The organism is Amycolatopsis sp. NPDC004625, from assembly GCF_040609695.1.
Taxonomy (GTDB): domain Bacteria; phylum Actinomycetota; class Actinomycetes; order Mycobacteriales; family Pseudonocardiaceae; genus Amycolatopsis.
The window spans coordinates 16194-73864 of the sequence record NZ_JBEXKX010000033.1 but is presented as its reverse complement, the minus strand read 5'-3'; the positions used below and the strand labels follow the sequence as shown (position 1 = coordinate 73864).

The 57671-nt window shown below is 72.6% G+C and carries 50 protein-coding genes (1 of these 50 only partly in view); 21 read left to right on the top strand and 29 right to left on the bottom strand.

Translation table 11 applies throughout. The features are described 5' to 3' along the window. Positions 1–913 carry the 3' portion of a glucose-6-phosphate dehydrogenase assembly protein OpcA gene (gene opcA, locus ABZW17_RS31640; protein WP_354822418.1) on the top strand. The gene continues 83 nt to the left of window position 1, outside the view, so only the last 913 of its 996 coding nucleotides appear in the window; its start codon lies beyond the left edge, outside the window; it ends in the stop codon at positions 911–913. Beyond that, positions 910–1689, top strand: a complete 780-nt coding sequence (gene pgl / locus ABZW17_RS31635; RefSeq protein ID WP_354822416.1) for a 6-phosphogluconolactonase — start codon at positions 910–912, stop codon at positions 1687–1689. The genes opcA and pgl overlap by 4 nt, the downstream gene beginning before the upstream one ends. Positions 1690–1765: 76 nt before the next feature. Here pgl and ABZW17_RS31630 read toward each other — a convergent pair whose 3' ends face one another. Further along, on the bottom strand, positions 1766–2326 hold the full coding sequence (locus ABZW17_RS31630) for a TetR family transcriptional regulator (RefSeq protein ID WP_354822414.1): 561 nt from the start codon (positions 2324–2326) through the stop codon (positions 1766–1768). Between the two features lie 126 nt (positions 2327–2452). On the opposite strand from ABZW17_RS31630, the gene ABZW17_RS31625 reads away from it, so the two are divergent. Together ABZW17_RS31625 and ABZW17_RS31620 are read left to right on the top strand one after the other, a co-directional pair. After that, positions 2453–3538 (top strand): NAD(P)/FAD-dependent oxidoreductase, encoded by a 1086-nt coding sequence (locus tag ABZW17_RS31625; RefSeq protein WP_354822412.1) that lies wholly within the window; start codon positions 2453–2455, stop codon positions 3536–3538. A 290-nt stretch (positions 3539–3828) separates the two neighbouring features. Then, positions 3829–5028: a histidine kinase gene (locus ABZW17_RS31620; RefSeq protein ID WP_354822410.1), complete on the top strand. Its 1200-nt coding sequence runs from the start codon at positions 3829–3831 to the stop codon at positions 5026–5028. A gap of 291 nt (positions 5029–5319) precedes the next feature. Here ABZW17_RS31620 and ABZW17_RS31615 read toward each other — a convergent pair whose 3' ends face one another. The 6 genes from ABZW17_RS31615 to ABZW17_RS31590 all read right to left on the bottom strand — a co-directional run bounded on the left by ABZW17_RS31615 (position 5320) and on the right by ABZW17_RS31590 (position 10754). After that, positions 5320–5664: an RNA polymerase-binding protein RbpA gene (locus ABZW17_RS31615; protein WP_354822408.1), complete on the bottom strand. Its 345-nt coding sequence runs from the start codon at positions 5662–5664 to the stop codon at positions 5320–5322. Positions 5665–5772: 108 nt separating this feature from the next. Continuing rightward, positions 5773–6003 carry a preprotein translocase subunit SecG gene (gene secG / locus ABZW17_RS31610; RefSeq protein WP_086671259.1) on the bottom strand — a complete coding sequence of 77 codons (231 nt, stop codon included), beginning with the start codon at positions 6001–6003 and terminating at the stop codon, positions 5773–5775. A gap of 127 nt (positions 6004–6130) precedes the next feature. Beyond that, a complete protein-coding gene (tpiA, locus tag ABZW17_RS31605) occupies positions 6131–6916 on the bottom strand; it encodes a triose-phosphate isomerase (protein WP_354822406.1) in 786 nt (261 codons plus the stop codon). After that, positions 6916–8130, bottom strand: a complete 1215-nt coding sequence (locus tag ABZW17_RS31600; RefSeq protein WP_354822404.1) for a phosphoglycerate kinase — start codon at positions 8128–8130, stop codon at positions 6916–6918. The genes tpiA and ABZW17_RS31600 overlap by 1 nt, the downstream gene beginning before the upstream one ends. A gap of 4 nt (positions 8131–8134) precedes the next feature. Then, positions 8135–9139: a type I glyceraldehyde-3-phosphate dehydrogenase gene (gene gap / locus ABZW17_RS31595; protein ID WP_354822402.1), complete on the bottom strand. Its 1005-nt coding sequence runs from the start codon at positions 9137–9139 to the stop codon at positions 8135–8137. A gap of 433 nt (positions 9140–9572) precedes the next feature. Then, positions 9573–10754 carry a winged helix DNA-binding domain-containing protein gene (locus tag ABZW17_RS31590; RefSeq protein ID WP_354822400.1) on the bottom strand — a complete coding sequence of 394 codons (1182 nt, stop codon included), beginning with the start codon at positions 10752–10754 and terminating at the stop codon, positions 9573–9575. A 72-nt stretch (positions 10755–10826) separates the two neighbouring features. Here ABZW17_RS31590 and ABZW17_RS31585 point away from each other — a divergent pair, with 72 nt between their 5' ends. After that, on the top strand, positions 10827–11471 hold the full coding sequence (locus ABZW17_RS31585; protein WP_354822398.1) for a LysE family translocator: 645 nt from the start codon (positions 10827–10829) through the stop codon (positions 11469–11471). On the opposite strand, the gene ABZW17_RS31580 is transcribed toward ABZW17_RS31585, so the two are convergent. Genes ABZW17_RS31580 through ABZW17_RS31560 form a run of 5 tightly spaced genes read right to left on the bottom strand, consistent with a single transcriptional unit; the run spans position 11452 to position 19340 of the window. After that, positions 11452–11778, bottom strand: a complete 327-nt coding sequence (locus tag ABZW17_RS31580; protein ID WP_354822396.1) for a helix-turn-helix domain-containing protein — start codon at positions 11776–11778, stop codon at positions 11452–11454. The genes ABZW17_RS31585 and ABZW17_RS31580 overlap by 20 nt on opposite strands. Further along, positions 11775–12554, bottom strand: coding sequence for a TIGR03620 family F420-dependent LLM class oxidoreductase (locus ABZW17_RS31575; protein WP_354822394.1), 780 nt, complete (start codon positions 12552–12554; stop codon positions 11775–11777). The genes ABZW17_RS31580 and ABZW17_RS31575 overlap by 4 nt, the downstream gene beginning before the upstream one ends. 38 nt (positions 12555–12592) lie before the next feature. Beyond that, a complete protein-coding gene (locus tag ABZW17_RS31570) occupies positions 12593–17053 on the bottom strand; it encodes a hypothetical protein (protein WP_354822392.1) in 4461 nt (1486 codons plus the stop codon). Positions 17054–17064: 11 nt separating this feature from the next. After that, positions 17065–17865, bottom strand: coding sequence for a hypothetical protein (locus tag ABZW17_RS31565; protein ID WP_354822390.1), 801 nt, complete (start codon positions 17863–17865; stop codon positions 17065–17067). Next, positions 17865–19340, bottom strand: a complete 1476-nt coding sequence (locus ABZW17_RS31560) for a hypothetical protein (protein WP_354822388.1) — start codon at positions 19338–19340, stop codon at positions 17865–17867. Before ABZW17_RS31560 ends, ABZW17_RS31565 begins: the two co-directional genes overlap by 1 nt. Before the next feature lie 62 nt (positions 19341–19402). Here ABZW17_RS31560 and ABZW17_RS31555 point away from each other — a divergent pair, with 62 nt between their 5' ends. The 3 genes from ABZW17_RS31555 to ABZW17_RS31545 all read left to right on the top strand — a co-directional run bounded on the left by ABZW17_RS31555 (position 19403) and on the right by ABZW17_RS31545 (position 23734). After that, a complete protein-coding gene (locus tag ABZW17_RS31555) occupies positions 19403–19840 on the top strand; it encodes a PPOX class F420-dependent oxidoreductase (protein WP_354822386.1) in 438 nt (145 codons plus the stop codon). Positions 19841–19878: 38 nt separating this feature from the next. Then, positions 19879–20712 (top strand): coproporphyrinogen III oxidase, encoded by an 834-nt coding sequence (locus tag ABZW17_RS31550; protein WP_354822384.1) that lies wholly within the window; start codon positions 19879–19881, stop codon positions 20710–20712. A gap of 457 nt (positions 20713–21169) precedes the next feature. Continuing rightward, positions 21170–23734, top strand: coding sequence for a PQQ-dependent sugar dehydrogenase (locus tag ABZW17_RS31545; protein ID WP_354822382.1), 2565 nt, complete (start codon positions 21170–21172; stop codon positions 23732–23734). Positions 23735–23782: 48 nt separating this feature from the next. Here ABZW17_RS31545 and ABZW17_RS31540 read toward each other — a convergent pair whose 3' ends face one another. Further along, on the bottom strand, positions 23783–24151 hold the full coding sequence (locus ABZW17_RS31540; RefSeq protein ID WP_354822380.1) for a hypothetical protein: 369 nt from the start codon (positions 24149–24151) through the stop codon (positions 23783–23785). A gap of 160 nt (positions 24152–24311) precedes the next feature. Here ABZW17_RS31540 and ABZW17_RS31535 point away from each other — a divergent pair, with 160 nt between their 5' ends. Then, entirely contained in the window at positions 24312–25439 is a 1128-nt protein-coding gene (locus tag ABZW17_RS31535) for a hypothetical protein (protein ID WP_354822378.1), read from the top strand. Here the strand turns inward: ABZW17_RS31535 and ABZW17_RS31530 are convergent. Continuing rightward, positions 25414–26022 (bottom strand): TetR/AcrR family transcriptional regulator, encoded by a 609-nt coding sequence (locus ABZW17_RS31530; RefSeq protein ID WP_354822376.1) that lies wholly within the window; start codon positions 26020–26022, stop codon positions 25414–25416. The genes ABZW17_RS31535 and ABZW17_RS31530 overlap by 26 nt on opposite strands. Positions 26023–26091: 69 nt before the next feature. Here ABZW17_RS31530 and ABZW17_RS31525 point away from each other — a divergent pair, with 69 nt between their 5' ends. Further along, complete coding sequence (locus tag ABZW17_RS31525; protein ID WP_354822374.1) at positions 26092–26952, top strand: sterol desaturase family protein; 861 nt, start codon at positions 26092–26094, stop codon at positions 26950–26952. On the opposite strand, the gene ABZW17_RS31520 is transcribed toward ABZW17_RS31525, so the two are convergent. Then, positions 26949–27908: a glucosyl-3-phosphoglycerate synthase gene (locus ABZW17_RS31520; RefSeq protein WP_354822372.1), complete on the bottom strand. Its 960-nt coding sequence runs from the start codon at positions 27906–27908 to the stop codon at positions 26949–26951. The genes ABZW17_RS31525 and ABZW17_RS31520 overlap by 4 nt on opposite strands. 144 nt (positions 27909–28052) lie before the next feature. On the opposite strand from ABZW17_RS31520, the gene ABZW17_RS31515 reads away from it, so the two are divergent. Together ABZW17_RS31515 and ABZW17_RS31510 are read left to right on the top strand one after the other, a co-directional pair. Then, on the top strand, positions 28053–28460 hold the full coding sequence (locus ABZW17_RS31515; protein ID WP_354822370.1) for a DUF6086 family protein: 408 nt from the start codon (positions 28053–28055) through the stop codon (positions 28458–28460). Further along, positions 28457–29314 (top strand): hypothetical protein, encoded by an 858-nt coding sequence (locus ABZW17_RS31510; protein WP_354822368.1) that lies wholly within the window; start codon positions 28457–28459, stop codon positions 29312–29314. The genes ABZW17_RS31515 and ABZW17_RS31510 overlap by 4 nt, the downstream gene beginning before the upstream one ends. Here ABZW17_RS31510 and whiA read toward each other — a convergent pair. Genes whiA through uvrC form a run of 4 tightly spaced genes read right to left on the bottom strand, consistent with a single transcriptional unit; the run spans position 29280 to position 34115 of the window. Further along, positions 29280–30272 (bottom strand): DNA-binding protein WhiA, encoded by a 993-nt coding sequence (gene whiA / locus ABZW17_RS31505; protein ID WP_033262813.1) that lies wholly within the window; start codon positions 30270–30272, stop codon positions 29280–29282. The two genes, ABZW17_RS31510 and whiA, sit on opposite strands and share 35 nt — an antisense overlap. Further along, complete coding sequence (gene yvcK / locus ABZW17_RS31500) at positions 30272–31258, bottom strand: uridine diphosphate-N-acetylglucosamine-binding protein YvcK (RefSeq protein WP_354822504.1); 987 nt, start codon at positions 31256–31258, stop codon at positions 30272–30274. The genes whiA and yvcK overlap by 1 nt, the downstream gene beginning before the upstream one ends. Before the next feature lies 1 nt (position 31259). Further along, positions 31260–32117, bottom strand: a complete 858-nt coding sequence (rapZ, locus tag ABZW17_RS31495; RefSeq protein WP_003101350.1) for an RNase adapter RapZ — start codon at positions 32115–32117, stop codon at positions 31260–31262. A gap of 42 nt (positions 32118–32159) precedes the next feature. After that, entirely contained in the window at positions 32160–34115 is a 1956-nt protein-coding gene (uvrC, locus tag ABZW17_RS31490; protein ID WP_354822366.1) for an excinuclease ABC subunit UvrC, read from the bottom strand. A 191-nt stretch (positions 34116–34306) separates the two neighbouring features. Here uvrC and ABZW17_RS31485 point away from each other — a divergent pair, with 191 nt between their 5' ends. Beyond that, positions 34307–35029, top strand: a complete 723-nt coding sequence (locus ABZW17_RS31485; protein WP_354822364.1) for a trypsin-like serine protease — start codon at positions 34307–34309, stop codon at positions 35027–35029. Between the two features lie 64 nt (positions 35030–35093). Further along, positions 35094–35870 (top strand): exodeoxyribonuclease III, encoded by a 777-nt coding sequence (locus ABZW17_RS31480; RefSeq protein WP_354822362.1) that lies wholly within the window; start codon positions 35094–35096, stop codon positions 35868–35870. Positions 35871–35880: 10 nt separating this feature from the next. Here ABZW17_RS31480 and ABZW17_RS31475 read toward each other — a convergent pair whose 3' ends face one another. From ABZW17_RS31475 to rpe, 5 genes are all read right to left on the bottom strand, one after another. After that, complete coding sequence (locus ABZW17_RS31475; RefSeq protein WP_354822360.1) at positions 35881–36321, bottom strand: PH domain-containing protein; 441 nt, start codon at positions 36319–36321, stop codon at positions 35881–35883. After that, positions 36318–36824, bottom strand: coding sequence for a 6,7-dimethyl-8-ribityllumazine synthase (ribH, locus tag ABZW17_RS31470; protein WP_354822358.1), 507 nt, complete (start codon positions 36822–36824; stop codon positions 36318–36320). The genes ABZW17_RS31475 and ribH overlap by 4 nt, the downstream gene beginning before the upstream one ends. Continuing rightward, positions 36821–38149: a bifunctional 3,4-dihydroxy-2-butanone-4-phosphate synthase/GTP cyclohydrolase II gene (locus tag ABZW17_RS31465; protein WP_354822356.1), complete on the bottom strand. Its 1329-nt coding sequence runs from the start codon at positions 38147–38149 to the stop codon at positions 36821–36823. Before ABZW17_RS31465 ends, ribH begins: the two co-directional genes overlap by 4 nt. Beyond that, positions 38146–38775: a riboflavin synthase gene (locus ABZW17_RS31460; protein ID WP_354822354.1), complete on the bottom strand. Its 630-nt coding sequence runs from the start codon at positions 38773–38775 to the stop codon at positions 38146–38148. The genes ABZW17_RS31465 and ABZW17_RS31460 overlap by 4 nt, the downstream gene beginning before the upstream one ends. Before the next feature lie 80 nt (positions 38776–38855). Then, positions 38856–39527 carry a ribulose-phosphate 3-epimerase gene (rpe, locus tag ABZW17_RS31455; RefSeq protein WP_354822502.1) on the bottom strand — a complete coding sequence of 224 codons (672 nt, stop codon included), beginning with the start codon at positions 39525–39527 and terminating at the stop codon, positions 38856–38858. A gap of 182 nt (positions 39528–39709) precedes the next feature. Here rpe and ABZW17_RS31450 point away from each other — a divergent pair, with 182 nt between their 5' ends. The 5 genes from ABZW17_RS31450 to ABZW17_RS31430 all read left to right on the top strand — a co-directional run bounded on the left by ABZW17_RS31450 (position 39710) and on the right by ABZW17_RS31430 (position 47706). Further along, on the top strand, positions 39710–40909 hold the full coding sequence (locus ABZW17_RS31450; RefSeq protein ID WP_354822352.1) for a histidine kinase: 1200 nt from the start codon (positions 39710–39712) through the stop codon (positions 40907–40909). Further along, positions 40906–41565: a response regulator transcription factor gene (locus ABZW17_RS31445; protein WP_354822350.1), complete on the top strand. Its 660-nt coding sequence runs from the start codon at positions 40906–40908 to the stop codon at positions 41563–41565. Before ABZW17_RS31450 ends, ABZW17_RS31445 begins: the two co-directional genes overlap by 4 nt. 165 nt (positions 41566–41730) lie before the next feature. After that, positions 41731–43125 carry an alkaline phosphatase gene (phoA, locus tag ABZW17_RS31440; RefSeq protein WP_354822348.1) on the top strand — a complete coding sequence of 465 codons (1395 nt, stop codon included), beginning with the start codon at positions 41731–41733 and terminating at the stop codon, positions 43123–43125. Between the two features lie 102 nt (positions 43126–43227). Further along, on the top strand, positions 43228–44322 hold the full coding sequence (locus ABZW17_RS31435) for a serine hydrolase domain-containing protein (protein WP_354822346.1): 1095 nt from the start codon (positions 43228–43230) through the stop codon (positions 44320–44322). Positions 44323–44673: 351 nt separating this feature from the next. Then, on the top strand, positions 44674–47706 hold the full coding sequence (locus tag ABZW17_RS31430; RefSeq protein ID WP_354822344.1) for a hypothetical protein: 3033 nt from the start codon (positions 44674–44676) through the stop codon (positions 47704–47706). An 11-nt stretch (positions 47707–47717) separates the two neighbouring features. Here the strand turns inward: ABZW17_RS31430 and ABZW17_RS31425 are convergent, their stop codons facing one another. The 4 genes from ABZW17_RS31425 to ggt form a co-directional block, all read right to left on the bottom strand. Continuing rightward, positions 47718–48215 carry a flavoprotein gene (locus ABZW17_RS31425; protein WP_354822342.1) on the bottom strand — a complete coding sequence of 166 codons (498 nt, stop codon included), beginning with the start codon at positions 48213–48215 and terminating at the stop codon, positions 47718–47720. Next, complete coding sequence (locus ABZW17_RS31420; protein ID WP_354822340.1) at positions 48212–49636, bottom strand: transcription antitermination factor NusB; 1425 nt, start codon at positions 49634–49636, stop codon at positions 48212–48214. The genes ABZW17_RS31425 and ABZW17_RS31420 overlap by 4 nt, the downstream gene beginning before the upstream one ends. Beyond that, a complete protein-coding gene (gene fmt / locus ABZW17_RS31415; RefSeq protein WP_354822338.1) occupies positions 49633–50559 on the bottom strand; it encodes a methionyl-tRNA formyltransferase in 927 nt (308 codons plus the stop codon). The genes ABZW17_RS31420 and fmt overlap by 4 nt, the downstream gene beginning before the upstream one ends. Positions 50560–51068: 509 nt before the next feature. Then, positions 51069–52868, bottom strand: coding sequence for a gamma-glutamyltransferase (gene ggt, locus ABZW17_RS31410; protein ID WP_354822336.1), 1800 nt, complete (start codon positions 52866–52868; stop codon positions 51069–51071). Positions 52869–53072: 204 nt separating this feature from the next. Here ggt and ABZW17_RS31405 point away from each other — a divergent pair, with 204 nt between their 5' ends. Together ABZW17_RS31405 and ABZW17_RS31400 are read left to right on the top strand one after the other, a co-directional pair. Next, the gene (locus ABZW17_RS31405; protein ID WP_354822334.1) at positions 53073–53873 is read left to right on the top strand and encodes a lysozyme; all 801 of its coding nucleotides are present in this window, start codon (positions 53073–53075) and stop codon (positions 53871–53873) included. A 79-nt stretch (positions 53874–53952) separates the two neighbouring features. Then, positions 53953–55305, top strand: a complete 1353-nt coding sequence (locus ABZW17_RS31400; RefSeq protein WP_354822332.1) for a hypothetical protein — start codon at positions 53953–53955, stop codon at positions 55303–55305. Between the two features lie 132 nt (positions 55306–55437). Here ABZW17_RS31400 and ABZW17_RS31395 read toward each other — a convergent pair whose 3' ends face one another. Continuing rightward, complete coding sequence (locus ABZW17_RS31395) at positions 55438–57534, bottom strand: primosomal protein N' (RefSeq protein WP_354822330.1); 2097 nt, start codon at positions 57532–57534, stop codon at positions 55438–55440. Between the last annotated feature and the right edge of the window lie 137 nt (positions 57535–57671).

Genomic DNA, 57671 nt, shown 5'->3' with positions numbered 1-57671 from the left:
GCTGGGGCGCGTCCTGACGCTGGTGATCGTGGCCGACGACGACGCCAAGCTCGAAGAAGCCATCGAGGCGGCCAACGGCGCGAGCCGCGAGCACCCGTCCCGGGTGATCGTGGTGGCCAAGGGCGCCCGCACGGCGGCCCCGCGCATCGACGGCCAGATCCGGGTCGGCGGCGACGCCGGCGCGAGCGAGGTCATCGTGCTGCGGCTGTACGGCCCGCTGGCCGCGCAGGGCCAGAGCGCGGTGGTGCCGCTGCTGCTGCCGGACGCGCCGATCGTCTGCTGGTGGCCCGGGGCCGGCCCGAAGGACCCGGACAAGGACCCGCTCGGCGAGCTGGCCCAGCGCCGGATCACCGACTCGGCCGCGGAGAAGAACCCGGTCAAGGCGCTGACGACGCGGGCGAAGGCGTACACCGAAGGCGACACCGACCTGGCCTGGACGCGCCTGACGCACTGGCGCGCCCAGCTCGTCTCGGCGCTGGACCTGCCGCCGTACGAGAAGATCACGGCGGCGACGGTGACCGGCGAGGCCGACTCGCCGTCGACCGAGCTGCTGGCCGCCTGGCTGGCCGAGTACCTGAAGGTGCCGGTCAAGCGGGTCAAGAGCTCGGGCGCGGCCGGGATCATCTCGGTGACGCTGGAGCGCCGCTCGGGCCCGGTGGAACTGCACCGCCCGGACGGCCGCGTGGGCACGCTGACCCAGCCGGGCCAGCCGACCCGCCGCATCGCGTTGCAGCGGCGCAGCACGCAGGACTGCCTGGTCGAGGAGCTCCGCCGGCTGGACCCGGACGAGGTCTACGAAGCGGCCCTGCAGGGCCTGGGCAAGATCACGTCGGGCACGAACGGCAAGCCGGGGACACCGCCCAAGGCGGACGTGACGTCGCCGGCCGCCGCGGCCGCGGGTGCCAAGAAATGAGCAAGACGGAAGTCGTCGTCTACGCGAACCAGGACCTCCTGGCCGCCGCGGCGGCGGCCAGGCTGGTCACGCGGCTGGTGGACGTCCAGGCGGCCAAGGGATCGGCCTCCCTGGTCCTGACGGGCGGCGGCACGGGGATCGCGGTGCTCTCGGAGCTGCGGGCCTCCTCGGCCCGCGACGCGATCGACTGGTCCCGCCTGGACATCTACTGGGGCGACGAGCGGTTCGTCCCGGCGGATTCGGACGAGCGGAACGAGAAGCAGGCCCGCGAGGCGCTCCTGGACCACGTCCCGCTGGACCCGAAGCGCGTCCACGTGATGGCCCCGTCGGACGGCGAGTTCGGGTCCGACGTGGACGCGGCCGCGGCGGCGTACGCCTCGGAGCTGGCGTCGCAGGCGGGGCCGGAGGACCACGGGGACGTGCCGTCGTTCGACATCATGCTGCTGGGCCTCGGGGGTGAAGGGCACACGGCATCGGTGTTCCCGGAGTCCCCGGCGGTGTACGAGGCGGAGCGTTCGGTGGTGGCGGTGCGGAACTGCCCCAAGCCACCGCCGACGCGGATTTCGCTGACGCTGCCGGCGATTCGCCGGGCGCGGGACGTGTGGCTGATGACGGCCGGTGAGGCGAAGGCGGACGCGGTGGCGTTGGCGTTGGCCGGTGCCGGGGAGGTCCAGCTGCCCGTGGCCGGGGCGCGTGGGCACCGTCGGACGTTGTGGCTGCTGGACCGGGCCGCGGCGGGGAAGCTGACGAAGGTGTACCAGCCGCCCACGGCTTGAGTTGTTCGTACGGTTCGGTGAAGGCCCTCTGCTTCGGCAGGGGGCCTTCACTCGTCGGGTCGGCCGCGCTGGCCGCTCACTCCGTGCGCCAGCCCCGTTCCAAGCGCGCGAAGATCTCCTCGGCGGCCCGCCTCCGGTGTGGATGGGCCAAGATCAGCTCCCTCGACGCCAGCGCGAAGCGAGCCAAGGCCGCGCACGCGATGTCGTCCTCCGGCGCTCCTGACTCCTCGGCTATCGCGCGGGCCAGGGCCGTCTCGTGGCGCATCCACATCCGTCTCGCGTGGTCGCGCAGCGTCGGGGTGCTCTCGATCAGGCGGAGGAACGGCTCGTCCGGGCCGAACGCGATGTCCCGCAGCATGTACTCGCGCAGCGCGTCCACGATCGTGTGCGCCGGCGGGCGGCCGTGCACCGCCTGGACCAGGGCTGCCTCGATGTCGTCGTCCTGGTCGAACACCAGGGCTTCCTTGCTCGGGAAGTGCTTGAACAGCGTCGTCACGGAGACGTCCGCGGCGTCCGCGATCTCCTTCACCCCGACCTGGTCGTAGCCGCGCTCCAGGAACAGCGCGAGCGCCGCGTCGGCCAGCGCCTGGCGGGTCTGCGCCTTCTTGCGCTCGCGGCGCCCGATCACTTCCGTCATGGCCGTCAGCCTACGTGATGGTGGACTCACTTCAAAAGTTTAGTCATTGCACTTTTGTAGTCACTATGGTTTTCTCGGAGGCACGCCGCCGGACGAGCCGGCGGCCCCGAACTCCAGGGGGAAGCCATGAACTCCATCGCGATCGTCGGCGCCGGGCTCGGCGGGCTCGCCTGTGCCCGCGTCCTGCAGCTCCACGGCGTCGACGTCACCGTCTTCGAGCAGGAAGCCTCGGCCGCCGCCCGCCCCCAGGGCGGCACCCTCGACATGCACGGCGACACCGGCCAGGTCGCCCTCCGCACGGCCGAGTTGCACGAAGAATTCCGCGCACTGGCGAGGCCCGAAGGCCAGCAGATGCGCGCCCTCGACCCCCGCACCGCCGAGGTGGTCGTCGACGAAGCCCCCGACGGCGACTTCCGGCCCGAGATCGACCGCGGCCAGCTCCGCGGGATCCTGCTCGACTCCCTCACCCCCGGCACGGTCCGCTGGGGGTGTTCGGTCGCCGACGTCACCAAGGCCGGCCGGCTGACGTTCGCCGACGGCACGTCCCGCGCCTTCGACCTGGTCGTCGGCGCGGACGGCGCGTGGTCCCGGGTCCGGCGCGCGCTCACCGGCGTCCGGCCGGAGTACAGCGGGGTGACGTTCGTCGAGTTCGGCCTCGACGACGCGGACCGCCGTCACCCGGCACTGAGCGCGCGGACGGGCCAGGGCACGATGATGACGAAGGTCGGCGGGAAGGCCATCGTCGCGCAGCGCACCAGCAGCGGGCACGTCCGCTGTTACGCGACGTTCTACGCACCGGAGGACTGGGCCGCCGGCCTCGACTTCTCCGACGCGGCCGCGGTGCGCGCGCACCTTCTGGAGCGCTACGCGGGCTGGCACCCGGACGTGCTCGCCTACGTCCGGGACCACGACGGCGGGTTCACCCACCGGCCGCTGTACGTCCTGCCGGTCCCGCATGCCTGGACGACCGCCCCGGGGCTCACCCTGCTCGGCGACGCGGCGCACCTGATGCCGCCGCTCGGGGTCGGCGCGAACCTCGCCATGCTCGACGGCACCGAGCTGGCGACGGCGCTGGCCACGGCGTCGAGCGTCGAGGAGGCGGTCCGGGCCTACGAGGCCGGCATGATGCCGCGGTCGATCGAGACCGCGAAAGCCTGCGCGTCGGGCCTGCACGACCTGCTGAGCGACGACCTGGGGTCGATGGCGGCCTGAGAGCTATCGCCGGGCGACCACACGTGGGTAACATGATTCCCACGATGTGGTCGTCTTGGCGCACAGTGGGAAACCAGGTTCCCACCCTGAGTAGCACCTCTCGCCGCCTATCCCCCGGACGGCCCAGCCCATTACGGAATCCGGACGCCGGAGCATCGACTGCGGGTGAAACTAACCGTCTCCGTACGCCACCTCGTTAGCATCCGCACATTTGTCTGCCGCTGCGCGTCCCGATCGGGCTCCGAGCGCCTCTCACCACCAAGTCCACAAGACGAATGGGGTCGCCAGCGATGAGTACAGAGGGACTCTCGATTCCAGGCATCTCGATCGCGAGCTCGGGGCCGTCGGCCGCCGAGCGGGTGCGAAAGCGGGGGCTGAGCGTGTTCGGCTCGGTGCCGCGCCCCGCTGTCGTCACGTTCGCCATCGAGGCGGCCGCGGTCATCCTGGCCGTGCTCGACGTCTGGCTGGTGATCCCCGAGAAGGCCCAGCCGTACTCGATCTGGCTGTCCGGCGCCGCCTGTCTCGCGGTGGTGTTCCGGCGCAAGTTCCCGTTCCTCGCCGTGCTCGTCGCGGTCCCCGGCTTCCTGGCCGGCTGGGCGCAGCTCGCGTCGATGATCACGCTCGGCATGCTCGCCACCCGCCGCCAGCTGCACTGGCAGGTCTGGGTGGGCGCGGCGCTGGTGTGGATGTGCCGGTTCGTGCAGTGGCCGCTGGAGGACTTCGCCCAGCTCAGCTGGCGCGAGCACATCCTCGACGGCATCTACGGCGTGCTGGTCGCCGGCATGCCGATCGCGATCGGCCTGCTCATCGGAGCGCGGACCGAGGTCGCGAACAAGCTCGCCGAGCTGGCCACGAGCCGCGACCGCGAGCGCCGCTTCCACGCCGACGCCGTCCGCGCGGAGGAACGCGCCCGGCTGGCCCGCGAGATGCACGACGTCGTCTCCCACCAGATCACGCTGATCGCCATGCAGGCGGGCGCGCTGCAGGCCCAGACCACCGACGACCGCGCGCAGGAGACGGCCCAGGTCATCCGGACGCTGTCGAAGCGGACGCTGGAGGAGCTGCGTTCGCTGCTGAGCGTCCTGCGCGCGGGCGCGGACGACGACGGCCCGCGGCCGGGCATCAACGACCTCGACCGGCTGATCCGCACGTCGGAGGTCCCGGTGCACCTGTCGGTGGAGCACCTGCCGGAGGCCCTGCCGAACCAGGTGTCGGCGGCGGCGTACCGGACGGTCCAGGAGTGCCTGACGAACGTCCACAAGCACGCCCCGGGCGCGACGGCGACGATCCGCATCCAGGGTGAGCACGGCGCGCTCAAGATCGAGGTCCGCAACGAGCGGGCCAACCGCCCGGGCGAGGCATTGCCCTCGGGCGGCCACGGCTTGACGGGCCTGGCCGAGCGCGCACGGCTGCTGGGCGGAAGTTTCGAGACATCGGGCACGGAGGACGGCGGATTCCGGGTGCGGGCCCGCTATCCGCTGGACCGCTGACCCCCAGCCCTCGCAGGTCGGCGGTGAGGCGGCTCAAGCGTCAGCTCGCCCCAGCGGGGCATCACGCGTGCCCAAAGGGGCTTCGGGCGTGATTGGCGGGGCATCACGCGTGATGGAGGGGCATCGGGCTGATGACCCCTCCAGTCACGCGTAAGTCCCCGTCAATCACGTGTGATGCCTCGGCAGTCACGTGTGATGCCTGGTTGGGCACGGTGTCGCGGCTGCGTGGACGCGCGAAAAACCACCTCGAGGGGTTTGCTTCCCTCGGGGTGGCTTTCAGCGGGAATCCGCTTAGATGATTTCCCGGCGCTTGCGCAGGCGCTCGAGCGCCTCCGCCAGGATGGCCTCGCCGTCGGAGTCGCTGCGGCGCTCCTTCACGTAGGCCAAGTGCGTCTTGTACGGCTCGGTCCGCGGCGCGGCCGGCGGGTTCTTCTCGTCCTGGCCGCCGGGGAGACCGCAGCGCGGGCAGTCCCACTCGTCGGGGATCTCCGCGTCGAGCGCGAACGACGGGCGAGCCTCGTGCCCGTTGGCACACCAGTAGGAGATGCGGCGGCGCGGCGCCGACTCACCCCGTTCCGATTCGCCCGTAGGACCGGCACCCACCCGGGTGCCCCGAATCGCGTTACCGCCAACCATGAATCCTCACACCTAGGAATCGGCGGCGCGCCCCCCAATAGGCACGCCGAATCGCTGCGTCCCGCCGTCTCGACCCGGTCGCGGCCGACGGACAGGACGCCGGACGCCTCACACCTTGAGCAGCAGACCCAGGCCCACGATGCTGATCAGCCAGACCGCGCCCAGCAGCAGGGTGATCCGGTCGAGGTTCTTCTCGGCCACGCTCGACCCGGCCAGGCTCGACTGCATCCCGCCGCCGAACAGCGACGACAGGCCGCCGCCACGCCCGCGGTGCAGCAGAACCGCCACCACGAGGAAGACGCTGGAGACGATCAACAGGATTTGCAGGAACAGCTTCATGTCATCCTCTGGGCTCTAGGAGAATGCAGGGGCACGGCATGGTCGTTTCCGACCACCACCGTACCCCTGGACTCGTCCACTGCTGTGTGACGGACCGGATACACAGGCTACCCGGTCGTGGCCTCGATCAGGGCAGCGGCCCGCCCGCGGCGAGTGCGCAGAGTTTCGTGAACTCCTCACCGTCGAGGCTCGCTCCGCCGACCAGGGCACCGTCGATGTTCTCGCAGCCCACCAGCTCGCTGATGTTGCCCGATTTGACCGATCCCCCGTAGAGCACCCGGACGGACGAAGCGACCTCGTCGCCGTACTTCTCCTGGAGGGTCGCGCGGATGGCCTTGCAGACCTCTTCGGCGTCCGCGGACGACGCGACCTTGCCGGTGCCGATCGCCCAGACCGGCTCGTACGCGACGACCACGCCGGAGACCTGTTCGGCCTTGAGGCCCTTCAGGCCCTCGATCAGCTGCGTCGTGGTGTGGTGGATGTGCTCGCCGGCCTCGCGGACCTCGAGCTTCTCCCCGATGCAGAGGATCGGCGTGATGCCGTGCTTGAGCGCGGCCTTGACCTTCTTGTTGACCAGTTCGTCGGACTCGGCGTGGTATTCGCGCCGCTCCGAGTGCCCGACCGTGACGAACTTGCAGCCCAGCTTGGCCAGCATCAGCCCCGAGATGTCGCCGGTGTACGCGCCCGAATCCTGCGGCGCCACGTCCTGCGCGCCGTAGGTGAGCGACAGCTTGTCGCCGTCGACCAGGGTCTGCACGCTGCGGATGTCGGTGAACGGCGGCAGCACCGCCACGTCGACCTTCGCGTAGTACTTCTCCGGCAGCGCGAAGGCGATCTTCTGCACCAGCGCGATGGCCTCGAGGTGGTTCTGGTTCATCTTCCAGTTGCCGGCGATGAACGGCTTGCGTGCCACTAGTTCTTCTCCTCCAGCGCCACGACGCCCGGCAGTTCCTTGCCCTCGAGGTACTCCAGCGAGGCCCCGCCACCGGTGGAGATGTGCGAGAAGCCGTCCTCGGGCAGGCCCAGCTGCCGCACCGCGGCGGCCGAGTCGCCGCCGCCGACGACGGTGAACGCGTCGCTCTTCACGAGCGCCTCCGCGACGGCACGGGTGCCGCCGGAGAACGCCTCGAACTCGAACACGCCCATCGGGCCGTTCCAGAACACCGTCTGCGCGTCGGCCAGCTTGCTCGCGAACAGCTCACGGCTGCGCGGGCCGATGTCGAGGCCCTGGCGGTCGGCCGGGATCGCGGTCGCGTCGACGACCTCGTTCTCCGCGTCGGCGGCGAACTCGGTCGCGGCCAGCACGTCGACCGGCAGGACCAGTTCGACGCCGCGCTTCTCGGCTTCGGCGAGGAAGCCCTTGACCTGGTCGAGCTGGTCGGCCTGCAGCAGCGACTGGCCGACCTCGTGGCCCTGGGCCTTGAGGAAGGTGTACGCCATGCCGCCGCCGACGATCAGCCTGTCGACCTTCGTCAGCAGGTTCGCGATGACGCCGAGCTTGTCGGACACCTTCGCGCCGCCGAGCACGACCACGTACGGCCGCCGGACGTCGTCGGTCAGCTTCTTCAGCACGTCCAGCTCGGCCAGCACCAGGCCACCCGCGTACGCCGGCAGCACCGACGCGACCTCGTAGACCGAGGCCTGCTTGCGGTGGACGACACCGAAGCCGTCGGAGACGAACGCGCCGCCCGGGACGAGCGCGCCCAGCTCGGCGGCCAGCTCGGAGCGGTCCACGGCGTCCTTGCTGGTCTCGCGGGCGTCGAAGCGCACGTTCTCCAGCAGGACGACCCCACCGTCGGCCAGGCCGCCGGTCAGCGCCTTCGCGGACTCGCCGACGAGGTCACCGGCCAGCGCGACCTCGGCACCGAGCAGCTCGGACAGCCGCTTCGCGACCGGCGCGAGGGTGTACTTCGGGTCCGGCTCGCCCTTCGGGCGGCCGAGGTGCGCGGTGACGACGACCTTCGCGCCCGCGTCGGCGAGCTTCTTGATCGTCGGCAACGCCGCGCGGACCCGGCCGTCGTCGGTGATGCGGTCCCCGTCGAGCGGGACGTTCAGGTCGGAACGCACGAGTGCGTACCGGCCCTGAACGCCCTCGCCCAGCAGGTCGTCGAGGTTCTTGACGCTCATCCGTTCAGGACAGCTTCGAACCGACGAGGGTGATCAGGTCGGCGAGGCGGTTGGAGTAGCCCCACTCGTTGTCGTACCAGCCGACGACCTTGACCTGGTTGCCGATGACCTTGGTCAGCGGCGCGTCGTAGATGCAGGACGCCGGGTCGGTGACGATGTCGGCCGACACGATCGGGTCGTCCGAGTAGCGCAGGATGCCGGCCAGCGGGCCCTCGGCGGCGGCCTTGTAGGCGGCGTTGATCTCCTCGACCGTGGCGGCCTTGGAGAGGGTGACCGTGAGGTCGGTGGCCGAGCCGGTCGGGATCGGGACGCGCAGCGCGTAGCCGTCCAGCTTGCCCTGCAGCTCCGGCAGGACCAGGCCGATGGCCTTGGCGGCACCGGTCGAGGTCGGGACGACGTTCAGGGCGGCGGCGCGGGCGCGGCGCAGGTCCTTGTGCGGGGCGTCCTGCAGGTTCTGGTCCTGCGTGTAGGCGTGGACCGTGGTCATCAGGCCCTGTTCGATGCCGAAGGCGTCGTGGAGGACCTTGGCCAGCGGGCCGAGGCAGTTGGTGGTGCAGGAAGCGTTCGAGATGATGACCTGCGAGCCGTCGTACTTGTCGTCGTTGACGCCGAGGACGACGGTCAGGTCCTCGCCCTTGGCGGGCGCGGAGATGATGACCTTCTTGGCCCCGCCCGCGATGTGCGCCTTGGCGGCGTCGGCGTTGGTGAAGAAGCCGGTCGACTCGAGGACGACGTCGACGTTCAGCTCGCCCCAGGGCAGGTTGGCCGGGTCGCGCTCGGCGAGGGCCTTGATGGTCTTGCCGTCGACGACGATGCCCTCGTCGCTGACGCTGACCTCACCCGGGAACCGGCCCAGGATGGAGTCGTACTTCAGCAGGTGGGCCATGGTGGCGACGTCGCCGAGGTCGTTGAAGGCGACGACCTCGATGTCCTGGCCGCTGGCCTGCACGGCGCGGAAGAAGTTGCGGCCGATGCGGCCGAAGCCGTTGACACCTACGCGAACGGTCACTGCTGCCACTCCTCTGAGGATCGGCCGGCACTCCGGCCGTGACTTGCGGGCTCGCGGCCACCCTAGCGTGCGGGCATGCGCGTCCCTGACTGCCCTGACGAGACTTCCACCACTTGGCGAACGGGTCAAGAATCGATTAAGAAGCGACGCCGCTCCGGAGCGTTCCGGCCGGGTGGACCACGGCGGACCGGCGGCGGTCGCCGGTCCGGGTGCCGGGACCGGTTCCGGCTGATCAAACCGGGTGCCACACCCAGGCCCTCGCCGGACACGGGAGCGCCCTTGACCGATTCAGCCGAACGGGCGCCCGGAACCGCTCCGAAGGCCCTCGACGACGTGGCGACCCGAAGGAGGTGAGGTCGATGACTCGACCGATCCAGCGACCGTCCCGCGGCCGGAGCCCCACCCCCGGGTGGCCGTCCCGCCATCGCGTCCCTCATCCGGCCAGCTCCCGTTCCAGCGGTGTCCGGAACCGCGGCACCGCGCGCACCTCGCCGAACCACTCCGCGCACTTCCCGGCCTCCGCCTCGATCGCCGCCTCCGTCTCCGCGCCGACCTCCTCCAGCACGCGGTAGGCGATCTCCCCCGACGGGCGCTGCGCCCAGCCGCCGACCACCTTCCCGGACGCCCAGACCGTCGGGCCGACGTTGCCGCTGCGGTCGAACAGGGCCGCCCGGTGGGGGCCGAGGAACCAGTCGCGGTCCTGCCAGCCCATCGGGGTCGGGTCCAGGGCCGGGAGGAACGCCACCCACGGCGGCGGGGCCGGCACCGGGTCGAGGTCGTCCGCCAGGACCACGCCGGGCGAGCCGTCGAGGTCGACCTCCACCGGCGACAGCGCCGCCAGGGCCTTCTTGGTCTGGCCCGCCGTCCAGCCCGTCCACCAGCGCAGGTCCGCGACCGGGGCCGGGCCGTACGCGCGCAGCCAGCGCCGGGCCAGCTCCACCCGGGCCGCCTCCGGCTCCCACGCGCGCAGCCCGCCGCGGACCCACTCGTCCAGGGGCTGCCAGACGTACTGCGTGCTGGTCCAGCCGCCGCGGGGCCGGCCACGCGCGATGCGGCCGCCCGCGGCGAGCAGGAACAGCACGCGGCTCGTCACGGTGCCGATCGCCTCGTACGGCTTGCCCGCCGCCATCAGCAGCTGCTGGCGCAGCCGCGGCTCGTCCTCGCTCAGCTGCTGCGCCGTCGCCGAACCGCGGGCCCGCAGCGCCGCCTCGACCGACGCCTCGACCTCCTTCAGCCAGGTGGCCGGTTCCGGGACGTTCTCCGGGTACCCCTGCTGCGCGAGGTGCTGCTCGAGGAGTTTCCGCTGCTTCACGAGGATGTCCGCGGAGCAGCCCGCCTGCACGAGCGCGGCCGTCTCCAGGTCCGTGACGAACACCGTGCGGCGCATCCCCAGCAGGCGCAGCAGCGAACGCTCGTCGTAGAGCGCCCGCTCGACGTCGGGCACCGCGGGGCCGGCGAGCCGCGCCGACGCCGACAGGTGGACGGTCGCCGGGTCGGTGGCGTGCAGCGCGACGACCCCGGCGACGGCGTCCGGCACCGAGGCCGCGGGGGCGGCCAGGTGGTGGCGGACGGCGAGGCGGGCCCGGCGCTGGTCGGTGCTGATCTTCGGAGGCACCCGCTTTTCCTACCACCCGCCACCGACAAAACCCGCTCGTCACCGCGGCCGGCCAGGGGATAGCCTCGCGCAATGGTCTCCGGTGCGCACCTCGCGGCCTTCGCCGCGCTGACGTTCCTCATGGTCGTCGTCCCCGGGCCGAGCGTGCTGTTCACGATCAGCCGCGCGCTCACGGTCGGCCGGCGCGACGCCCTGCTCACCGTCCTCGGCAACGCCACGGGCGTGTACACGCAGGTGGTCGCGGTGGCGTTCGGGCTCGGCGCGCTCGTGACGACGTCGGCGGCGGTGTTCACCGCGATCAAGGTCGCCGGCGCGCTCTACCTGGTGTACCTGGGAATCCAGGCCGTCCGGCACCGCCGGAGGCTGACCGACGCGATGGCCGCGAAGGTGCGTGCGACGCCCGGTCGTGTGCTGACCGTGCTGCGCGACGGGTTCGTCGTCGGCTTCGCGAACCCGAAGTCGATCGTGTTCCTCGCCGCGCTGCTGCCCCAGTTCGTCGACCCGGCCGCCGGGTCGGTGCCCGCGCAGATGCTCGTCCTCGGCCTGTGCCTGCCCGCGATCGCGCTGGCCACCGACAGCGCGTGGGCGCTGGTCGCCGGCACCGCACGCGCGTGGTTCGCGCGCTCGCCGAAGCGCCTCGAGCTGGTCGGCGGCACCGGCGGCCTGGTGATGATCGGCCTGGGCACCGGGCTGGCCTTCACCGGCCGGGGTGACTGAGCACCAGGTCGAGCAACCCCGGGAAGGCCGCGTCGAATTCGGGACGGCGCAGGCGGTTCAGCCGCCGCGGGCCGTCGTCGCGCTGTTCGATCAGGCCCGCCGCGCGCAGCACCCCGAAGTGGTGGCTGAGCGTCGCCTTCGCCACCGGCAGGTCGAACGTGCCGCACGCCTTCGTCCACTCCGGCACGGCGGCGAGCTCGCGCAGGATGCCGCGACGCACCGGGTCGGCAACCGCGGCCAAGGCGTCCTGCAGCGAAACGGCCGCCGGGGGCGCGTGCGTCAGCCCCCGCGACCGCGCCGACGTCACCGGACCGCCTCGGCGAGCCCCGCCCACCACTCCCGCGGCAGGCCGTCGAGCGGGACGACCACCTGGTCCGCGCCCGCGGCCCGGTACTCCCGCAGCCGCGCGACGATCCCGTCGAAGTCACCCCAGACCGTGAGGCCGTCGACCAGCCGGTCGGACCGGTCCGCGATGTCCGCGCCGGTGAAGCCCATCCGGCGGAAGTTGGCCGCGTAGCCCGGCATCCCGGCCAGGAACCCGAGCGAACCGCCGCGCACGATCTCGCGCACGCGAGCCACGTCGGTCTCCGCGACCACGCTCAGCAGCACCGCCAGCTGCCGGTCCGCGCCCAGGATTTCCCGCGCCGAAGCGACGTAGTCGGTCGTCACCAGGTACGGGTACGCGCCCGACGCGCGGTCGCGGGAAAGCTCGAGCATCCGCGGCCCGAGCGCCGAGAGGATCCGCGCGGACGGTGGCACGACGTCCTCGATCTCGTCGAGGTAGTCGCCGAGCGTGGCCAGCGGACGCGGGCCGTGCGCCCCGCCCAGGCCGACCACGAACCGGCCCGCGGGCAGCTGCGCGTACGCCTCGGAAACGGCCGCCGACGGCACCCGGTCCACCGACAGGATCCCGCTCGCCACCCGGATCCGCGAGGTGCCGCGGACGACCTCGGCGATCCGCGGCAGGGCGTTCCCCTGGCCGCCGGCCAGCCAGAGCGTGTCGTAGCCGAGCTCCTCCAGCTCGGCCGCCACGGCGGTGTCCAGCGCGGTGTGGGTGGCCCCCAGCGGCCCCAGGTTCGTCATGCGCCCGGCAACCACGGAACCGCCGGGGATGTTCCCGGTCAGGCCGGTTGTTCGTCCTCGGCGGAATCGGCCGCGTCTCCGGCCGCCCGGGTGAACATCCGGGTCGCCGAAAGGCGTGCGACGCCGTCGGGCTCGCCCAGGTCGTCCAGGGAGGTGCGGATCGTCGAGTCCACCGACAGGTACTTGCGGCCCGCGCGCAGGTCGGCGTCGTTGCGCAGCCGCACGATGAGCGGGAACTCCGACAGCGCGCCCGCGTCGAACAGGCCCGTCGTGTAGATCAGCTGCACGCCGAGCGCCTCGGCCACCGCCCGCTGCAGTTCCAGGAGGTACCCGGCCGACGCGCGGCCGATCGGGTTGTCCAGGAACAGCACGCCCGAGTGCCGGTTGCGGACCTTGCCGCGGTTGTTGGCGCGCAACGCGGCGAGCGTGCAGTAGAGGATGATCGCCGCGGTCAGCTGCTGGCCGCCGGAAAACACGTCGCGGATCTCCGAGACGCGCTGGCGTTCGGTGCGCAGCACCGAGTCCGGCTTGAGCATGTCGACGCGGAAGCCCTTGGGCGCCGCGGCCCGGACCCCGCGCAGCACCAGGGAAAGCCCGTCGCGCTTGACGTCGCGGCCGTCGGCCGTCTTGCCCACGGCGGCCTCGTCGACGACCTCGCCGAGCTTCTCCGTGAGCGCGTTGTCCTCCAGATCGGTGAAGCGGATGCGGAGGAACTCCTGCCCGGACCAGTCGCCGAGGCCGTCCGGCAGCCGGGAGACGCGCTGGGCCGACCGCAGCGTCCGGAGCGCGCCGTCGACCATCCCCTGCAGGCGGGTGATGATGCCGCCGCGGTGCCGGTCGATCTGGGCGAGGTCGTCGGTGAGCGACCGCAGGCGCGGCCGCAGCGCTTCGGCCCACTCGCCGGCGTGTGCCGGGAGCTGGTCGCGCTTGACCGAGATGACCTGCTGGCGCACCGGCGTGCTCAGCTTCTCGAACCGCTTTTCCGTCGCGTACTGCGCCAGCTGGTCCGCGGCCGCGCGCACCCGCCGGTCGCCGGCGTCGGCGGCTTCCTGCGCTTGCCCCAGGGTGGCGTTCAGCCGGGTGTGCTGGGCGCGCGCGGTCTCGACGTCGCCGTCGTAGGCGGCCGCGTCGGTGTCGGTGACCAGGTGCCCCATCGACTCCGCGAGCAGCGAGAAGCCCGAGGCGGAACTGCGCGCGGACTCCAGCGTCGCTTCCGCCGCCGCCCGGCGTTCCTGCAGCTCTTCCCACTTGCGCGCGGCGGCCGACGCCTCCAGCCCGGCCGCGTCGATCAGCTCCAGGCCGTGCTCGATGTCCCGCGGCTTCTCGCCGTTGACGCCGTTCTGCAGCGGCAGCGCGTCCAGTTCCGCGCGCCGCGTCGAGACCAGCCCGATCGCTTCGGTGCGCTCGTCTTCGAGGCCGTCGACGACCCGGCGGGCGCGGGCCAGCGCGGCCGCACGCGCCGAAGCGTCGGAGCCGTCCGGCGTCTCCAGGAGTTCGGCCGCGCGGACCCGGACGGCTTCGTCCATGGACTCGACGGCCGACCCCGCGGCGGCTTCGGCGGACTCGGCCTGGTCCAGCTCGCTCCGCAGGTCGCTGCCGACCTCCACCTTCGCGTAGGCGTCGGACGCCGACGCGAAGGTCCGGCGCAGCGCGTCGACCGGTTCGGACGGCGCCGGGCCGTCGGCGGCGTCGGCCGCGCCCGGCACTTCGGCCAGCTCGGCCCGCGCGGTGGTCGCGGTCCGGCGGTGGCCGTCGGCGGTGCGCTGCTCCTCCCCCGCCTGCTCGCGCAGCCGCGCGGCCTTGCCCGCCGCGTCGGACGCCTGGAGGTCGGCCCGCTCGGCGATCTCGGTCGCCCGCTCGGCTTCCTCGGTCCACTCCGCGATCCGCGCGCTGCGGACGCCCAGCTCGCCGAGCCGCCGGGCCTTCTCCTCGGCCTCCGCGGCCGCCGCCCGCAGCTCCGGGACGCGCTCGCGCAGCGACACGGCCTTCTCGCTCAACCGCGCGAACTCCGCCTCGGCCTGCGCCAGCGCCGTTCGCGCGGTCTCCCGCGCGGTGCGCGCCGCCTGGGCCTGCTCGGCCAGGGTCGCGATCGCGCCCGGCGGGTAGTCCTCGCGCCACGTCGTGAGCTTCCACGTCAGGGCGCCGTCCGCGGACAGCTTGGCGGACAACGCCTCCAGGCGCCGCTGCCGCTCGGTGTGCCGCCGCGCCACGGCTTCCCGCTCGGCGTCGGCGGCTTCTTCGTCGTACATCGCGGGGTTCGGCGGCACGAGGAACTCGACGCCGGGCGCGGACGGCACCTCGGCCTGCAGCGCCTCGGTCGTGCCGACGGCGATGATCGCGCTCGGCAGCAGCCGCCGCTTCGTCAGCACCTCGCGGGCGCGATCGGCGTGCGAGGCGTCGTTCAGCAGCACACCGGACACCAGCTGCGGCAGGGTTTCCAGCACCTCGGCGCGCCGCGAAGCGTCCAATTTAGACAGATAGCGCCAGCCGGACCACGCGGTGATCCCGGCTTCTTCCAGGGCGTCGAGCGCCGCCTGGACGTCCTCGGGCGGCGGCAGCAGCCCACCGGACCCCAGCGCGGCCAGGGCCCGCTCGTCCGCGGACTCCTCCATCCGCAGCGCCGTCTGCTCCTTCTCGACGGCCGCACTCGCCTCGCGCAGCCGTTCCAGCAGGACCGGGAGGTCGCTTTCCAGGGCGACGTCGTCGGCGCCGAGCAGCTCGACCAGGCGGCTTTCGGCGGCGAGGGCGTCGGTCCGGCGGTGGGCGCGGTCGAGGTCCTCGGTGGCGCGTTCCAGGCGGTCCTGGGTGGTGCCCGCGAGCTGGTGCGCCTCGTTCACGGCCCGTTGCGCCGCTTGGAGATCCGTCCCGGCGCGGTCCAGTTCCTGTTCGCGCCGGGCCAGCTCGGCGGAAGCGGATTCGGCTGCGGCACGAGCAGCGCGCGAAGCTTCGGCGACGTCGGCGCCCGCAGGCAGCAACCCGGCGCGGACGGCGGCCTGGACCTCTTCGCGCAGCTCGGTGATCCGCGTGGTCAGGCCCCGCGCTTCGGCCCGGCGGGCGGCCGCGAGGTTCGCGGCCTCATCGCGCTCGGTCTGCGCCTTCTCCGCTTCGGCACGCAACGCGCCCGCGTGCGCTTCGGCCTTGTCGGCCTGACGCTGGGCGTCCTGGGCCAGCGCGTGCAACCCGCGTGCCAGCGCCGAAGCAGCGTCGTTGCGGGCCTTCAGGGCCGGACGCGCCTTCTCTTCACGGCTGCCGACGAGCTCACGCAGGTCCTTCGCCTTGCGCGCCGCGTTCAGGGAGTTGAGCACGGTCGCCGTCTCGCGCCACGCCTCCGCCTCGGTCTTGGCCGCGGCCAGCTCGGCGTCGACGCGCTTGCGGGCCGCCTGGGCCTCGTCCAGGCGCAGCACCGCGACCAGGCGGCGCAGCTCGGTGACGGCCGCGGCGAGCCGCCGGTGGTCTCCCTCGGCGAGCTTCTCCGCGGACTTGACCTCGGTGACGTGGTCTTCGAGGCCGGACAGCCGCGCGTTTTCGAGTTCGTTGCGCGCGACGACCCGCCCGGCCAGGGAAGCCATGTCGGCCTTCGCGGACTCCGCGATCTTCCGCGACTCCGCGGCGACGCCTTCCTCGGCCGCGAGGGGCCCCAGCAGGTCCAGGGCACCCGCGACGAAATCGCGTTCCGACAGCAGATCGCCGCGCTGCGCCAGGTTGTGCGCGTAGGTCGAGACGACTTCGGCGAGGTCCTTCGGCTCGTCCTCGGAGATGACCGCGCGCAGCAGGAATTCGACGAACGCGTCGTCGGTGCCGAAGGCGAACGCGTCCGCCGCTTCGCCTTCGCCCGCGTTCATCGCGCGCTGGTAGCGGAACAGCTCGGTGTCGAGACCGAGGCTGTCGAGGCGGCCGGTCCACTCGTGGTGACGGCGGGTCCAGGACAGTTCCAGCTCGGGTTCGGCCAGCTGGGCCGCGGCGAGCTTGTCGTGGAAGGCGGACATGGTGAGCAGCCGGCCGTCCTGCGTCATCGGCAGCGATTCCAGGCCCAGCGCGGCGGTCGGGCGGAAGCAGTACCAGGAGTCGGCGAGGTTCTCGGAGTCGGCGGACACCACGTGCCCGCGCCACTCCGACACCTTGCCGGTGATGATCCGGTGCCCGCTCTCGACGTGCAGCCACTCCAGCACGACGTGCGAGACGTCCTTGGCCGCGACGAACTTCTCGAGCACCTTCGTGCTGGTGGTGCCGACGACCTGGCGGCGGCCGGGCAGCATCACCGAGAAGATCAGCTTGATGAGCACGGACTTGCCGCCGCCGTTCTCCAGGAACAGCACGCTGGCCGGCGACGGGCGGCGCAGCTCGGCCGGGCCGGTCGCGTGGATGCCGGCGCTGAACAGCGCGTCCTGCTGGGGCGCGGTGATCTTGGCGCCGACGCCGCTGAAGTCGAGGACGACGTCCTGGTAGCGGGCACCCGCCGGGCCCACCGAGTGCAGGCGGACCCGCGAAAGCTCGTACATCTACTCCCCTTTTACAGCGTGTCCGACGAGGTCGCGCGCAGCGTGCCCCCGGCGCTCGCGACGGCCACGACGTCGAGGGACAGGAGGTCGTCGAAGGCGGCGTCGGCGGCGAGTTCGCGGACCTGGATCTGGTAGCGCGGCGTGGTCCGGTAGGTGCCGCCCTGCTCGTCGCTCACCGGGACCAGGAAGCCCTGGTCGGCGAGGAAGCGCAGGGCGCGGCTGACCATGCCGCGGGTGGTGTCGGCGGCCAGCCGGCCGTCTTTCGTGGCCGCCGCGGCCGGGCGCCTCGTATAAGCGCGCCACGCCTGCTCCAGCTCGGGCGCGTCGGCCAGGGGGTCGTTGTTGGCCTCGGCCGCCGCGGCGCGTTCGTCGAGCATCCGCGCGGCTTCGCGGACCATCGCGTCGACCTGTTCGACGCTGACGCGGCCGATGTAGGTGTCGTTGGCGAGGTCGTCCGGACGCGGGTAGCCGAGCGCGGCGGTGGCGAGGTGGATGAGGCCGTGCAGGACCTTCTCGGTCTCGCGGCGCTCACGGATCTTGGCCTGGCGGGCGTAGGAGTCCATCTTGATCTCGAACACGGACTCGTCGGTGGCCGCCAGGACCGCGCCGGCCTGCTGGTTGACCTCGAGGATCATCAGGCCGAGCCCGGCCGCGACGGCGTGGGTGAGCGCCTTGAACGCGTTGTCCTCGCCGTAGCGGCGGACCAGGTCGCCGTAGACGACGTCACGCGCGGGAAGCTGCTTCGGCCGCATGCCGAAAGCGACCAGCCGGGCCGCGGCCTCGGCGTCCACGCTGCTGTGGGACAGCGCCATTACGCGACTTCCTCTTCTTCGTCGGCCCGCTCGACGGCGGCGGTGGACAGGAGCAGGTCGGCGCCGCCGAACTCCGGGTCGTCGAGCAGCGTGCCGTCGTCGACGGCGAGCAGCACCTGGCGGTCGCCCTGGCGGCGGGCCGCGCCGACCCCGGGACTGTAGGCGTGGACCGCGCGCAGCGCGACCAGGGCGGCGAGCCCGGGTTGCCGGCTGCGGCGGGCCTCTTCGAGCAGCCCGGACAGCCGCCGCGGCACCTCCGGCAGGTCGAGGAGCTCGTCGGCGGCGCGCCAGACGTCGTCGCCGAAGCGATCCGTCGTTTCCGCGGGCATGAGCTCCGGTTCGGGGATTTCCCCGACCAGGTGGTCGCGTTCCGGGGCCGGGCGCAGCAGCAGCGAGACGAGCGAAGACAGCGACGGCACGACCGGCGCGGTGATGCCCGCGACGGCGTGGAAGAAGTGCTCGGCCGGGGCGACGGCGTCGGCCAGCGGCAGGCCGAGGGTGGGCACGAGGAGCTGGCCGAACAGGTCGATCGTGGCGCGCTGCGGCGGGCCGGAGAACTGCTGGCGGTCCTGTTCGGCGCGGAACACCGCGCCCGCGTCGGCGAGCCGGGACTGCAGGCGGGTGTGGCGGCGGATGCAGTCGCCGACGATGTCGACGAGCTCGGCGGCGCGGCGCTTCCGGTCGAGGTCCTCGGTTTCGTCGCGGGCCGTGGTGATGTTCTTGAGGATCGCGTTCTCGGCGCGGAACCGGGCCTCGATGTGGCTCAGTGCGCTGTCGAGCAGCTCCGGGACCTCGCGTTCCCAGTCGACCGAGCGGACGTCCCGGCGGGTCGCGTCGAGCTTCGCCCGCAGCGTCTCGCCGTACTGGACGGTCCGGTAGCGGGCCTGCTCGGCGGCCAGCTTGGCGTCGGCCAGACGACCCCGCGCAATCAGGTTCTCGAGCTTGACCTCGGCGGCGATCTGCGCGGACTCGACGTCGGTGTCGAGCGCGCCGACCAGGACGTTGATGGCCTCGTCCGTGGCCCGCAGGTAGACCTCACCGTCGCGGGCGGCCAGCTCGACCAGCAGCTTGAAGTCGAACTGGCGCCGCTGGTAGCCGCCCGGCCCGATCGAGCCGTAGACGCGCCGGAAGCCGCGGTCGGTGGTGCCGACGTTGATCAGGTTGTCCAGCACCCACTTGGCCACCCGGACGTGTTCTTCGGGCATCCGCGACGGCGCCTGCTGGGCGATGAACGGCAGCAGCCGGTCGATGACCTCGTCGTGGCCGGCGCCGGTGTCGAAGTCCATCGCGATGGTGACCTGGTCGATCGTGTGCAGCGCGATCTCGGCCATCTGGTAGATCGTGGCGTCCGCCCAGTCGAGCTTCGCCTTGCGCGCGTCCAGGTCGTGCAGCGGCGCGGTGCAGGCCAGCGCCTTGAGGCGGCGCGTCAGCCCCTCGTCGGCCAGGCCCGGTGTCCCGGTCTCGTCGTCTCGCACAGCAGGCCAGGCTAGTCGGCCACCCTCTGCGCACGCTCGGGTGACGGGCTAACGTCCTCCCTATGCGTGAGATGAGCCGTGAAGAGTGGTGGAAGTTCGCCTCCGAGGGGACCCGGACCGGCATGCTCGGCCTGGTCAGGGCCAACGGCGCCCCGATCGTGACGCCGATCTGGTTCCTGCTGAACGAGGGCCCGGACGGCGACGAGCTGATCTTCACCACCGGCACCGAGACGCTCAAGGGCAAGGCCATCGCCCGCGACGGGCGCATCTCGCTGGCCGTCGACGACCAGAAGCCGCCGTTCTCCTACGTCCAGTTCACCGCCGAGGCGCGGCTCACCCACGACCTGGACGACCTGCTCGCGTGGGCGACCAAGCTGGGCGGCCGGTACATGGGCGCCGGGCAGGCCGAGGCGTACGGCAAGCGCAACGCCGTCCCGGAGGAATCCCTCGTCCGGGCGAAGATCACCAAGGTGATCGCGCGGGCGGACATCGCCGGCTGACCCCGTTTCGCTGGTAATCTGGCCCCGGGGGTGGGGGTATGCCTTCAGGGGACAGACGCGACGCCGCCAGGGCGATCGTCAGCGCGGGACAGCGTGAGCTGGTGGCCGAGCTGGAACGGCTCGACGGCGGCGCGCGTTTCGGCCGGTCGGGCCGCACCCGGCGGCTGGAGAACGGGGACGTCTTCGAACGCGCGGTCGTCAGCGCGGCCTTCTCGGACGAATTCTTCGCGGCCGGCCTGTCGGTCGTGCTCCACCCGCGCAACCCGTACGTCCCGGCCCTCCAAGCCCACTTCCGCTACCGCGAAACGGCGGACGCGTGGTGGTTCGGCGGCAGCGTCGACCTCCTCCCCTGCTACGGCTTCGCCGCGGACGCGACGCATTTCCACCGGGCGCTGAAGAACTACTGCGCCACGCTCGACCCGGCCTTCCACGCGCAGGCCAAACGGGCGTGCGACGACCGGTTCCGCCTCCCCCACCGCGACGAGGCCCGCGGAATCGGCGGCATCGCCTTCGACCACCTGCGCCTCCCCGGCCCGGACGGCTGGCGGCGCACGGCGGCGTTCGCCGCGGCGGGCATCGCCACGATCGCCCCGGCGTACTTCCCGATCGTGCGCCGGCGCAAGGACCTCCCCCACGGCGAACGCGAGCGGCAGTGGCAGCTCTACCGCCGCGGCCGGTACGTGGAGTTCACCCTCGTCCACGACGCGGCGACCGCGGTGCAGGCCGACGCGGAAGCGATCCTGATGGCCCTGCCACCACTGGCGCGGTGGGAAGCGGAGTTCACGCCCGAGCCGGGGAGCGCCGAGGCGGAACTGGCGTCGTTCCTGATCCCGCGCGACTGGGCGGCCGAAACCCCGGTGACGGCAGGCTGACCTCCGCTCCGGAGAGGGCCGCCATTCGGATATCCCCCATCCGGTCCACACCTGCGGCAATCCCGCGCCCGCCCCTCGGCGAACGCGCCGCGACCCTTCTCGAAACACGCTGGCGCGGCGGGAGGCGGAGCTCACGCCGGACCCGGGAAGCGGAGTTCACGCCGGACCCGGGAAGCGCCGAGGCGGAGTTGGCGTCGTTCCTGATCCCGCGCGACTGGGCGGCCGAAACCCCGGTGACGGCAGGCTGACGTTCCGCCGTCCGGGCGCACGCGCCCCGCTGAGCGGGAAACCGTTGGCACGGTGGGTGACCCGGCATGTCGAGTATTGACAGGGCCCGCTCCCAGGGTGTGTGATCTGTCCCATAGATAGGAAACTTTCCTAACTATCGCCGCCGGTGGTCCGCCGACCATTCCGCCCCGGTCACCCCCTGTCCCCCCGACAACGCAGGAGGCTCCCAGTGGCACCCCGTCCACCGTGGCGCGCGGTACTGGCCGGTACCGCCGTCGCGGCGCTCGGTCTCACCGCGGTCAGCCCGGTAAACGCTTTCGCGGCCGATACCGACTACGAGTCCGAGAACGCCACCATCGTCCAGGGCGCGGTCGAGTCGAACCACGCCGGTTACTCCGGCACCGGCTTCGTCAACTTCGACAACGTCGCCGGCAGCTACGTCGAATACTCCGTGAACGCCGCGCAGGCGGGCACGCACACGCTGACCTTCCGCTACGCCAACGGAACCGCCGACAACCGGCCGGTCAAGCTGACCGTCGACGGCGGCGACAAGGGCACCGTCGACTTCCCCGCCACCGGCGCGTGGACCACCTGGAAGACCGTCACCGCGACCGTCCAGCTGACCGCCGGCGTCAACAAGGTCCGGACCACCGCGACCACCGCCAACGGCGGCCCGAACGCCGACAAGCTCACCGACACCTTCACCGCGCCGGTCGACCCCGAACCGCCGTCGGCGCCGTCGAACCTCAAGGCGAGCAACATCCTCCCCACCGCGGCCACCTTCACCTGGACCGCCGCGACGGACAACGTCGGCGTCGTCCGCTACGAGATCAACCGCGGCGGCAACATCCTCAAGACCGTCGACGGGAACACCACGAGCGCGACCGTCGACAACCTGACCCCGAACACCGCCTACGACATCTCCGTCGGCGCGTACGACGCGGCCGGGAACCCGTCGCAGCAGAGCAACGTCGTCACCTTCACCACGCCGCAGAGCAACGACACCACGCCGCCCAGCGTGCCGGGCAGCCTGCGCGCCACCGGCGTCACCGCGAACAGCGTCTCCCTGGCGTGGAACGCTTCCACGGACAACGGCGGCACCATCGCCGGCTACGACGTCTACCAGGGCGCCACGAAGGTCGCGACCACGACGTCCCTGAGCACGACGGTCACCGACCTCAACCCGAACACCTCCTACACGTTCACCGTGAAGGCCCGCGATCCCGACGGCAACACCTCGGCCGCGAGCAACGCCGTCACGGCGAAGACCAGCGCCCCGGGCGGCGCCGGGGGCATCCCGGAGTACGACAAGGACATCGCGAAGGTCGACCTCGCCTGGTCGGTGGACTTCCTGCCCAACGGCAACGCGCTGGTGACCGAGCGGGACCGGTTCGAGGTCCTGCTGGTGACGCTGTCCGGCCAGAAGACCACCCTGGGCAAGGTGCCGGGCGCGGTCGGCACCAACGGCGAAGGCGGCCTCCTCGGCCTGGCGATCTCGCCGAACTGGGCGAGCGACCACGCGATCTACCTCTACCACACGGCATCCGGCGACAACCGGATCGTGAAGATGACCTACGACGGCAGCACGCTGTCCTCGACGTCGACGCCGGTGCTGACCGGGATCGCGAAGAACCGCTACCACAACGGCGGCCGGCTCAAGTTCGGCCCGGACGGCAAGCTCTACGCCACCGTCGGCGACGCCAAGAACAGCGACAACGCGCAGAACAAGAGCTCGCTCAACGGCAAGATCCTGCGGCTCAACCCGGACGGCTCGGCGCCGAGCGACAACCCGTTCTACGCCACCGGCGGCAACGCCCGGTACGTCTGGAGCTACGGCCACCGCAACCCGCAGGGCCTGGCCTGGGACTCCCGCGGCCAGCTGTGGGCGGCGGAGTTCGGTGAGAGCAGCCAGGACGAACTGAACCTGATCCAGAAGGGCGGCAACTACGGCTGGCCGAGCTGCGAAGGCACGCAGGGCAGCTGCAGCGGCTACATCGCCCCGAAGAAGACCTGGCCGACTTCGCAGGCCGGGCCGAGCGGGCTGGAGATCGTCAACGACTGGATCTACATCGCCGGCGTCACCGGCGAGCAGCTGTTCGCCACCCAGATCAACGCGGCCGGCACCGGTGTCGGCACGGTGTCGACGCTGTTCTCCGGCCGCTGGGGCCGGCTGCGGTCGGTCACCAAGACCCCGGACGGCGGGCTCTGGCTCACCTCGACGAACAACGACAAGAACGGCGGCACGCCGTCGGTGCTGGACAACGTGATCGTGCGGCTGAAGTTCCCCGGCGGCAGCACACCGAGCGGGTTCAAGCTGACCAGCTCCGCCTTCGCCGACAACGCCACCATCCCGGACAAGTACACCTGCGCCGGGGACGGCACGGCGGGCCAGGACCCGTCGCCGCCGCTCGGGTGGGGTGCCGCCGACGGCGCGAAGGGCTACGCCATCGTGTTCGCCGACGTCGCCAACAGCGGCAACAAGCTGCACTGGGCGATCTGGGACGTCCCGGCTTCGGGCCGTTCCCTCCCCGAGGGTCTCGGCGCGGGGTACACGGTGCCGGACCAGGGTGGCGCGAAACAGAAGGCCATGGGCAGCGGGGCGAACGCGCAGAAGTTCTTCGGCCCCTGCCCGGGCGGCTCGAGCCACCCGTACACGTTCACGCTCTACGCCCTGAACACCGCGACGGTCCCCGGCCTGTCGTCGTCCTCGACGATGGCCCAGATCGAAACGGCGATCAAGGGCGCGTCGACGGCGAACGTGGTGCTGCGCGGCAAGTCCAGCGCGGCCGCCTGAAAGCCGCGGCAGGGGTGACCGGAGCGGCGCCGGTCACCCCTGCCGCCCTTACTGCGTCCCCGCGACCCGGCGCAGGTGCGCGTCGACGTCGAAGCCGTGTTCCTCCAGCCGGCGGCGGGCCAGCAGGAGCTCGTCGGGGGTGAACAGCTCGGCGTACTCCTCGCGCAGCATGACCGCCTCGGAGCTGCGGCCGAGCTGGTTCTTCTCCCAGAGCACGGTGAACCCGCCGGCGGTGCCGGCCCCGCGCAGCAGCAGCCGGGCCGCTTCGACGCCGCCGTGTTCGCGCACCATGCGTTCGAACTGGGCGGGCCGGTAGCCGTAATCCTTCGCGAGAACCCGGCATCCGTCGAGCAGATCCTCGGTGAACCGCGCGGCGAGCCGAGGATCGGCCGGAACGGATGCGACTGGTTCGGGCATGGGACACCTCTCGACGGACGGCTTCCCTGATTAATCGCGGATCGGACCGGTTTCGCTACGCCGTTCGGGGAACGAATTCGCGGCGAACACTCTCCGTGTCACAATATCGGACAAAACGGCCTAATCGAAACTGTCGGTACCCTCTGCCATGCTGACCGCCATGCGAACCGTGGTCCACGGCGACGTTCACGTCCACTATGGACAGATCTACGTCCACGACGAGCTCGGCGCGCCGTTCGAGGGCGACCTGGCCGCGTGTTTCACCGGGCAGCGCAACGGGCTGTGCGGCGCCGCGGTGCCCGGGCACCTGTTCCTCATCACCGGGCTGCACACCGGCGACGTCGGCTTCACCGCCGAGGTGCACGAAACCGAGCCGCCGGACAGCGGCGCGGAGGACGTCGTCGAGGCGTCCTTCCACGCCGGAGGCCGGGCCGTGCTGGTCACCTGGGGCGGGGAGCACTGGTGGGACCTCGAGCTGGCCCCCGGCGACTACCGCGTCCGCTACGGCGGCACGGCGATGGACGCCGGCCGCGAGCGCGACACCCGGCTCGGCCGCGAGCCCCGGCAGGACAGCTACCTGCTGCAGTTCTGGCCCGCGCCGCCGGCTCCGGACGCCGTCGTCCGCGAAACGAGCGCGATCGCGGCGTACTGGCACGGGTTCGCCCGGGACCTGCCCCCGCCGCCGACCGCCGAAGAGCTCGCCCAGCGGGAAGAGGCGCGCCGGCAAGCCGAGGAGGCGGCGCGGGCGAAGGCGCGGGACGAGCGGCTGCTCCGGGAATGGGGTGGCGTGCTCCCGAGCCCGCCGGTCCTCGCCCTGCCGCCGGGCTCGCTGCGGCAGTTCGCCAAGCTCGACCGGGAACTGGTGGACGCGGCGCTCGCCGCCGGTCCCGCGGTCCGGCGCGCGCTCGCCCGCCGGGTGGCCCACCTCGCGTTCGCCCGGGCCGGGCTCGACGGGGTCGGCTGGATCGCCGCGGGCCTGCGCGCGCTCGACGAAGGGGGTCCGCTGCCCCCGCCGTTCGACGACCGGACCGCGGCGTGGGACCGGCTGCTGTCCGACCCGGCGGTCCCGCACACGCTGGTGCGCACGCCGGACGGGCGCCACGACAACGCGCTGCAGCAGGCGATGGCGTTCCCGGCGATCTTCTCCGCGGTCCACGAGGACGAGTCGGAGGCGTTGGGGCAGGCGTTGTCGGCGGCTCGTCACGCCTACGGCGACGACCGGGCCGAGTTGCCGGCGGAGGTGCGTGCGGCGCTGGCGGAGCTCACCAGCCGAACAGACCGCCCATGATCCGGGCGCACCGGGCCGTCATCGCCGCGGCGTCCTCGCCCGGGCGGTCGATCCACCAGCTGATCAGCGAGTCGACCACGCCCGTCCACACCTGCGCGACGGCTTCGATGTCGACCGGGTCGGCCAGCCCGCGCGACGTCAGCAGCTGGGTCGCGCCCAGCACCGCGAAGGTGTCGAGGCGACGCCGGTAGTCCGCGGCCGCGGCGGCGATGTCCCCGGTGGCCGGCACCGTCGGGTCGCGCAGGAGGCGCCAGGCGTAGCGGTCGTGGTCGAACGTCGTGAAGATCGCCGCGAGGACCTTCAGCGGCATCTGGTCGGGCTCGCCCCCGGCGGCCATGGTCGTCGCGACGCCCTCGGTGAGCCGGTCGCCCGCGCGGTGCAGGCAGGCCAGGTAGAGCCCGTCCTTCGAGCCGAAGTACTGGTACAGCAGCGGTTTGGTGACCCCGACCCGGCGCGCGATCTCCACCATGGACGCGCCCGCGTACCCGGCCCGGCCGAACTCCTCGGTGCCGGCCACGACGAGCTGCGCCTCGCGCTCTTCGCGGGGCATCCCCTTGGTGCCGACCGGCCTTGACTCCGTCACACGCGAGAGCCTACCGTGCGTAAAGTGACCCTTGGGTAAGTTACCGTCAGGTCAGATGAAGGAGGCGGCGTGGCCGAGTTCCTGGCGCACCTGCGCGACCCCGTGCTGTTCGCGGTTCCGGTGTTCCTGCTGTTCGTGACGATCGAAATCGTGGCCGTGCACGTGCTCGGCCACGACGACAACGTGGTCGGCTACAGCGTCGCCGACACCCGCACGAGCATGCTGATGGGCACGGTGGCGGTCGGCGTGAACGCGCTGTTCCGGCTGGTGATGCTGGTCGTGTTCGCGGCGCTGTTCGAGCTGGCGCCGGTGCGGTTCGACCCGCGCGACTGGTGGACGTGGGTGCTGATGCTGCTCGGCCAGGAGCTGGTGTTCTACGCGTACCACCGGGCCAGCCACCGCGTGCGGCTGCTGTGGGCCGGGCACCAGGTGCACCACTCGAGCGAGCACTACAACTTCTCGACGGCGCTGCGCCAGAAGTGGACGCCGTACTTCCAGCTGCCGTTCTGGTCGGTGCTGGCGCTGTGTGGGATCCCGCCGTGGATGATCCTGACGGGCCTGTCGATAGACCTGGTCTACCAGTTCTTCGTGCACACGGAGAAGGTCGCCAAGCTGCCGCGCTGGTTCGAGTACGTGTTCAACACCCCGTCCCACCACCGCGTCCACCACGGCAGCGACGCGGAGTACCTGGACGCCAACTACGGCGGGATCCTGATCGTCTGGGACCGCCTGTTCGGCAGTTTCGTGCCCGAGGGCCGCCGCCCGACGTACGGGCTGACGAAGAACATCGGCACGTACAACCTGCTGCACGTGGGTTTCCACGAGTACGGCTCGATCCTGCGCGACCTGCGCGGGGCGCGGTCGTGGCGGGAGCGGGCGGGGTACGTGTTCGGGCCGCCCGGCTGGCAGCCCGAACACGTCGCCGCCTAAGCCGTGTGCCGGAGGGCGAGCCTGCTCAGGGGCGGGCGCTCCGGGGACGTCAGGTCGGTCAGCACCAGTTCGCGGTCGATGCCGTCCGAAGTCCCGCGCCGGAACTGCGCGAGCAGCGTGGCCGGCGGGATCGCCGTGACCAGGCGGCCGTAGCGCTCCAGGCGGTCGAAGAGCGTCTGCATGATCTGGCCCGACATCCGCCCCAGCGCCTGCGTGCTCTGGTGGCGGTGCACGCGGTGGCCGAGGTCGACCTGGGCGAGTGCGTCGAGGCCGCGCAGCTCCAGCAGGTCGATCAGGTGCCCGATCTCGACACCGTAGTTCGCGACGAACGGGATGCTCTCCAGCACCTCGCGGCGGCCCGCGTACTCGCCGGCGAGGGGCTGGACGAAGCCCGCCAGCTCCGGCCAGAACATGTTGAGCAGCGGCCGGGCGACGAGCTCGGTGACCCGGCCGCCGCCGTCCGCCTCCGCGCCCAGCGGGCGGTGGTAGAACCCCTTGACGTAGGCGACCGACGGGTCGGTGAGCAGCGGGCCGAGCAGCCCGGTGACGTAGTCCGTGGTGAAGTCGTGGAGGTCGCCGTCGACGAAGACGACCAGGTCGCCGCTCGTGGCCGCGACCCCCTTCCACAGCGCTTCGCCCTTGCCCGCCAGGCCGCCCAGCGCGGGGAAGACGGCGTCCTGCGCGACGACGTCCGCCCCCGCGGCCGCGGCCACCTCGGCGGTGGCGTCGGTGGAGTGGCTGTCGACGACGAGGATCTCGTCGACGAGCACCCCGTGGAGGTCCTCGCGGATGGCGGTCACGATCGCGCCGACGGTGGCTTCCTCGTCGCGGGCCGGGATGACCACGGACACCGTGGTCCCGCGCTTGGCGGCGACGAGGTCCCCGATCGTCCAGTCCCCCGCCCGGCTGCTGCGCCGGGTGAGCCAGGTGCCGATCTCCGGCGAAACCTGCAGCATGCGTTTCCCCTTCCCTCGTTCCCTCCCGAGGTTCGGGGCGCCGCGTTTCGGCCGCCGTCCCGCGGTGCTACCGGGGTGTTACGAGATGGCGGGCCGCGTTAAACCGGCTGACGGCCCGCGCACCACGGCCTAGGGTCGGCGCCGATGAGCCAGTACTTCAGCATCGACGGCACCGGCGTCTGGAACCCGTCCACCGGGCCCGGGACGCTCTTCGTGCACCTCGCCGCGGCATTCGTCCCGCTCGGCGGGCCCCACGGGATCGGCACCACGCCCGGCGATCCCGACGCCCACCCGATCGACGGTGCCGTCTTCGCGGCGTTCGCCGACACGCTCGTCGCCGAATGCCGCGCGACGTCGCACCCGATCCAGCGGGCGCTGCTCGAAGGGTTCGTGGCGACCGCGGCGGTCCTGGCCCGGCGCGGCGGGCTCGCCCTGCCGGCGCTCGACGGACCGGCCGGCCGCTCGCCGCGGGACATCCCGGGCGGCGGGGCGGCCGGGCCGGACCGGCTCGCCGAGCTGGTCGCCGAGTACGAACGGGCGATGCCGGTGTGACCGAAGCGATCCGGCCGTTCCGCTGGGACCTCGTGCGCCCCGACCACCTCGGCTCCCTGCTCGACGGCGTTCCCGAGCCCGACCTGTGGTTCCTCGACGACCTCATCGACTGCGCCGCGAAAGTGGTCGCGCGATCGGAGGACGGCGAACTGCACTTCGTCGGCCGGTCCGCGGACTCCGTCTTCGACCTGCTCGGCGGCGCCCTGCCGGACCCGGAACGGCTGCACCTGCTGCCGCTGTCCACCGCCTTGGTGGACAGCGGGCTCGGCGGCCGCCTCCACCCGGCCGAAGTGCGGCAGCTGCGGGCCAACCTGGCCGCGCACGGCCTGCACCCGGCCGGGCTTTCCCGCGGCTCGCGGCCGATCGCCTTCGCCGACGTCGTGTCCACCGGCCGGACGCTCGAGCAGCTGCTCGGCTTCCTGCGCGACTGGGCCGCCGACGAGCGGGCCGACTGGCCGGCGATCCTGCGCCGGATCCGGGTCGTCGGCCTGACGCGGCGCACGCACACCAGTCCGAACACCCACCGGTGGCAGCAGCACGCGGACTGGGCGCGGGACGTGCCGATCCGGAACGTCTCCGTCGAATCCGCGCTGTTCAGCTACCTCGCCGACCACCAGCACAAGCTGACGCCGTCGTTCGGCCGGTACCGGTGGGCGGACGAGGAGGTCCGCCGCCCCGGCCACGACCACCGGACCCGCCGGGCCCTGGCCGAAGCGGTGGCGATCGCCGAGGCCGGGCGGACCGCGGTCGTTCGCGAGAAGCTGGTCCGGGTGCTGGAGCGCGAACCCGCGATCGCCGAGCCGTGGCTGCGGGACCTCGTCAGGCGTCTTCCTCTTCGAGCATCTCCGGCGTGACCGCGGACTCCGTGTCCGGGATGCCGAGGTCCTTCGCGCGCTTGTCCGCCATCGCCAGCAGGCGCCGGATGCGGCCCGCCACCGCGTCCTTCGTCATCTGGGGATCCGAAAGCTGGCCCAGCTCCTCCAGGGACGCCTGACGGTTGGACAGCCGGAGCCGGCCCGCCGCCAGCAGGTGGTCCGGGGCCGTGTCGCCGAGGATCTCCAGCGCCCGCTCCACCCGGGCCGCCGCCGCCACCGCCGCGCGGGCCGAGCGGCGCAGGTTCGCGTCGTCGAAGTTGGCCAGGCGGTTCGCCGTCGCGCGGACTTCGCGGCGCATCCGGCGCTCTTCCCACTGCAGGACGCTCGCGTGCGCGCCGAGGCGCGTCAGCAGCGCGCCGATCGCGTCACCGTCGCGGACGACCACGCGGTCCGCGCCACGCACCTCGCGGGACTTCGCCTGGATGCCCATCCGGCGCGCCGCACCCACCAGCGCCAACGCCGCTTCGGGGCCGGGGCACGTCACCTCGAGCGACGACGAACGGCCCGGCTCGGTCAGCGACCCGTGGGCGAGGAACGCGCCCCGCCACGCCGCTTCCGCGTCGGCCACTCCCCCGGACACCACGGCCGCCGGCAGCCCGCGCACCGGGCGGCCGCGCTGGTCGATCAGCCCGGTCTGGCGGGCCAGGCCCTCGCCGTCCTTCACCACGCGCACCACGTACCGGGTGCCCTTGCGCAGCCCGCCGCTGGCGGTGATCACGTGGACGTCCGAATGGTGGCCGTACAGCTCGTGGATCTCCTTGCGCAGCCGTCGCGCGACCGAGCCCGTGTCCAGCTCCGCCTCCACGACCACCCGGCCGGCCACGATGTGCAGCCCGCCCGCGAAGCGAAGCAGCGACGCGACCTCCGCCCGGCGCGGCCCGATCTTCGTGATCTCCAGCCGGCTCAGCTCGTCCTTCACCGCGGCGGTCATCGCCATTACTGCCCCTCCCTGCCTTTCGCTCCTCCCCCGTGCTCCCCGCCGAGACCGAGAGCCTCCCGCATGCACAACGCGAGCGCATCAGGATCATGCCGTCCCGGTACTCCGGGGTCGGCCACCGCCCCCAGGTGTGCCCGGCCGCCCAGCCGTTCCGCCGCGCGGCGGAGATTCGCCGGGTCGGGCACGGAATCGCCGTCCGCGATCACCGCGTCGACCCGCAGATCGGGCGCGTGCTCGAAGAGTACGTCGAGGTGGCGCTCCGGGGAGAATCCCGCGGTTTCCCCCGGCTGGGGGACAAGGTTGAGCACGAGCACCTTCGTCGCGGTGGTTTTCACGAGCGCGTCGTGCAGGCCGGGCACCAGCAAGTGCGGGAGAACGCTGGTGAACCAGGAACCCGGACCGAGGAAGACGACGTCGGCGCCGAGCACCGCTTCCACCGCTTCCTCGCACGCCCGCGGCGGGCGCCCCGAGCCGCCCGGCGCGCGCAGGCTGACGCGCTGCACCTGACCGGGTGTCGACGCGACCGCGACCTGGCCGCGGATCGTGCGCAGCGCCGCCGGATCCTCGCTGTCCAGGCCGCTGACCTGGCCCTCGATCTCCAGCGGCTCCGGCGACATCGGCAGCACGCGGCCGGAGACGCCCATCAGCCGGCACGCTTCGTCGAGCGCGGCGACCGGGTCGCCGAGCACCTCGAACAGCCCGGCCAGCAGCAGGTTCCCCACCGCGTGCCCGGCCAGTGCGCCGTCGCCGCCGAAGCGGTGCTGGAAGACTTCGGCCCACAGCGTGCCGCCGTCCTCCGCGGCGAAGGCGGCGAACGCCTGCCGCAGGTCGCCCGGCGGCAGCAGCCCGAGTTCGCGCCGCAGCCGGCCGGACGATCCGCCGTCGTCGGCCACGGTCACGATCGCGGTGACGTCGGGGGTCACCCGCCGCACCGCGGACAACGTGGCGTGCAGCCCGTGGCCGCCCCCGAGGGCGACCGCGCGCACGTTATTCACGACCAAGGTCGCGGTGCACCACCTTCACGGCCATACCATCCTCTTTGGACAGACGCTGGGCGAGCTCGACCGAGAGCGCCACGCTGCGGTGCTTGCCGCCGGTGCAGCCGACGGCGAGCGTCAGGTACCGCTTGCCCTCGCGCTTGTAGCCGGCGCCGATCAGCCGCAGCAGCTGGTGGTAGCGGTCGAGGAACTCCTCGGCGCCCTCCTGCGAGAGGACGTAGTTGCGGACCTCGCCGTCGAGGCCCGTGTGTTCGCGCAGCTCCGGGATCCAGAACGGGTTCGGCAGGAACCGGACGTCCATCACCAGGTCGGCGTCCATCGGCAGGCCGTACTTGTAGCCGAAGGACAGCACGGTGACCCGGGTCTGGGTGCTCGCTTCGGAGCCGAACGCGTCTTCGATCTTGGCCCGCAGGTCGTGCACCGACAGCGACGACGTGTCGAGCACCAGGTCGGCTTCCTCGCGCAGCGGCTCCAGCAGCGTCCGCTCCGCCGTGATGCCGTCGGCGAGCCGGCCGTCGCCCTGCATCGGGTGCCCGCGCCGGACGGCCTCGAAGCGGCGCACCAGCACCGCGTCGGTCGCCTCCAGGAACAGCACGCGCGGCTTGTAGCCCCGCGCGTCGAGGTCCTTGATGACCGAGGCGAGGTCGTCGGTGAACGCGCGCGAACGCACGTCCATCACCACGGCCACCTTCGTGATCGCGCCGCGCGCCTGCGCGCCCAGCTCGACCATGGTGGCGATCAGTTCCGGGGGCAGGTTGTCGACGACGAACCAGCCCAGGTCCTCCAGGCACTTGGCCGCGGTGCTGCGGCCGGCGCCGGAGAGCCCGGACACGACCGCGACCTCCATGCCGGACCCGCGGATCTCTTCTTGCGCACTCACTGTCTTTCCTTACTCCCCTGCTCCTGTGCCGTTGCTCGCGCCGGACTCCCCGGCCAGCGCGGCGACCACGGCCTCCGCGGTGCGCCTGCCGAAGCCGGGCACCGCCTCGATCTCTTCGATCCTGGCCTGCTTGAGCTTCTTCACCGAGCCGAAGTGCTTGATCAGCGCGGTGCGGCGAGCCTGCCCCAGCCCGGGCACACTGTCCAATTCGGACGTCTGCAGCCGCTTGGAGCGCTTCTCGCGGTGGTAGGCGATCGCGAAGCGGTGGGCCTCGTCACGCAGCCGCTGCAGCAGGTACAGCGCCTCCGACGTCCGGGGCAGGATCACCGGATCGGGGTCGGCGGGCAGCCAGACCTCCTCCAGCCGCTTGGCCAGCCCGACCACGGCGATGTCGATGATGCCGAGCTCGGCCAGCACGTCCGCGGCCGCGGTGGCCTGCGGGCCGGCACCGTCGACGACCAGGAGGTTCGGCGGGTAGGCGAACTTCTTCGGCCGCCCGGTCTCCGGGTCGAGGCCGGGGGTGCTCGACTCTTCGGCGGTTTCCTTGAGGTAGCGGTGGAACCGCCGCCGGACGACCTCGGCGATCGAGGCGACGTCGCCCTCCGTGGCCGCCTCCCGCAGCGCGAAGCGCCGGTACTCGGACTTGCGGGCGAGCCCGTCCTCGAAGACGACCAGCGACGCCACGACGTCGCTGCCCTGGATGTGGCTGATGTCGATGCACTCGATGCGCAGCGGTGCCGTGTCGAGCGCCAGGAACTCCTGCAGTTCGGTGAGCGCCGCCGAGCGCGCGGTGAGGTCGCCCGCGCGGCGCAGCTTGTGCTGGGTGAACGCCTCGCCCGCGTTGCGCTGCACGGTCTCGGCCAGCGCCTTCTTGTCGCCGCGCTGCGGCACCCGCAGCTGGACGCGCGACCCGCGCAGTCCGGTGAGCCACTCCGCGACCGCCTCGGCGTCGGCGGGCAGCTCGGGCACCAGCACCTCGCGCGGGACGACCGGGCCGGAGTCGACGTCGTCGCGGGCGTCGAGCTCGGCTTCGTCGCCGTAGAACTGGGTGAGGAAGTGGTCGACCAGGGCCGGGACGTCCATCTCCTCGGCCTTGTCGATGACCCAGCCGCGCTGCCCGCGGACCCGGCCGCCGCGCACGTGGAAGACCTGGACGGCGGCTTCGAGCTCGTCGTGGGCGAAGGCGACGACGTCGGCGTCCGTGCCGTCGCCGAGCACCACGGCCTGCTTCTCCATGGCGCGGCGCAGCGCGCCGAGGTCGTCTCGCAGCCGGGCGGCGCGTTCGAACTCGAGCTCCTCGGAGGCCGAGGCCATCTCGGCTTCGAGGCGCTTGATCATGACGTCGGTCTTGCCCGCGAGGAAGTCGCAGAAGTCCTCGACGATGTCGCGGTGCTCGTCGGCCGAGACGCGGCCCACGCACGGCGCCGAGCACTTGTCGATGTAGCCGAGCAGGCAGGGGCGGCCGATCTGGCCGTGGCGCCGGAACACCCCGGCCGAGCAGGTGCGGGCCGGGAAGACGCGCAGCAGCAGGTCGAGCGTCTCGCGGATGGCCCACGCGTGCGCGTACGGCCCGAAGTACCGGACGCCCTTCTTGCGCGCGCCGCGGTAGACGTGCAGGCGCGGGAATTCCTCGTTCAGCGTCACCGCGAGCACGGGGTAGCTCTTGTCGTCGCGGTAGCGGACGTTGAACCGCGGGTCGAACTCCTTGATCCAGTTGTACTCGAGCTGGAGCGCCTCGACCTCGGTGGTGACGACGGTCCATTCGACGCTCGCGGCCGTGGTGACCATCTGGCGCGTGCGCGGGTGCAGGCCGGAGAGGTCGGCGAAGTAGGAGTTCAGCCTGCTCCGGAGGCTTTTCGCCTTGCCGACGTAGATGACCCGCTTGGTCGCGTCGCGGAACTTGTACACGCCAGGGGCATCCGGGATGCTCCCCGGCGAGGGACGGTAGGTGGTCGGGTCAGCCACTCCCCCAGACTATGGGTCGACACCGACAGTTCTCGCACGCCCCCGTCCGCCGGGCGTTCCGGGGCGGCCGCTGTCCGATCCGCCGGAAGTCGGGTCTTCGCCCGGTTCCGACCTTCGTCGGTGTCCTCGCGAGTGACGCGGTGGTTACTTTCCGACCACCCGATCCGGTCCCCTCCGAAAGGATCACCACCGTGAGCTCACTCCGCCTCCTCGGTGCCGCTTCCGCGGCCGCCGTCGCGCTGACCCTGGCCGGCGGGGCGGTCGCCGCCGCGGGCGTCCAGCCGAACATCGTCGGCGGCGGCACCGCCCCCACCGTCTCCTGGGGCGCCCAGGTCTACGTCAACACGGCCGGCCGCGACTACCAGGGCTTCAATTGCTCGGGCACGGTCATCGCGTCCCGCTGGGTGCTCACCGCGGTGCACTGCCTCGACCAGGACAACTCGGGGATGTACGTCCGGGTCGGCAGCAACACGCTGCTCTCGGGCACGAAGATCGCCGTCGACGGCGAGTACGAGTCCCCGAACGGCGACATCGCGCTGCTGCACCTGGCCTCGGCGACCAGCGCGTCGCCGATCTCGCTGGGCAGCTCGGACCCGGCGACCGGCAGCACCAACCAGATCTACGGCTGGGGCCGCACCACCCCGACCGGGCCGCCGGCGACGGCGCTGAAGACGGCGAACGTCCAGGTGACCGGCCGGTCGACGGACGCCTACGGCGGCCGCGCGATCCAGAGCGTCGGCATCAACGGCTCGGCGTGGAAGGGCGACTCGGGCGGCCCCGAGGTCTCGGGCGGCGTCCAGGTCGGTGTCGCGTCGACGGTCCAGAACCAGAGCGGGTCGAACACGCGCGGCACGAACAACTACGCCAGCGTGGCGGCGAGCCGGTCCTGGATCCGGACGACCGCGGGCGTGTGAGTCCCCGGGGCGGCGCTCCGGCGCCGCCCCGGTTCTGTCGGTGGCGTGTGGGATGCTCGCGGGCATGCGGATCGCCACCTGGAACGTGAACTCCATCGTCCCCCGCCTGCCCCGCGTGCTGGAGTTCCTGGAGGGGACGGCCCCGGACGTGCTGTGCCTGCAGGAACTGAAGACCACGACGGAGAAGTTCCCGCTGGCCGAGGTCGAAGCGCTCGGCTACGAGGTGGCGGCGTACGGGCTGGGGCGCTGGAACGGCGTCGGGATCGTGTCGCGGGTGGGGCTGGCCGACGTCGTGCGCGGGCTGCCGGACGAGCCTGCGTTCGAAGGCGCCGCGGAAGCGCGCGCGGTGGGCGCGACCTGCGGCGGCGTGCGGGTGTGGTCGGTGTACGTGCCGAACGGGCGCGAGCCGGACAACCCGCACTACGCGTACAAGCTGGAGTGGCTTTCGTCGCTGCACTCGCTGGTCTCGTCGGAGCTTTCCCCCGGGCCGTTCGCGGTGCTGGGCGACTTCAACGTGGCCCCGACGGACGCGGACGTCTGGGACATCGCGCTGTTCGCGGAGTCGACCCACGTGACGAAGCCGGAGCGCGACGCCCTGGCCCGGCTGCGGGACCTCGGGCTGTCGGACGTGTTCCCGCGGCCGCTGAAGTACGACCACCCGTTCACGTACTGGGACTACCGGGCGGGGAACTTCCCGAACAACAAGGGCATGCGGATCGACCTGGTGTACGGGAACTCCGCGTTCACCTCGGCGGTGACGGATTCCTATGTGGACCGGAACGCGCGGAAGGGGAAGGGCCCGTCGGACCACGCCCCCATCGTGGTCGACCTGGACCTCTGACGCGCAGCGCTCAGGAAGTGGCTGCGCGGTGCAGTTTCCGCAGGGCGCGCACCGCTTCCACCGCCCGGTCCCGGTCCACCGCCTGCACCGCCATCACCGCCTGGTACTCGTCGTCCGGCAGCTCCAGCCGCGCCCACGATGCGCCGTCCGGGAAGCTCACCGACAGCACCTCGCTCCACGCGAACCGGCGGGTGATCAGCACGTTCCGGACCTCGATGCCCTCGGCGTCGGCCCGCACGCGCGCGATCGCGAACAGCATCACGCCACACGCCAGCAGGATCCCGATGCCGACCATCGCCGCCTGGTCGGAACGCTGGAAACGCACGCCCGTGTCGCCGTTGCGCAGCAGCACCGCCACCACGACGAACACCGCCAGCAGCGCCACCGCCAGCACGCTGCACATGATCATCGCCCGCCTCGGGCGGATCACCAGCGAAGTCGCCACGCTCACACGAAACCCCGCTCGGTCCACGGCTGGCGCAGGCTCCGCAGCACGTGCGCGGAGTCCAGGGCGGCCACCGTCGCCTCGTAACCCTTGTCCTCCTTCGCGCCCGGACGGCCCGAGCGGTCGACGGCCTGCTCGTGCGTGTCGCACGTCAGGACGCCGTTGCCGACCGGAGTGCTCTCGTCGAGCGCCACGCGGGTCAGGCCCGCCGTCACCGCGTCGCACACGTACTCGAAGTGCGGCGTGCCGCCGCGGATGACCACGCCCAGCGCGACCACCGCGTCGTGGTTGCGGGCCAGCGCCTGCGCCACCACCGGGAGCTCGACCGCGCCCGCGACGTGCACCACCGTCGGCTCGTCTTCCAGCTCGGCCTCGCGAGCCGCCACCAACGCCCGCTCCAGCAGGACGTCGGTGATGTCCGCGTTCCAGCGGGTGGCGACGATGCCGAGCTTCAGCGACTTGCAGTCGGACAGGTCCAGCTTGGTCTCGGGCCGGCCGTCGCCGCTCACTGTGCTCCTCCGTCGGCGTGCTCGGTGCCCGCGCCGACCTGGTCGTAGTGCTCCAGCTGGGCCAGGTCGTGGCCCATCCGGTCGCGCTTGGTCCGCAGGTAGCGCAGGTTCTCCGGGTTCGGCGAGATCGGCAGCGGCACCCGCCCGGTGACGCGCAGGCCGTAGCCCTCCAGGCCGATCCGCTTGGCCGGGTTGTTCGACAGCAGCCGCATGGTGCGGACGCCGAGGTCGCACAGGATCTGGGCGCCGGTGCCGTAGTCGCGGGCGTCGGCCGGGACGCCGAGCGCGAGGTTGGCGTCGACGGTGTCCGCGCCGTCGTCCTGCAGCTGGTAGGCCTGCAGCTTGTGCAGCAGGCCGATGCCGCGGCCCTCGTGACCGCGGATGTAGAGCACGACGCCGCGGCCCTCGGTGGCCACCGCTTCCAGCGCCGCCTCCAGCTGCGGGCCGCAGTCGCAGCGCAGCGAGCCGAAGACGTCGCCGGTCAGGCACTCGGAGTGGACGCGCACCAGGATGTCCTGGCCGTCGCCGATCTCGCCGTAGACGAACGCGACGTGCTCGATGCCGTCCAGCAGCGAGTCGTAGCCGACCGCGCGGAAGGTGCCCGCGGCCAGCGGGATCCGGGCTTCGGCGACCCGCTCGACCTGCTTCTCGGTGCGACGGCGGTAGGCGATCAGGTCCGCGATGGTGATGATGGCCAGGTCGTGGTCGGCAGCGAAGACCTCGAGCTCGTCGCGGCGCGCCATGTCGCCTTCGTCCTTCTGCGACACGATCTCGCAGAGCACGCCCGCCGGCGCCAGCCCGGCCATCCGGGCCAGGTCGACCGACGCCTCGGTGTGCCCGGGGCGGCGCAGCACGCCGCCTTCCTTGGCCCGCAGCGGCACGACGTGCCCGGGACGGCGGAAGTCCTTCGCCGTGGACGCCGGGTCGGCCAGCAACCGGATCGTGTGCGCGCGGTCGGCCGCGGAAATGCCGGTGGTGATGCCCTCGGCGGCGTCGACCGTGACGCTGTACGCGGTGCCGCGCGCGTCCTGGTTCGTGTGGTACATCGGCGGCAGGTCCAGCCGGTCCGCTTCGGACTCGGTCAGCGCCACGCAGACGTACCCCGAGGTGTAGCGGACCATGAAGGCCAGCAGCTCCGGCGTCGCCTTCTCGGCGGCGAAGATGAGGTCACCCTCGTTCTCGCGGTCCTCGTCGTCGACCACGACGACCGCGCGGCCCGCCGCGATGTCCGCGATCGCCCGCTCGATGGCGTCGGCGTCGAACACCGCTCCGGTGCCGCACGGGGTCCAGCCCGCTTCGGGCTCTGCCGCGCTGGTCTCACTCATGACCGCTCCTCCGTGCCGCTGTCCCGATTGTGCGCCTGGTCGCGGATGTGCGCCTCGGCCAGCTTTTCCACGTACTTCGCGACCACGTCGACCTCGAGGTTGACCAGGTCACCGGGCTCGCGGCGGCCGAGGGTCGTCGCTTCCAGGGTGGTCGGGATCAGGGCCACCGAGAACCGGTCGGGGCCGATCGCCGCGACCGTCAGCGACACGCCGTCGACCGCGATCGAGCCCTTCTCGACCACGTACCGCGCCAGGTGCCCGGGCAGCGCGAACGTCGTGACGCCGGTTTCGTCCCGGCCGAGGAACGCGCCGGTCCCGTCGACGTGGCCCTGCATGATGTGCCCGCCGAGCCGGCCGCCCGCCGGCGTCGCGCGTTCGAGGTTGACCCGGTCACCGGTGGCGACTTTGGCCAGGCTCGAGCGCTGCAGCGTCTCGTCGACGACGTCGACGGTGAACTCGCCGCCGGTCACCTCGACCACGGTCAGGCACACCCCGCTGACCGCGATCGAGTCGCCGTGCCCGGCGTCGCTGGTGACCAGCGGGCCGCGGACGCGCAGCCGGGCCGCGTTGGTCAGCTGCTCGACGGCGGTGACTTCGCCGATCTCCTCGACTATGCCGGTGAACACGTGCACTGCCTCCTAGTGAGCCGGTCCTTCCATCCAACACCCGCCGCGGTCCGGTGGCTTCTCCGGTGCCGCCGCGAGCGTCAGCCGGCGCGGCCGCGGGCCGCCTGCTCGCGCAGCGCCGCGACCGCCTTGCCCGGGTCGGCCGCCCCGTAGACGGCGGATCCGGCGACGAAGCAGTCCACGCCCGCTTCGGCGGCCTGCTCGATGGTGTCGGCGTTGATGCCGCCGTCGATCTCGACGACCAGCGTCAGGTGCCCGGTGTCGACCAGCCGCCGCGCGGTGCGGACCTTCTCCAGGACGTCCGGGATGAACGACTGCCCGCCGAAGCCCGGCTCGACCGACATGACCAGCAGCGTGTCGTAGTGCTTGAGCGCGTCGAGCCACGGTTCGAGCGCGGTGCCGGGCTTGATCGACAGGCCCGCCTTCGCGCCCGCGGCACGCAGGTTCTTCGCCAGCGCGACCGGGTCCTGCGCGGCCTCGGCGTGCACGGTGACGTTGTAGGCGCCGGCCTCGGCGTACCCGATCGCCCAGCGGTCCGGGTCCTCGATCATCAGGTGGCAGTCGATCGGCAGGTCGGTGCTGTCGATCAGGGCCTTCGCGACGGGCAGGCCGAGGGTCAGGTTGGGCACGAAGTGCGCGTCCATGACGTCGACGTGGACCCAGTCGGCGCGGGCCTCCCCGGCGCCGGCGACGGCGGCGATCTCCTCGCCGAGCCGGGCGAAGTCCGCCGCGAGGATGCTGGGTGCGATCAAAGGTCGGTCTGCCACGTCCCGAGTGTAGGAGGCCGCTGCTGACCCCAGCTAACCGGTGACATCCGAGGCTTCGCCTCGGGCCGGGGGCTCCGCCACCCGGACCCCCGAAAGCGGGGGTGTGACCAGGATCTGGCTCCGGAGAGGGAGGTCACGCGGCCCCGATGCACCCTAATCTCGGCCGCATGTCCGGTTTCGCGAGATCCCTGCTGCGCCCCGGTGGCTACCGCAGCATCCCGTACGCCTTGCTCGGAGCGGCGGTGGCGCTGCCCGCGTTCCCGTTCGCCCTGATCGCGGCGGTGTTCCCCGGCACACCCCGCGTGCTGTTCCTGCTCGCGCTCGTCGTGATCGCCGCGGTGCTGGCGCTGGTGGGGCTGTCCGGCCCCGCGCGGCGCTTCGGCGTCGCCGCCGCCAACGCGGTGCTCGGCACCGGGCTGCCGTCGCCCGGCCGGGCGCGGCCCGCGTGGCCGGACCGGGCGCGTTCGGCCGCCTGGCTGGTGCTGCACACCGCCCTGAGCGGGGTGCTGCTCGCGGTCGGCGGCGTCCTCACCCTCGGCGTGCTGACCCCGGTGATGTGGCTGTACGGCGACGAGGGGCAGTTCTCGTTCTTCGGCGTGACCGCCGCCCCCGGCGCGTGGACGGTGCCCGTCGCGCTCGGCATGCTGGTGCTCGCGCTGCTGCTCGCCGCGGCCGCCACGCCCGTGTTCCGGGCCGGCGCGACCGCGCTGCTGGGCCCGTCCGCGGCCGAACGCGCGGCGCTGGCCGAACGCCGCTCGGCCGTGCTCGCCCAGCGCAACCGGCTGGCCCGCGAGCTGCACGACTCGATCGGGCACACGCTGACGACGTCGACCATCCAGGCGGCCGCCGCGGCCGATCTGGTCGAGGCGGACCCGGCCCAGGTCCGGCGCGCACTCGGCACGATCGAAGAAGCGTCTCGAAGCGCCCTCGAGGACCTCGACCACGTCCTGGGCCTGCTTCGCGAGGAGGCGCCGGCGAAGGCGCCGACGCGCACGCTGGCCGAGGTCGACGTCCTCGCCGTGCGGGCCCGCGAAGCCGGGCTCGACGTCCGGCTGGCCGTCACCGGGCCGGTCGCGGCGCTGCCCGCCACGGTGTCGCGCGAGGGCTACCGGATCGTCCAGGAGGCCCTGACCAACGCCCTGCGCCACGCCGGCCCGGGCACGGTCGACGTCCGCGTCGAGGCCGGGCCCGACCACCTCGGCATCGCGGTCGTCAACGCGCTGCCCGGCGCCGGGCCGCGGACCGGGCGGCGCGGGCTGGCCGGGCTCGCCGAGCGCGTCGAGGCCCTGCGCGGCGAACTCGACGCCGGCCCGGACGGGCAGCAGTGGCGGCTGACCGCGTCCATCCCGCTGCGGGCGGGCGCGTGACGCCGTCGGTGCTGCTCGCCGACGACGAGCCGCTGGTCCGCACCGGGTTGCGGGCGCTGCTGGAGCAGCAGGGCCTGCCGGTGGTCGGCGAAGCGGCCGACGGCGGCGAGGTGCTGGACGCGGTGCGGCGGACGCGGCCGGACGTCGTGCTGATGGACGTCCGGATGCCGCGCGTGGACGGCATCGAAGCCACCCGGCAGGTGCTCGCCGCGCTCGCCGAACCGCCGAAGATCCTGGTCGTCACGACCTTCGACAACGACGACTACGTGCACGAAGCGCTGCTGGCCGGGGCCAGCGGGTTCCTGCTGAAGCGGGCGCGCAAGGAGGAGATCGCGCACGCCGTGCGGACGGTCGCCGCGGGCGAGTCGCTGCTGTTCCCCGAAGCGATCCGGCGGCTGGTGAGCGGCCGGACCGCGGCCGGGAAGCACGCGCGGGCGGCGAAAAACCTCACCCGGCGCGAAGCCGAGGTGCTCCGGCTGATCGCCACCGGACTGTCCAATCAGGACATCGCGACGGAGCTGGTGATCAGCCTGGAGACGGTGAAGACCCACGTGGGCAACATCTTCGGCAAGCTCGGGGCCGGCAACCGCAGCCAGGCCGTGGTGATCGCCTACGAAGCCGGGGTCGTCAAGCCGGGGCACCTCGCCGGTCAATAACCGACGTGCTCCCGGTCACCCACGGGAAGTCATGAGTTCGGCCAGCGGCCACCCTCCCGTCACCTTCAGTCCCTCCGCGGCACACATGCGGGAGGACTAATAGCCCGTGTCCGAAATCCGGGCCGTAACTCCCGAAGTCCCCGAAGTTCGCGAATGAGGAGAAACATGGCTTCGCTGTTCACCGGCCGCCGCCGGTGGCTGGTCGCGGGCGCGCTCGGCGCCGCGCTGGTCGCCGCCGCCCCGGTCGCTCTGGCCACCAACGGCTCCGACAACGCCGACGCGCGCTCGTCGGCCGGCACCGGTGACCGCACCGCCGACGTCCGCGCCGCGATCCAGGGCGGTCACGCCCGCAACGTCATCCTGTTCCTCGGCGACGGCATGGGCCAGTCGGAGATCACCTCCGCCCGCAACTACGAGCGCGGCGCCGCGGGCCGGCTCGCCATGGACGAGCTGCCGCTGACCGGCGACTACACCACGTACGCGGTCGAGCAGAACAACCCGGCCAAGCCGAACTACGTGACCGACTCGGCCGCGTCCGGCACCGGCTGGGCCACCGGCGTCAAGACCTACAACGGCGCCATCTCGGTCGACGCCTACGGCAACGACGTCCCGACGATCCTCGAGATCGCCAAGCGCAACGGCCTGCGCACCGGCGACGTCACCACCGCCGAGGTCCAGGACGCGACCCCGGCCGTGCTCGGCTCGCACGTCGTCAGCCGCGACTGCAAGGGCCCGGTCGAGACGACCGCGAAGTGCGCGAAGAACGCCAAGGAGAACGGCGGCAACGGCTCGATCGCCGAGCAGCTGGTGCAGACCCGCCCCGACGTCCTGCTGGGCGGCGGCGCGAAGTACTTCAACCAGACGGTCACGGCCGGCAAGTTCAAGGGCAAGACCGTGCTGGACCAGGCCAAGGCGGCCGGCTACAACGTCGTGAACACCGCGGCCGACCTGGCGGCGGCGAAGAAGGGCAAGCCGGTGCTCGGCCTGTTCGCCGACGGCAACATGCCGGTCAACTGGACCGGCCCGGCGGCCGTGCACGGCGGCACCGCGCCCGCCCGCTGCACGCCGAACACGAAGGTGCCGGCCACCCAGCCGAAGCTGGCCGACCAGACCCGCAAGGCCCTCGAGCTGCTCGACGACCGCCGCAGTGACAAGGGCTTCTTCCTGCAGGTCGAGGGCGCGAGCATCGACAAGCAGGACCACGCGGCCGACCCGTGCGGCCAGATCGGCGAGACGATCGACTTCGACGCGGCGATCGCGGCGGGCACGGCGTTCGCCCGCAGCCACCCCGACACCCTGGTGCTGGTGACCGCCGACCACGGCCACAGCAGCCAGATCGTCGAGCCCACCGCCACCCCGGGCCTGACCGCGACCCTGATCACCAACGAGGGCGCGAACATGACCCTGGCCTACGGCACCGCGGAAGCGGGCGGCTCGCAGTCGCACACCGGCACCCAGGTGCGCATCGCGGGCCTCGGCCCGCAGGCGGCGAACATCGTCGGCCTGACCAACCAGACCGACCTGTTCGGCACCCTGAAGCGCGCCCTGAAGCTGCGCTGAGTGGTGGGGTGGGCCCCCGGGTTTCCCGGGTGGCCTGCCCCATGCCCCCTGGCGTCCCGGTTCCCTAACGTGGGGAAAACCGAGACACCAGGGGGTTTTCTCATGCGGAAGTCATTGCGGGTCGTCACCGCCGGCACGCTCGCCGCGCTGCTGGCCGCCACCACGGCGGCACCGGCGCTGGCGGCGGCGAACCCGGTCCAGGCGAGCCTGGACGTGCTGACCACGCAGGACGGCGTACCGGGGGCGGCCGCGGTGGTCCAGGACGGCCACCGGACCCGGGTCACGCGCAGCGGCACGGGCGACGTCGCCACCGGGAAACCGTTCCCGCGCAACGGATCGTTCCGCGCGGGCAGCGTCACCAAGACGTTCGTGGCCACGGTCCTGCTGCAGCTGGCCGGCGAGGGCCGGGTGCGGCTGGACGCGCCGGTTTCGCGGTACCTGCCCGGGCTGCTGCCGGACGAGCGGATCACCGTCCGGCAGGTGCTGCAGCACACCAGCGGAGTGCCGGACTACCTGCAGGAGTTCGATCTGGGTCACCCGGAGGCCCTGCGCCACCGCGGCGCCGAGCCGGCCGAGCTGGTGGCGCTGGCGCTCAAGCACCCGGCGCTGTTCCCGCCGGGCACGAGCTGGTCGTACTCCAACACGAACTACATCGTGGCCGGGATGATCGCGGAGAAGGTGACCGGGCACGCGCTGGCGGCCGAGATCGCCCACCGGATCACCGGACCGCTGGGCCTGCACGACACGTACCTCCCCCGCCGCGGGGACGAGAAGCTGCCGTCCCCGCACGCAGTCGGCTACTTCCCGCTCGGCGGCGAGCTGGTGGACTTCAGCGACTTCGACGCGACGATCGCGGGCGCGGCGGGCGGCTTGGTCTCGACGCCGGCCGACCTGGACCGGTTCTACGGCGCGTTGCTGGGCGGACGGCTGCTGCGGCCGGCCGAGCTGGCGGAGATGCGCCGGACGGTCCCGGCGGACCTGGGCATCCCGGGCGCGCGCTACGGCCTGGGGCTGGGCAGCATCCCGGTGTCGTGCGGGGTGTTGTGGGGGCACGAAGGCGGGATCATCGGGTTCACGAACTTCGCCGGGGTGGGCCCGGCGGATCGCCGGGTGTCGGTGGTGCTGAACGAGAACCCGACCCCGGCGGAGACGAACCCGCACCTGCTCGCCGCCATCGACGCGGCGGCCTGTTCGTAGTCCGGTGGCACGAGCCGCTCCGGACGGCACACGTCCGAGTGAATGCTTCGGGCGGTGACGAGTGTGCTGCGATGCCCACCCCCGGAAGGGGTGGGAGTCGACGCCGTTGTCGCAGGTTGGCGACACCTGCGACACCGGCGGACGACACTGACCAGCACAAACAGCTGCACGATCGGGTGAAAACTGTCCACAGAGCTAACGAATTGCGCGGTGATCGTCGTCGCGGCGGCGGGACCGCTCGGCGCTCCGGCCGCTGCGGCGATGGACCGGAACACGCGGAAGGACCACGGTCGGGACAGCAGGGGTTCGGGTGCCGGGCACCCTGCTCGAGCCGCTCGACACGAAGGATCCGTGAACCCGCAAGTGAACGTCCGTCCACACGCCGCGACGCCCGAGGCCGCCGCCGTCAGCCGCTTGGCCCTCGCGCTTCCCGAGTGCGCTCCCAAGCAGCTGGAGATCGCGTCGCTGCGGAGCGAGGCCGGTGACGCCGCCTTGCCCGTTTTGACGCCTTACGTCGTCCGGGAGCACGACAAGCTGCTCGTCGACCTGGTCGAGCGCGCGGAGGCCGGAACCAGCGGCATCGCCTCCCTGATCGGGGAGCCCGCGACGGGGCGGAAGCGGGCCGCCTGGGAGGCGATGCACCACCGGGTGGGCGAGGCCCGCGAACCGTTGCTGAGCTCCTGGTACGTCTGGCCCGGAACCAGCCCCAGCGATCCGGTCACCCTGCTCGCGGAGATCGCGAAGATGCCGCCCAAAACCGTGTACTGGCTGGTGGGGGCCCACCGCTACTTCATCAACGCGGGACCGGAAACCGGCAACGAGGTCGCCCTCGCCCTCCGGGAGCTGCTCGCGGATCCGACGCGGGGACCGAACCTGGTCCTCTGCACGTTCACCCCGCCGGTCTGGCAGTCGCTCATGGCCGTGCCGCCGTCCGTCGGCACCGACGACCATCAGCAGGTGCGGCTGTTGCTGGAAGACAGCCGGATCGTGGTGCCCGACAGCTTCACGGAAGCGGAAGCCCGGAAAGCGGCCGAGTCGGGCGATCCACGGCTGGCCGAGGCCGGGGCCCGGGCCGCGGGCCGCCGGGTCGTCCAGTACCTCGCGGCCGCACCCTGGCTGGATGACGCCTTCGCGACGGCGACCCCGGCCGCGCGTGCGGTCCTGCGGTGCGCCTTCGCGGTCCGCCGGCTCGGTCACGGCCGCTGGATCTCGCGGACCCTGCTGGAACGCGGTGCGCTGGGCTTCTTCACCGAACCGGAACTGGAGGACCTCGGCGAGAACTGGTTCTCCGTGGCGCTGGAGGAACTGACCCGCCGCGGTACCGGCGGGGCCAGCCTGCTGACCGGCCGGGCGGCGCCGAACGCCGAGGGCGCGCACGGGCAGTGGTTCCGGCTGGACGAACACATCGATCGCCGCTTCGTCAAGGACGACAAGGTGCCGCAAGCCGCCGAAGCGGGACTTTGGGCGGCCCTGGTGGCATCCGCGGCGACCGACAGCCTGATGGTGCTGGCGGCCGAGTGCCGCCGTCGCCGGCTTCTCCAGCAGTGCAACCAGTTCTACCGCCGGGCCGCCGACGAGAACGTCCCGGGCGCCGCCGAAGCGCTGATCGACCTGTTCCGCGAGGCGAGGCGGGTCGACGACGTGGTCGAGGTCTACGCCGAACTGGCCGCGGCCGGCAACGACGAAGCGCGGCTCGACGCGGCCGAAGCCCTGATCGCCGCCCAGCGCCGGGTCGAGGCCATGCGGTGGCTGGAGCCGGTGGCGGACTCCGGTGATCGCGCCCGGGTCCTGATGGCGATGGCGCTCGCGGACGCCAAGAAGCCGGCGTCGGCGGTCGTCGGCTACCAGGCGCTGGCGCGGGAAGGCGTGCTGAGCGCGGCCGGGGCCGCGGCGGACCTGATGACCGACAGGAAGTCCGACGGCGGTCTGTGGGACGGCCACTCGGGGAACCGGTACGAACCCGCGATCGAGTGGCTGACCGAACTGCTGGAGCGGCCCGGGATCGACACGCGCGGCAAGATCATCGAGCTGATGATCGCGCGGGACCGCGGCCGGATCGAGAACGTGACGCGCTGGCTCCACGACCGTGGGCAGGACGGGGATCACCTGGCCTACCTCTACGGTGCTCGCCTGCTCGCCGAGCACGGTCAGGCCGAAGACGCGCTCTCGTGGTGCGACACCGCGGTCGAATACGGTGTCGACGGGGCGCGCACCGCGATGGCGATGGTCTACGCGCAGGCCGGGTTCCTCGACGCCGCGTCCCAGCACGCGAGGGCCGCCGCCGAGGAGGATCCGGCCGTGCTGACGGCCATCTCGGAGATGTTCGCCCGCAAGGGTTTGCTGCAGCGGGCCTTCGAGGGCTTCCGGCGGGCGGCGGACCTGGGTGACGTCGCCGCTTGGGCCCGCGCGGCCGAAGCCGCCGCCGAAGTCGGCTGGGGCGGCGTCGCGGGCGACTTCGTGAAGCGCGCCGAGCGGCTCGGGATGGCCTCCGCCGCTCTCCGGCAGCGGGTCGCCGGCGCGATGTGCCGTTCGGGGAAGGCCCGGGAGGCGATCGAGTGGTACCTCGGCGGCGTCGACCTGGCCGATCCCGGGGTGCTGGACCCGATCAGTGACTTCCTGCTGGTGGACGAGACCTTCCACGCCGCCGCGGAGAAGTACGCCCGGCTGGTCCACGTCAGCCGCGGGGAAGCGCTGAACTGGGTGGCCGAAGGCCTGCTCACGATCGGGTACCGGGAGCTGGAGGCGCAACGCCGCCAGGTCGCCAACACCGGCTCCAGCCTCTGGCCCCGGTTCAACGACAAGATCGTGATGACCGCCGAGTACTGGTTCCCCGAGGCCGCCGCGGCGGGACACGAACCGGCGTGGCTGCGGACCGTCGACGTCCTGCTCGACCTGGGGCGTTACGAGTCGGCCGCGCGCCGGCTCAGGAACGCCCGGACGGAAGCGAACATCCGCAGCGAGGTCCACGAGGTGATCGTCCTCGCCCTGGCGCACCAGGACAACGCCGACCGGGTGGTCGCGGTCGTCGAGGACCAGATCGAGCGCGGGATCACCACGGCCGTGGCGCGGACCGCGGTGGCCCTCCTGGTGCACGAGAAGTCCGAGCACGCCGAGCGGGTGCTCATCCGGGGACGGGACGCCGGCGACCTGCCGTCGCGGGTGGCGCTGGCCGACTTCTGGTGCCGGCACGAAAACCCGGCGAGGGCTCTCGACGAGTACTTCGTCGCCCTGGCGTCCGGGTGCGACGTGCAGCAGAAGATCGAGCAGACCATGCACGTGGCGCGCAACAAGGAAATGCTCGACGATTTCCGGCGGTACGGGGTGACGCCCGGGGGTGAGCTGGCGAAGCCGTGGGCCGCCGCCTCTCCCAGCTTCCCGCGGTAGCGCACCGGGCCTCAGGGCAGCAGGTCCAGCACCTCGGTCCACGGCCGCCGGTGGTCCAGGCGGTGCAGCGTCACCCCGGCGCCCGCGAGGGTGTCGAGGTGGCGTTGCCACGCCGGGTGGTGCACCCGGGTGTCCTGGATCTGGTACGCCACCACGATCGTGATCCCCGGCGCGCCGAGGACGTCGCCCAGCACCGTCAGCGCCTGGTTGTCCGCGATCCCCAGCGCCAGCTTCGCGACCGAGTTCGCCGACGCCGGCGCGAACAGGAACACCGCCGGGTCCGGGTGCGGCCGCGGCTCGCCCGGGAGCCGTGACACGCTGCGGACCGGCAGGTCCGTGGCCGCCGCGAGCTCGGCCAGCCCACCGGCCGACTCCAGCCAGCGGTGCGCCGTCGGCGTCAGCGTGATCGCCGGGCGCCAGCCGCGCCCGGCCGCGGGGTGGACCAGCTCGGCGGCGAACCGGACGTCCAGCCCGCCGCACGAGCTCGCGACCAGCCCGAGGTCGGTCACGGTTTGCGCAGCACGGCGCAGAACATCGCGTCCGTGCCGTGGCGGTGCGGCCACAGTTGGACGTACGGTCCGTCCCCGAGCTCCGGGACGCCCGGGAAGAACCCGCGCGCGTCCAGGACCTCGGCCTTCAGGCGCCGCGCCGTCTCCGCGAAGACGCCTTCGGTCTCGGCCAGGTGCGGCGAGCACACGACGTAGGTGAGCGCGCCGCCCGGCCGCAGCAGGTCGTACGCCGCGGTGATCAGCTCGCCCTGCAGCTTCGTCAGGTCCGCGACGTCGGACGGCTGACGCCGCCAGCGCGCCTCCGGCCGCCGCCGCAGCGCGCCGAGCCCGCTGCACGGTGCGTCGACGAGGATCCGGTCGTATCCCGGCTCGAGGCCGCTTTCGCGTCCGTCGCCCACGTGGACCTTCACCGGCAGGCCGCTCGTGGCCTTCTCGACGAGCTTCGCGCGGTGCGGCGCCTTCTCGACGGCGTCGACGGCCGCCCCGCTCAACGCCGCCAGCGCGCCGAGCAGCGCGGCCTTGCCGCCGGGGCCCGCGCACAGGTCGAGCCAGCGCGCGTCGGAGCCGTCCACGGGCACCTTCGTCGCGGCGATCGCGCAGAGCTGGCTGCCCTCGTCCTGGACCGCGGCCAGCCGCTCGCGGACCGGTTCGGCGTCGGCCGGGTCGCCGGCGCCGGCGGGCAGGCGCACGCCGTAGGGCGAGTAGGGCGCCGGGTCGCCGCCGGTGATCGCGGCGAGCTCGTCGGCGCTGATCTCGCCGGGGCGGGCGACCAGGTGCACCTCGGGCCGCGCGTCGTCGGCTTCCAGCGCGGCCCTGAGCCCGGCGCCCTTGTCACCGAGCGCTTCGGCGAACGAGCGGGCGATCCAGCGCGGGTGCGCGGTGCGCAGCGCGTAGGCCCCGATCGGGTCGGCCGCCTCGTCCGGCGCGAGCTCGTCGAGCCACGCCGCTTCGTCCTTTTCGGACACCTTGCGCAGGATGGCGTTCGCGAAACCCGTGGCCCACGAACCGGCTTCGGCGCGCACGAGGTCCACAGTGGACGTCACGGCGGCGTGCTCGGGGATGCGCGTGCGCAGCAGCTGGTAGACGCCGAGGCGCAGCGCGTCGAGCACCGCCGGGTCCGTCTGCTTGAGCGGGCGCTCGGCGCAGGCCTCGATGACGGCGTCGAGCAGGCCCTGCGCCCGCGACGCGCCATAGGCGAGTTCGGTGGCCAGAGCGGCGTCCCGGCCGGTGATCCGCCGCTCGCGCAGCAGGTCCGGCAGGACGAGGTTGGCGTAGGCGTCCTTCGTCCGGACGGCCGCGAGGACGTCGAACGCGGCCTGCCGGGCCGGGTCGACCTCCGGCGGGCGGCGCGGCCCTTCCTTGCGCGGGGCCGGGCGGCCCCGCTGCGGCCGTGACGGGCGTCGTTCCCTGTGGTCGTTCACCGGAGGCGCTCTCCCTGGTCGATCCTTGTTCCACGCGCCCAGTCGGTGGCCGCCATCCGTTTCTTGCCGGGTGCCTGGACATCGCCGAGCCGCAGCGGCTTCGTCGCCGTCCCGACCAGCACCCGTTTGCGTTCGACCACGATCTCGCCCGGCGGCGGGCCGGGTTCGTCGAGCACCGTGACCGGGCCGAGCTTGAAGCGTTCCCCGCGGAACTCCGCCCAGGCACCCGGGTCGGGGCTGACGGACCGGATCTGCCGGTCGACCGCCGAGGCGGGGTCGGCGAAGGACACCCGCGCGTCCTCGACGGTCACCTTCGGCGCGTAGCTGACCCCTTCGGCGGGTTGCTCCCGCGCGACGAGGCTGCCGTCGGCGAGACCGTCCATGGTGGACAGCAGCAGCTTGGCCCCGGACTCCGCGAGCCGCCCGAGCAGGGCCCCGGCGGTGTCGGTGGCACCGATGGCCTCGGTGACGACGCCGTAGACGGGGCCGGCGTCGAGTTCCTTGACGATCCGGAAGGTCGAGGCGCCGGTGATCTCGTCCCCGGCGCGGATCGCGGCCTGCACGGGCGCGGCACCGCGCCACGCGGGCAGCAGCGAGAAGTGCAGGTTCACCCAGCCCACCCGCGGAATGTCGAGCGCGGCCTGCGGCAGCAGCGCCCCGTAGGCGACGACCGGGCAGACATCCGGCGCGAGCTCGGCGAGCCGCGCGAGGAAAGCGGGATCCCCGGCGCGCGAAGGTGTGAGAACCTCGATGCCGTGCTCGTCGGCCAAGGCCCCGACGGGCGACCGGACAACCCGCCGGCCACGCCCGGCCTGCGCATCGGGCCGCGTGACGACGGCAACGACCTCGTGCCGCCCGGAATCGAGCAGCGCGCGCAGGGCGGGGACCGCGGGATCGGGGGTGCCGGCGAAGACGAGCTTCATCGGCCCACCCCCGGCGGAAGCAGGGTTTCAGGTGGCTGGAACATCGAGCCCGAGTCTAGAAGGCTCCCCCGAGCAGGGCGCGGCCAGCTCGGGCCTGGGTGTCCACAGGGTAACGGCGATGTGGACAACCGGGCTGGAGCTGCGGGTTTGCCGGGGCTTTCGTCGGGGGGTGGCGATAGGCTGGACAAGGGCACGCCCCCCAGGGAGGGCGGGGGCATTTCCGGGGTCGGGGCTGGGCCCGGTGCACAGGGCGGGGCGCTGGTGGAGCGGTCCGCCTCCCCACGACGGTAATGCCGCCGGCCGCCTGCGCAACGGCAGCCACTCCGCACGACGGCCACGCCTCGGAGTCGCCGGCCGGTGCGGCGAGCGAAACCCCACGTCGACCCGCGCCCGTTCTGCACCGGCAGCATCCGCGGATCACCGCACCCAAAGAGCCGCGGAACCGGCGCGAACCCACGAACGCAGCGGGCCCGCCCTCCCAGCCAGGAAGGGCGGGCCCACCCACAGACCTACCAGTTCGCCGGCCACACCACCTGCGCCGCGCCCTGGCCACGCCGCACCGGCTCCGCCGCCGCCAGCCAGCGGCCGTCGCGTAGCCGCTCCACTCCCGTTGCCGCGCCGATCTCCGCCGGGGCCGTCGAGAATCCCTGGCCCCTCGCCTTCAGGTCCGCCGTCTCCGGCTGGTCCAGGAATGCCTGCTCCACCTGCGCCTGCGCCGAGTTCCGCTGCGATGCCCGCGGGGCCGCGATCGCGTTCTCCAACGTCAGGCCGCGGTCCAGCCGGCCCAGGATCACCTGCAGCACCGTCGTGATGATCGATGCCCCGCCCGGGGAGCCCGTCGCGAAGAACGGGCGGCCGTGGTCCAGGACGATCGTCGGGGCCATCGACGAGCGGGGGCGCTTGCCCGGGCCCGGGAGGTTCGGGTCCGGCACGCCCGGCGTCACCGGCGTGAACGAGAAGTCCGTCAGCTCGTTGTTGAGCAGGAACCCGCGGCCCGGCACGACGATGCCGCTGCCGCCCTCCTGCTCGATCGTCAGCGTGTACGCCACGACGTTGCCCCACTTGTCCGCCACCGTCAGGTGCGTCGTGTTCTCGCCCTCGTACGGCGTCGGCGCGGCCGTCGCGCCCGCGGCACACGCCGTCGGGTGGCGGGGGTCGGCCGGGGCGACCGGGCTGGTCGCCGCCTTGTCCTTCGAGATCAGGCACGCCCGGGTGTTCGCGAAGCGCTGGCTCAGCAGCTCGCGCGCCGGGACGTCGATGACCGCCGGGTCGCCGATCCAGCGGTTGCGGTCGGCGAAGGCGAAGCGGGTCGACTCCAGGAAGTACTGCAGGTAGTCGGCCTTGCTCGCGTGCTTCAGGTCGAAGTTCTCGAGGATGTTCAGCGCCTCGCCGACCGTCAGCCCGCCCGACGACGGCGCCGGCATGCCGTAGACGTCGAGGCCCTCGTAGCGCGCGTGGGTCGGGTCGCGCTCGATCGCGCGGTAGGCCGCGATGTCGGCCGCGGTGAGCTTGCCCGGGCGGACGTTCAGCGTCGAGGCCGGGTCGACCGGCGGCCGCTGCACCGTCTTGGCGATGTCCGCGCCGATCGGCCCGCGGTAGAGCGCGTCGACGCCGTTGCGTTCGAGCTGCGCGTACGTCGCGGCCAGGTCGGGGTTCCTGAAGACCGTGCCCGGCGACGGCGGCGCGCCACCGGGCAGGTACAGCGACCGGGTCGACGGGAACGCGGCGAACCGGGCCGCGTTGTTCGCGATCTGCGTCTGGAACGTCTGGTCGACGACGAACCCGTTGCGCGCCAGGTTCTCGGCCGGCCTGAGCGACTTCGCCAGCGAGCGCGTCCCCCACTTGCGCAGGGCTTCGGCCCACGTCGCGGGCGTGCCGGGCACGCCGACGCTCAGCCCGCTGGTGACCGCGTCGGCGAACGGCAGCGGCTGGCCGTTCTCGAGGAACAGGTTCGCGTCGGCGGACTTCGGCGCCGTCTCGCGGCCGTCCAGCGTGTGGACGCGGTGGGTCTTGGCGTCGTAGTAAACGAAGAACCCGCCACCGCCGATCCCCGCGGAGAACGGGTCGGTGACGCCTAGCGCGGCAGCGACCGCAACGGCCGCGTCGACGGCGTTCCCGCCGTCGCGCAGCACCTGGGTGCCGATCGCGGTGGCGTCGGCGTCGATGCTGGCGACGGCACCCCCGAAGCCGACGGCGACCGGGGACTTGGGTGTGGGTGTGGCCGCGGAGGCGGTTCCGCTCGCGACGGTGGTCACGAGCGCGCCGGCTGCGGCGATGGCGAGGATTCGGCGGCATCTGTGCGCGGACATGCGGGCGAGTCTGCCCCTCGCGTCCGGTTGCTTCAAGACGGCAAAGGACGCGATTCGCCCGCATTGTCAACTTTTCACACACTTTAGGGGTTCGAGAAATTAAATCACATGGAGCAGTGACGTTCCGGTGGCCGTTGTAACACAATCGTGCGGCGCGGCCTGCACACCGCGCTTCGCGAGGGCAACCGGAAGGAACAACCGAAGATGACTGCACCAAGACGGACGTGGCGACGCCTGTTCGGCGCCGCGTTCACGGTCTCGGCCGCCCTGCTGGTCGTGACCGCCGGCACTGCCGGCGCCGCACCGGAACCGGACAACCACGAGATGGGCGCTTCGATCCGCGCCCACGACGGGGTGGCCCCGGCCGGGCTCGCGCCGGCGTCGGTGGACGCGAGTGTCCCCGGCATCGACGTGAGCTCCTACCAGGGCAACGTCAACTGGGCGTCGTACTGGAGCGCGGGCAAGAAGTTCGCCTACGTCAAGGCGACCGAGGGCACGGGTTACCAGAACGCGTACTTCAGCCAGCAGTACACGGGGTCGTACAACGTCGGCATGATCCGCGGCGCGTACCACTACGGCCGCCCGGACACCTCGGGCGGCGCGGCCCAGGCGGACTACTTCGTCGCCCACGGCGGCGGCTGGTCGAAGGACGGCAAGACGCTGCCGGGCACGCTCGACATCGAGTGGGGCCCGAACAACGCCTGCTACGGCAAGACACCGGCGCAGATGGTGGCGTGGATCAAGGCGTTCAGCGACGAGTACCACGCCAAGACGACCCGCTGGCCGGTGATCTACACGGCGACGAGCTGGTGGAGCCAGTGCACCGGCAACACGGGCGACTTCAGCTCGACGAACCCGCTGTGGGTGGCGCGGTACGCGTCGTCGGCGGGGACGCTGCCGTACAACTGGGGCTTCTACACGTTCTGGCAGTACAGCTCCTCGCCGATCGACCAGGACACGTTCAGCGCGGACATCACGCGCCTGAAGGTGCTGGCGACCGGCTGATCCCGACTTACGCGGGTTCCGTGGGTGACGCGGTCGGCGCAAGACTCGACCGCGTCGCCCACGACGTGGAGGGAAACCCGTGCGCCTGTCCGCTCTGCTCCCCCTGCTCGCCGCCGTTCCGCTGGTCGCCTTTCCCGGGGTGGCCACGGCCGCGCCCGGCTGCTTCGACCCGGCCGCCGCGCTGACCGTCGAGGAACAACGCCTGCCCGCTTCCTTGCCGGCCGGTGGCCCGGCGGTCGGTCCCGAGCTCGTCCGGCTGGCCGGGCTCGATCCGTTCGTCGCCGAGGTGAAGCGTGACCTCTGTGCGGCGCGCAGCCCGCGTCGCGCGGAACGCGTCGTCACGCAGGCCGGTGACCGGCTGTGGCGGACGACCGTCGACCGCGCCCAGGGACGCCGTCCGGACCTCGGGACGCTCGACCGGTTCGACGACCGGCCGCTGTACTGGGCGCGGCTGCAGCTGAGCAGCGCGATCCGGCAGTGGCGGCCGGCGTTCGCGCTGCCGGACCGCGGTGCGCTGCTCACGGCGTTCGACCGGGGTTCGCGCGGCCTCGACGACGTCCGGTTCCCGCTGGGGAAAACGCGGCGGGTCATGGTGAGCGGCTTCGACCCGTTCCAGCTCGACGGCGCCGGCATCCGGATCTCGAACCCGGCCGGGGCGTCCGCGCTGCAGCTGGACGGGCGGGTCCTGGACACGCCGTCGGGCCCGGCGGTGGTGCAGGCGGTGAACTTCCCGGTGGTGTGGGGCTACTTCGACGAGGGCATCGTCGAAGCGGCGTACGGCGAGGCGTTGCGCGACCGCGCGCGGCGGCCGGACGTGATCATGACGATCAGCCAGGGCCGCCCGGGGCGGTTCGACATCGAACGCTGGGCCGGCGCCTGGCGCGGCGGCTTCCCGGACAACAACAACGTCTCGGTGACGGGCGGCGTCCCGCCGGCGGCGGGCTGGCCGCAGCCGGACGTCCAGTTCATCGAGACGACGTTGCCGTATTCGCGGATGCTCGGGGTGACGGGTGCTTACCCGGTCGATTTCAACCAGGCGTTCTGCGTCTGGCCGGACGCTTCACAACCGGGTACCGGGACGCCGGTGTGCCGGTCGGACGCCCCGGCGCCGGGGGAAATCGCGGCTTCGGGCGGCGGCGGGAACTACTTGTCGAACGAATCCATGTTCCGAAGCAATCGCCTGCGCCTCGGCCTCGGTTTGACGAGCCTGCCGGGCGGGCACCTGCACACGCCGGTGCTGGGCCAGCCCACGGCCCCGGACGCGCTGACGGACACGGATTTCGAGGCCCGCCGCCAAGCGATCGCGGCCGAGGTCGTTTCGCTGGCAACGGCCGCCGCCGCGGGCGACCGGACTCCGGCCACACCGCCACGCGCCACCGATACCCCGCGCGCCGCAATGGAATCCCTGCCGGGCACGGTCCTCCCCGGCTGACACCGTGATGCCCCGCCAATCACCTGTGCGGCAAACGGCATCTCGCGTGATTGGAAAGGCATCTCGCGTGATTAGGAGGGCATCACTCGTGATTGGCGGGGAATCACGTGTGATTGGGGACGACAAGGGTCGCTAAATGAGGTCCAGGGGGTCGAGCTGGATGCGGATCGGTTCCGTGGCCTTTTTCGCGTCCCGGCGGGCCGCGGCCGCGTGGATGGCCGAGGACAACGCCTTTCCGTCGGCGCGGGACACCCGGACCAACGCGCGCTCGCGATCCGCATTGCCCTCTTCGTCGACCTCGCCGATCGGGACCGGGCCCAGGACCTCCCCGGACTCGGGCAGCGGCAGGTCCGACAGCAGCGTGGCCACCGCGTCCGAGCTGCCCTCCACGCTCGCCATCCGCATCGCCGGGGGGAAGCCCAGCTCACGCCGTTCCGCCAGCTCCTGGCCCGCGTGCCAGGCCGGGTCCCAGCGGACCAGGGCCTGGACCACCGCCAGTCCCGCCTCCGCCCCGACGATCACCCGGCCGCCCGACGCCGCCGGACGGACCAGGGCCGCCGCCGCCATCCAGCGGCGCAACGTCTCTTCGCCCGCCCGGAGGTCCTGGCGGCCCAGCAACGCCCAGCCGTCCAACAGCAAAGCCGCGCCGTAGCCGCCTTCGGCCACCGGTTCCGCTCCCGGTGTGCACACCACCAGCGCCGGTTTGCCCGGTACCGATTCGAGGACCTCCGCCGCGCCGGACGTGCGGACCGGGATGCCCGGGAACGCGCGGCCCAGCTCCTCCGCCGTCCGCTTCGCGCCGACGATCACCGCGCGCAGCCGGACCGAGCCGCACGCCGTGCAGCGGAACGCCGTTTCCGGGACGCCGCACCAGCGGCACGCCGGGGGTCGCGGCTGCCCGTCGAGCGAGCCGCCGGGCAGGGCCAGCGGGCCGGCGCACCGGCGGCAGTGGGCCGGGGTCCGGCAGGTGCCGCAGGCCAGGCCGGGGACGTACCCGCGCCGCGGGACCTGGACCAGCGCCGGGAGGTCCGCCGCGAACGCCTGGCGGGCCGCCTCGAACGCCACCGCCGGCAGGCGCGCCACGCGGGCGGCCTCGTCGCGGGCGACGTCGAAGTCCTCGCCCACCGGCGTGACGCGCGGGGCCGCGGACCGCAGCGTCGCACGGTCGGCCAGCACCGGCGCGGCCCAGCCGGACTCGACGAGCAGCTGGGCCTCGGCCGTCCGGGCGAAGCCGCCGACCAGCAGGGACGCCTTCGCCGCGTGCGCGCGGTCCATCAGGACGTCCCGGACGTGCGGGTACGGCGCGTGCTGGTCGAGGTGCAGGTCGTCGCCGTCGTCCCAGACGACGAACAGGCCGGGGTCGTGGACCGGCGCGAACATCGCCGCGCGCGTCCCGACGACCACGCGCACCGCCCCGCGCAGCACGGCCAGCCAGCGCCGGTACCGCTCCGCGGGCCCGAGCCCGGCGATCAGCGCCACCACGGCGTCCTCGCCCACGACCGCCGCGCACGCCTCGTGCACGCGGGTCAGGTCGCGGTGGTCCGGCACCACCAGCACCGCACCCCGCCCCGACGCCGCCGCGGTGCCGGCCGCCTCGGCCAGCCGGCGCGGCCAGTCCTCGCCCGGCAGGGCCTGCCAGACGGCGTTCGCGGGCTTGCCCTCCCCCAGCGCCTCCAGGAACGCCGGACCGCGCTGGTAGCGCGCCCAGGCCGTCGCATCGGGCGCCTCCGGCGAAGGCGCCGGCGCCAAGGGCGGCTCGCCTTCGGCCTTCGCGTGCCGCGGTGGGATGGCCAGCCGCAGGACGTCGGACAGCGTGCCGCCGTAGCGGTCCGCGACCGCCCGGCAGACCGCGTGCAGCGACGGCGGCAGCACCGGCTCGGCCGACGTCACGCGGTCCAGGAAGGCCAGCTTGCTGCCGTAGTCGCTGGTCTCGCCGCGCTCGATCAGGTAGCCGTCGACCAGCTGCCCGGCGAACCGGACGCGCACGCGGCACCCCGGCACGGCGGTCTCGTGCTGCTTCTCGGGCACCAGGTAGTCGAAGGTGCGGTCCAGGTGCGCCAGCGGGATGTCGACGACGATCCGCGCGACCGGCCGCTCGGGCGCGGGCGACTGCGCGCCCTTCGCCTTCTGGCCGGGTTTCGCCGGTTTCCGGGCGCGCGAAGGGGCCGCCTTCGGCGAAGGCGGCTGCTCCGGGAGGTCCCAGAGGGCGGCGGGCTCGGAACTGCTCACGCCGTGATCTCTACCAGACCCCTCCGACAACCCCGCCGCCACCGGTCGTGAGTGGTAAGGAGGGGTGTAAACCCCCGGTACACACACGAACACCCCGGGGCGAGGGAAGGGCCGCCCCCCCGGGGGGACGCGCGGAG

Bases quoted from the DNA above. Each gene is read 5' to 3' on its own strand.
- whiA (WP_033262813.1), bottom strand. From the start codon at position 30,272: ATGGCGATGACCGCCGCGGTGAAGGACGAGCTGAGCCGGCTGGAGATC.
- pgl (WP_354822416.1), top strand. From the start codon at position 910: ATGAGCAAGACGGAAGTCGTCGTCTACGCGAACCAGGACCTCCTGGCC.
- ABZW17_RS31540 (WP_354822380.1), bottom strand. From the start codon at position 24,151: ATGCCCGAACCAGTCGCATCCGTTCCGGCCGATCCTCGGCTCGCCGCG.
- ggt (WP_354822336.1), bottom strand. From the start codon at position 52,868: ATGTCCGCGCACAGATGCCGCCGAATCCTCGCCATCGCCGCAGCCGGC.
- ABZW17_RS31565 (WP_354822390.1), bottom strand. From the start codon at position 17,865: ATGGCGCTGTCCCACAGCAGCGTGGACGCCGAGGCCGCGGCCCGGCTG.
- ABZW17_RS31480 (WP_354822362.1), top strand. From the start codon at position 35,094: ATGCGGATCGCCACCTGGAACGTGAACTCCATCGTCCCCCGCCTGCCC.
- ABZW17_RS31515 (WP_354822370.1), top strand. From the start codon at position 28,053: ATGAGCCAGTACTTCAGCATCGACGGCACCGGCGTCTGGAACCCGTCC.
- ABZW17_RS31435 (WP_354822346.1), top strand. From the start codon at position 43,228: ATGCGGAAGTCATTGCGGGTCGTCACCGCCGGCACGCTCGCCGCGCTG.
- ABZW17_RS31520 (WP_354822372.1), bottom strand. From the start codon at position 27,908: ATGCTGCAGGTTTCGCCGGAGATCGGCACCTGGCTCACCCGGCGCAGC.
- ABZW17_RS31625 (WP_354822412.1), top strand. From the start codon at position 2,453: ATGAACTCCATCGCGATCGTCGGCGCCGGGCTCGGCGGGCTCGCCTGT.
- ABZW17_RS31555 (WP_354822386.1), top strand. From the start codon at position 19,403: ATGCGTGAGATGAGCCGTGAAGAGTGGTGGAAGTTCGCCTCCGAGGGG.
- secG (WP_086671259.1), bottom strand. From the start codon at position 6,003: ATGAAGCTGTTCCTGCAAATCCTGTTGATCGTCTCCAGCGTCTTCCTC.
- ABZW17_RS31535 (WP_354822378.1), top strand. From the start codon at position 24,312: ATGCGAACCGTGGTCCACGGCGACGTTCACGTCCACTATGGACAGATC.
- ABZW17_RS31600 (WP_354822404.1), bottom strand. From the start codon at position 8,130: ATGAGCGTCAAGAACCTCGACGACCTGCTGGGCGAGGGCGTTCAGGGC.
- ABZW17_RS31405 (WP_354822334.1), top strand. From the start codon at position 53,073: ATGACTGCACCAAGACGGACGTGGCGACGCCTGTTCGGCGCCGCGTTC.
- ABZW17_RS31465 (WP_354822356.1), bottom strand. From the start codon at position 38,149: ATGAGTGAGACCAGCGCGGCAGAGCCCGAAGCGGGCTGGACCCCGTGC.
- rapZ (WP_003101350.1), bottom strand. From the start codon at position 32,117: ATGGAGGTCGCGGTCGTGTCCGGGCTCTCCGGCGCCGGCCGCAGCACC.
- ABZW17_RS31575 (WP_354822394.1), bottom strand. From the start codon at position 12,554: ATGACGAACCTGGGGCCGCTGGGGGCCACCCACACCGCGCTGGACACC.
- ABZW17_RS31450 (WP_354822352.1), top strand. From the start codon at position 39,710: ATGTCCGGTTTCGCGAGATCCCTGCTGCGCCCCGGTGGCTACCGCAGC.
- ABZW17_RS31550 (WP_354822384.1), top strand. From the start codon at position 19,879: ATGCCTTCAGGGGACAGACGCGACGCCGCCAGGGCGATCGTCAGCGCG.
- fmt (WP_354822338.1), bottom strand. From the start codon at position 50,559: ATGAAGCTCGTCTTCGCCGGCACCCCCGATCCCGCGGTCCCCGCCCTG.
- ABZW17_RS31615 (WP_354822408.1), bottom strand. From the start codon at position 5,664: ATGGTTGGCGGTAACGCGATTCGGGGCACCCGGGTGGGTGCCGGTCCT.
- ABZW17_RS31630 (WP_354822414.1), bottom strand. From the start codon at position 2,326: ATGACGGAAGTGATCGGGCGCCGCGAGCGCAAGAAGGCGCAGACCCGC.
- ABZW17_RS31570 (WP_354822392.1), bottom strand. From the start codon at position 17,053: ATGTACGAGCTTTCGCGGGTCCGCCTGCACTCGGTGGGCCCGGCGGGT.
- ABZW17_RS31585 (WP_354822398.1), top strand. From the start codon at position 10,827: ATGGTCTCCGGTGCGCACCTCGCGGCCTTCGCCGCGCTGACGTTCCTC.
- ABZW17_RS31620 (WP_354822410.1), top strand. From the start codon at position 3,829: ATGAGTACAGAGGGACTCTCGATTCCAGGCATCTCGATCGCGAGCTCG.
- phoA (WP_354822348.1), top strand. From the start codon at position 41,731: ATGGCTTCGCTGTTCACCGGCCGCCGCCGGTGGCTGGTCGCGGGCGCG.